The following is a 57671-nucleotide window of genomic DNA, read 5'->3' as shown; positions in this document are numbered from 1 at the left end:
CTGGTGCTTCTGCGCGTACTTTAGAGGACTCGGTGACCCAGGTTATTGAGCAAAAAATGAAAGGCTTAGATGGCTTGTTGTATATGTCATCGACCTCTGAATCAAGTGGTTCAGCAACATTGACTCTTACCTTTGATGCAGAAACTAACCCTGATATTGCACAAGTACAAGTGCAAAATAAACTAGCAACAGCTACGCCGTTATTACCTGAAGAAGTGCAACGACAGGGTGTGGTAGTTGCTAAGTCATCGTCTAGTTTTTTACTCGTTGTTGGTTTTGTATCGCAAGATGGCAGTATGACCAACATTGACATTGGTGATTATGTGTCATCAAACGTGCAAGATATTGTAGCGCGTGTCGATGGGGTGGGCGAAGTACAATTGTTTGGCTCTCAATATGCAATGCGTATTTGGCTCGATCCGGCTAAGTTACAAAGTTATAAACTAACGCCAAACGATATCTCTGCGGCAATAAAAGCACAAAATGCGCAAGTGTCGGCAGGTCAGCTCGGGGGCATGCCGTCATTGGCTGGTCAACAGCTTAATGCAACGGTGACGGCTCAAAGCCGATTACAAACACCTGAGCAGTTTAAAGACATTTTAGTTAAAACCAACAGCGATGGTTCGGTAGTGCGTTTACAAGATGTTGCTGATGTTGAACTCGGTGGTGAAAACTATGGTGTTGTAGCGCGCTTTAATGGTAAACCGGCATCGGGTTTAGGGGTTAAATTAGCCAGTGGCGCAAACGCCTTAGATACAGCACAAGGTGTAAAAGATGCACTTGAAGAACTTAAACCATTTTTTCCAGAAGGTTTAGAGGCGGTTGTGCCTTATGACACTACTCCTTTTGTTGCATTATCAATCGAAAAAGTAGTACATACCCTAATCGAAGCGGTTGTTTTGGTATTTGTTGTAATGTACTTATTTTTACAAAACTTCAGAGCAACTATTATTCCAACCATTGCGGTGCCTGTCGTATTGCTAGGTACGTTTGGTATTCTATTTACCTTTGGGTATTCCATTAATACCCTCACGATGTTTGCGATGGTACTGGCCATTGGTTTACTCGTAGATGATGCGATTGTTGTTGTCGAAAACGTTGAGCGTTTAATGACCGAAGAAAAGCTCTCTGCGGTTGAAGCAACGCGAAAATCGATGGATGAAATTAAAGGAGCACTGGTAGGTATTGCGATGGTGCTGTCGGCTGTATTTATTCCGATGGCATTCTTTAGTGGCTCTACTGGGGTTATTTATCGTCAGTTCTCTATTACCTTAGTGTCGGCGATGGGGCTGTCGGTACTGGTTGCGCTTATTTTAACTCCCGCACTGTGTGCTACGTTATTAAAGCCTAGCCATGTTCACACCGATGGTAGCTTTATTGGTCGTTTTTTCTCAGGCTTTAACCGTGGTTTTGATAAAACCAATAAAGGTGCGCAAGGTTTTGTTGGCCGCATGATCAAGCATTCTAAGCGCTACTTGCTTAGCTATGCATTAATTGTAGGCGGCATGGTGGCTATTTTTTCAAACTTACCAACGGCATTTTTACCTGATGAAGACCAAGGTATTTTGTTTAACCAAGTAATGCTTCCTGCAGGCTCTACTACAGAGCAAACGCTTGAAGTGGTTAAAAAAGTTGAAAACCACTATTTAGAAGATCAATCTGAAGCCGTTAGTTCAATTTTTACGGTAACAGGTTTTAGTTTTGCAGGCTCTGGACAAAACTCAGCAATTGGCTTTGTTAGCTTAAAGCACTGGGATGAGCGCCAACGTGACGACCTATCAGTGGGCGCCGTTGCAGGAAAAGGCATGGGGTATTTTTCAACGATTAAAGAGGCATTTGTATTTGCATTTCCACCTCCGGCGATTGTTGAACTTGGAACCGCAAATGGCTTTAATATGTTTCTACAAGACCGTGTCGGTTTAGGTCATGATGAGCTATTAAAAGCGCGTAATCAGTTATTAGGTATGGCGAGTCAAAGTCCAATATTGGCAGGTGTTCGCCCTAATGGGCAAGAAGATATGCCTGAGTTACAGCTGGATATTGATCTTGCAAAAGCAGAAGCGCTTGGTGTGTCGCAAGGTGATATTAATAGTACGCTTTCGACGGCGTGGGGTAGTAGTTATGTAAATGACTTTATCGACCGTGGTCGCGTGAAAAAAGTATACCTGCAAGGTCAAGCGGATGCGAGAATGGTGCCTGAGGACTTAAACAAATGGTATGTGCGTAATAAAAACGGCGATATGGTGCCATTTTCAGCATTTGCTAGTTCTTATTGGTCTTATGGTTCGCCTCGCTTGGAAAGGTATAACGGCTTTTCAGCAATGGAAATCCAAGGCAGTGCAGCGCCAGGCTACAGTACAGGTCAAGCCATGGATGAAATGGAGCGTTTAGTTAAGCAGTTACCACAAGGTATTGCTTCTGAATGGACTGGTATTTCATATCAAGAGCGATCAAGTGGCGGTCAAGCGCCGTTGTTATATGGATTATCACTGTTATTTGTATTCTTATGTTTAGCAGCGCTTTATGAAAGTTGGTCAGTACCATTTGCAGTAATGATGATTGTGCCACTGGGTATTTTTGGTGCGATTGTAGCCGCCTTTATGGGTAACTTATCAAACGATATTTACTTACAAGTGGGTTTATTAACCACCATAGGTTTAGCCTCTAAAAATGCCATTTTAATCGTTGAGTTTGCGATTCATAAAATGGAAGAAGGCTTAAGCTTAGTGGACTCGGCGATTGCCGCTGTACGCCTTCGCTTACGTCCTATTTTAATGACCTCAATGGCCTTTGTGTGTGGTGTGCTTCCATTAGCTATTGCCTCAAGTGCTGGTTCAGGTGCACAAAATGCATTAGGTATTTCAATTATTGGTGGAACACTTGCCGCCTCGTCATTGGTTGTTATTTTTGTACCGTTGTTTTTTGTTTTAGTACGTAGACTGTTTTCAGGAAAGGCTAAAACCACCTCCGAGGAGGAAGTATAATGAGATTAAGAGCAATCAGTTTTAGTGCTTTTACTTTAGCAATTTTATCTGGATGTCAGTTAGCTCCTCAACAAGAAGCGCTAAATTTACCTGTCCCTGATGCGTATGCATCAGAGACAGGGGATGAGCAGGTGTCCTCGTTAAAATGGCAGCAGTTTTTTAATGATGAAAAACTTAAAACACTGATATCACAAAGTCTTGAACATAATAAAGACCTACAAATAGCTGCTTTAAATGTTCAGCGCGTGCGTGGTTTGTATCAGATTGAAGATTCAGCGTTATATCCATCAATGGATTTTAATGCATCAGGAAGTCGTCAGCGTTTACCCAGCGATTTATCAGCAAGTGGTCAACCACAAATAAGTTCTCAATACAGTGCAACGGTAGGCATGACGGCTTACGAGTTAGATTTATGGGGTAAAGTACGCAATCAGTCAGAGCAAGCATTACAAACGCTTTATTCAACTCAGCTGAGCCAATACACCATGCAAGTGTCGTTAATTGCAGAGCTTGCTAATGCTTGGTTAAATTACGCGACCGATCAACAGTTGTTAGCGTTGGCACAAGAGACGTTATCATCGCAGCAAGCATCCTTATCATTAACCCAAAAAAGTGTTGATTTAGGTGCCGCTTCTAAAATTACGCTGGAACAACTTAAAAGTACGGTAGCCACCGCGAAAGTTGATATTGCTAAATACCAACGTTTAGTGAAACGCGATAAAAACGCGCTTGATTTATTAGTAGGTAAAACGGTAGGTGAGGATTTACTGCCAAGTAAGTCATTAAATTATTTATTAGACTTGCCTAGTGTGCCTGTGGGTTTACCTTCTGATTTACTAACGCAGCGACCAGATATAAAAGCAGCAGAGCATCAGCTGTTAGCCGCTAACGCTAACATTGGTATTGCCCGTGCAGCGTTTTACCCGAGCATTAGTTTAACTGCCAATGCAGGAACTGCATCACGTGATTTAAGTAATTTATTTGATGCAGGCTCAGGCACATGGAGCTTCATGCCATCGGTAAATTTACCTATTTTTAATATGGGTCGAAATCAAGCAAATTTAGATGTCGCTAACGCAGAGCAACAAGTTGCTGTAGCAACGTACCAGCAAAAAATACAGCAAGCATTTCGTGAAGTTGCTGATGTACTTGCGGATAGAGAAGGCTATAACGCACAGTTAATGGCTCTTGAGGAGTTATTACAAAGCCGAAAGACAACCTTTGAATTATCGCAGGCGCGCTACGACAAAGGGGTTGATAGCTTTTTACAAGTGCTTGACGCTCAGCGAACTTGGTATAGCGCAAGGCAGCAATTGATCACGGGCCAACAAGCTGTGATTGCAAGCCAAATCAATTTATACAAAGCGGTTGGCGGTGGCTGGCAGACCACTACTTCAACCGTTAAGTAAATTAGTACGCATAAAGCCTGTTAACAATAAAAGGTTTTATGCGTGATTAAAGTAATGCCCGTTTAGCGTTTATTTTTTGTGATCAAAGCAGTAAACGCTAAATATTTCGAGTTGAGAGACTCGATACTGGAGTTTCAAATGAAACCTAAAAATAAAAAACACCTAGATCCGGTGCAAGCACAAGCGCGTCGCGAGCAGGTATTAACCGCCGCTGCTGATTGTTTTCGTCGCAAAGGTTACCATGGCGCAGGTATGGCAGAAATAGCTAAAACAGCAGGGATGAGTGCCGGCCATATTTATAATTACTTTGAAAGTAAAGAAGCCATAATTGAAAGTATTATTGAACAAGATATGGAAGAAATGTTTTCCATATTTCAAGAGTTTGAAGATCAACCTGGCGATATTTTAACAGTGTTACTTGATGGCTTACACCATGGTGTGCAGCGTCATATGGACACGGGGGCCTGCGTAGTTGACTTAGACATGATGGCAGAGGCCAGTAGAAACAAAAAAGTCGCTTTATTACTACGCGAGGCTGATACGCAAGCACGTAACAGAATGCGTGATTTATTAGTCAGTGAAAGTAGTTTAATAAAATCACATTCAGAGCAAGAACTCGAAAGCCGCATTAATGTGATTTTCTCAGTGATGGCCGGACTGCTATTACGAAAAATGTTATTTCCTGAATTGACCGAGGAAACTGTATTGATTGCACTGCGCCCAGCGATGAAAACATTACTTATGCCATTTGATAAATAATAAGTTGAAGCATTAAATAACTATGAATATTTGACTGATATTGTTGTAAATATGAAAGAGTTATATAAATTAAGCTGCTTTTATTTAAGCGTAATCAATAAAAACTGAGTACGATGTTTTAGCGTGAAGTCATTCCTTTTTATATTAAAAAAGCAATGATTAACAGTGGGTTATAGCCAGTTGATGTGACATCGACGCCGGTGGCGAAACGACAACAAACAAGATAAATTGCTTTTTTGGCGTATTATTTGCAAGTTAGGACTATATTAAAGGCGCTAATATGGCGCTGCCAACTTAAAGGAGAGCACATGTGGGCTGCAGTCAGTTATCTTGTAACAGCATTAGTATTTATAGTACTGGGATTGAAGGTTAATTCTGTTTACTTCGCGGTTGCATTTTTTTGGACGGCGCTGTCGCTGATATTGGTCAGCGGTGCTTATTTTTTTAATGCGGGGAAAATATTCAGAAAGCGAGAAAATGGCGTTATCCCTTTTTACATTCGTTGGGCATTTGTTCCTTTTTTGTTAGGTGCACAAATTTATAATGCATGGTCACGCAAACACGATAAGGTACCGCCAATTCAACAAATAAACGATAATTTATTTTTAGCATGTCGTTTGTTTCCCTCTGATATAGATACATTAAAAGAAAATGGCATTACCGCTATTTTAGATGTGACTTGTGAATTTGATGGCCTTGAATGGACATCTACCCAAGAAAATATCAGTTATTTAAACATTCCTGTTCTTGATCATAGTGTACCTACACATTCACAGTTAAACCAAGCTATTAACTGGATCCATCACCATATAAAGAAAGACCGTCGTGTTGTGGTGCATTGTGCATTAGGTCGCGGACGTTCGGTGTTTGTTATGGCAGCGTATTTATTGAGTCAAAATAAAGAAGCTGATGTACATGACATTCTTGCTCAAATCAAAGAAACACGTGAAACAGCCAATCTTAATAAACGCCAATTACGCCATTTAGTTAAGCGCCACCGAAGAGGTGAGCTACTGATAAAAAATAAAGCATATTTAATTGCTAATCCTGTATCAGGCACTAAGTTATGGTCTGAAAAAGAGCATTTAATCGTTACACGTTTATCTGCTTATTATGATTTAACCATTTTAAAAACTACACCGGAACAAAACGGCATTACATTGGCTAAACAAGCTATAGAGCACGAGCCTGATATTATAATTGCTTGCGGTGGAGATGGCACAGTCACTGAGGTTGCGAGTGTTTTAGTGGGTACGTCTTGTCGATTAGGAATTATACCGTTGGGGACAGCTAATGCGTTGGCCCATGTGCTGATGGGAATAAAATCTAAATTTATTCCTGTTGAGCAAGCGTGCGATTTAATAATTGATGGTCAGACAAACCTGATCGATACCGCATATTGTAATAACGATTTGATGTTATTGCTAATTGGCATTGGCTTTGAGCATGCAATGATTGAAAAAGCAGATAGAGAGTCGAAAAATAAATCTGGCCAGCTTGCTTATTTAAATGGGTTTTTACATTCCTTTGGCGAGAATAAAGCGCAAAAGCTGATGGTTAAACTCGATGATAATGAGCCTGAAGCTATTAATACAAATAGCTTTATTGTCGCTAATGCTGCCCCATTTACAACCCTTTTAGCCCAAGGTGGGGGACAACCCGACCACCGTGATGGATTATTAGACGTAAACTGGTTAACGCCAAACAAAGACAATGAAACCACAGTATTGAGTATTGCTGAGCTAATGTTTAGCAGTATCACGCAAACACATTTTGCTATTAACTCGCATTATACTAACGCAAAACGTGTAGAGATAAGCGCAGATAAAACGCTAGATTATGTAATTGATGGTGAGGTTAAATCTGCCGATAAAGTGGTAGTGAGTATTCACCCTGCTTCATTGAATGTAATATGCCAAGAACAAAACTAACTGACTAAAAATGGCGTAAATATTACGCCATTTAGCACTCATTTATTTTTTAATAGAGGGCCATACAAAATCTGATGTATCAGGTTGCGTGGGCTCTGTTGGTTTTGGTTTATTTCTGGGTTTTCGTAGCGGTTTATTACTCATGGTATGAATATAAAGTGCTTCTACTTTATCTCTTGCCCATGGGGTTTTACGTAAAAATTTTAAGCTTGATTTGATACTCGGAGAATCAGTAAAGCATTTTATGTTTACTTGTTCACCCATTGCTTTAAAGCCTAAACGTTGCTCTAGTTCTACAAGAATTTGCTCTAAAGTTATCCCATGTAGCGGGTTTTTTGGTTGATTATTCATAGTCACACTGCTTTTTTAAACTGCATGTATTGTAACGTATCCCACCGCATCTTAATAGTTTGGAGATGGCTGGCAGATTCCAGATTGTTAATCTTGATTAATTTACAGTAATAGTTGCAGGCTTCTTGGGGTAAATAAGGTTACCTTGCTTATCAAGCTTTAGCCAAATCAATTGACTGTTGTTATGTTGGGGGTACTTTGCAGCACAAATAAGCGTAACTGAGTGAACCTGCAGTATAGCTCCTTCGCTGTAACGTTTATTATCATACCAGCACTCAGTGTTAGTGTTTATAAGCTGGGTAGCATCAACAATAGGAAGCGTTTTTATTGTGCTAGCGAAGCTTAAAGCTGAAAAACACAAGCATAAAACAGTAATAAACGAAGTAAAATAATAACGCATCAAAAACCTCCAGTGTTTAAAATAAGTACACTTAGCAAAAAAACATGCTAGGGTAAGTAAGACAACATAAGTAAAACACAGAACAATAAAAAGGTGAACAGATATGCTATTTAATCAAACCATGATTGACGAATTTACACTACTAGCAAAATTTCCACGCGAGAGCAAAATGCAGGGAATTAAACTTCATTCAGACGCTGAACCCGCCTTACTAAGCGCAGCACAACGTTTGTTCGATAAAGGGGTTATAGATAGCCCAGATGGTGGCTATTTAACCGAACTGGGCTTAGATTTAATTGAGCATGTGACGGTAATACACAGTGCACTTAAAAGTTAATTTACTCTATTAGTTTGCATCAGGTTGATTTTCAGGGGCTGCATCAATAAAGGCTGCCAACTCATTACAACGCTTATATATGGCTGCTATTTTAGGGTAGGCAGCCATATCTACTTTAAAACGAATGGCATTAAATACTTGCGGTACTAAACATACATCAGCTAAGCTTGGCGACTCGCCTGCGCAAAATGTATTTTTACTATCGAGCATGCGTTCTATTTTTTCAAAACCCACTTCAACCCAGTGGCGGTACCATTTATTTTTTGCTTCATCATCAACATTGAGTTCACTACTTAAATACTTAAGCACACGTAAATTATCAATCGGGTGAATATCACACGCAATTGCATAACTTAAATTGCGAATATGTGCTTTTTGCCATGCATTACCAGGCAGTAATGGTGTTTCAGGGTATTGCTCTTCAAGGTACTCTAAAATTGCTAGAGATTGACCTAATACGCCGTCTTCTGTTTCTAAAGCAGGTAAAAGTCCTTGGGGGTTTTTCTGTAAGTAATCTGTGCTTTGTTGCTCTGATTTTAGTAAGTTTACCGGCACCAACTGGTGATCAATATTTTTTAGGTTTAATGCGATGCGCACACGATACGCTGCAGATGAGCGAAAATAAGTATAAAGCTTCATAATCTAATTACCCTTGATTGCCGTTAAAGTGTTTTTTAATTGTGCGCCAGCAGTCAGTGTAATTAGCTTGGCGCTCTTTACTTTCTAATGCGTATTTAGTTGGCGATATTACATAACGTGACTCAAACATAAACGCCAGCGTATTATCGTAGCGTTGTGGTTCTAAGTCCGCGTTTGACGCTTTTTCAAATACATCCGCCTCAGGACCATGCGGCGACATACAGTTATGTAAGCTCATCCCTCCAGGTACAAAACCATGCTCTTTTGCATCATAAACGCCTTCAATTAAACCCATAAACTCACTCATAATATTACGGTGATAGTAAGGCGGGCGGAAGGTGTTTTCAGCCACCATCCAACGCGGTGGAAAAATAGCAAAATCGATATTTGCAACGCCTTCAGTGCCTGATGGCGAGGTTAGTACCGTGAAAATTGATGGATCGGGGTGATCAAAGCTAACGGTATTCATGACATTAAAGCGAGCTAAGTCGTATTTGTAAGGCGCACTATTGCCTGTCCAAGCAACAACATCCAGAGGAGAATGACCAATATCACAACGAAACATATTGCCATTAAATTTAGCAATAAGTTCAAATTCGCCTTCGATGTCTTCAAAAGCCGCTACTGGATATTGAAAGTCGCGGTCGTTAGCGTAACCATTTGCGCCCACAGGGCCGCGCTCAGCTAACACATAAGCATGGCCGTAGTTTTCACAAATATACCCACGGGCTGTGTCAGTTAATAATTGAACCTGAAACTTAATGCCGCGCGGGATGACCGCAATTTCACCGGCTTTAATACTTAAATGCCCGAGTTCTGTTTTAAGTAATAACTCGCCGTGTTGTGGTACAAATAACATTTCGCCATCGGCGTTATAAAAAAAGCGCTTGTCCATTGATTTGTTGGCGACATAAACATGAATGCCAATACCGGCTTGCCCATTGGCGCTGCCATTTGCAGCCATAGTGATCAGCCCATCAATAAAATCAGTAGGTGCTGCTGGTATATCAATGGGATCCCAACGAAGCATGGTGGGCGGCGTTGGCACTTCAGTAATAGGCGCTGTTCTAATTAAGCCATTGTCTATGGCTGTGTAATCGCCTTGTACAACTGATGGACGAATACGGTACATCCACGTGCGGCGATTATCGGCGCGCGGAGCAGTAAATGCAGTGGTACTAAATTGCTCTGCGTATAAATCGTATTTTACTTTTTGCGGGCTAAATTGCCCAATCGGTAATGCACCAGGCAGCGCTTCGGTTTCAAATTCATTACCAAAGCCGGTCATGTAGTTTAATTGTGTCGCCATTACTGACTCCTATGAAAGTGGGGGAGTGTTATATTTTTGTTATTTACGCTAAGATACTCTCAAGTGAGACTAATATCAAACACACTGATTATGACCCTTGTAAATAAAAGTGAACAAATAAAAGTCGTATGTAAATAAATAAGTGATTCAATATGAAAATAGATTTAACGACATTTTTGCCTTACCAATTAACACACTTAGCAACACTGGTAAGTAATGATTTTTCGAGTATTTATAAAAAAGAGTTTGATTTAACTATTCCTCAGTGGCGAATAATCGCTAATTTAGCACAATCTGGGCAAAGCACAGCAAAGCAGCTATGTACTCAAGCGGATATGGATAAGTCGACAGTATCAAGGGCAGTAAAAACGCTAATTGATGAAGGGCTTATTTATAGCGAGTTAAATAAGCATGATAAGCGCGCTGCATTTTTGATGCTAAGTGATAAGGGCATGGCTTTATATGAAAAAATAACGCCACAAGCATTGCAGTGGGAGCGTGCATTATTAAGCTGCCTGTCGGATGCTGAACAGCATCAGCTAATCGCAATTTTTGATAAATTAAAAAATAAATTACAGGCATAAAAAAGCCCACTAAGTGGGCTTTTAAATACACTAATTTAATCAATCAAATTAGAACGTGTAACGAACACCTACACGCATTTCCCATAAAGAGGCATCGCGTTGTACAGACTGTTCAGCACTACGTGCACTGAAGTTTGAGTAAACGTATTGACCTTGGTCATTAATATTTACTTCAACCATCTTATTACCCACGAAAGAACCTTTTCTTAACACACCCCAATCATCGTTTAACATATTCGTTAAGTTATCGATTACGAAGAATGCTTCACCTTTATGGCCATCCATAAAGCCAGGTACTTCTTGAGTAATTTTAAAGTTAAATTTAACGAACCAATCAGAGTTTTGTTGGTTACGACCTGTGATTTCACCACGTTTAAGGCCTTCAGATGCAATAAAGTCGTTAAACTCATTGATTTCATCCGCACTCATGTTGTAGACAACGTTTGGATCATTTTCAAGTGGTACATACAATAATTGACGCGCGCCATTTGAATTGTCGTCACCAAATTGAATATCGCCCGCACCGGTGTCACGATTACTCTTGTAAGTAAAGCTATATGGTAAACCTTTGTATGCTTCACCAAATAGGTTAAAGCGAGTGTTATAACCATCGAAGAACTCGTGTTTATAACCTAGGTTTAATGTAAAGCGATGTGGGATTTCGTAATCAGATGATGCTACGCCAGGGTTACCTGGGTTTGATGTTGCTAGGTTACCGTAGTTTGAGCTGGCTACAGAGCTAGTCATTGGGTTTACATCATCTGCATCAGTGTAAGCGTATGAGAACTGAACGCTAACGCCATTATCAAACGCTTTGCTCACTGCTGCTGAAATGATTGATGATGAACCGCTATCGCCGTTAACATTAGTCAATAAAAGCTCGCCATCACGACCTTCAATTGATTCATACAAAGGACGACCGTCAAAGCTAACTTCACCTGTAGGGCGAAGTGCGATATCTTGTAATGTCGCTGCATCGCGTTTATCAGTGTAAAGGTAATCTAAAGCAATAACATAATCGTTTTCAGTAGTGTAGGTTGCACCTACTGAATATTTCCATTCTGATGGAATTTCAAAGTTAGGATCAACAGCGTTAACAGTACCATCACCTGAACCGATTGGCGTATTAGCTACCTTATCAAACTGAGATTTTGGAATATCAAAACCTGGGCCCGCACCTGTAACTGTAACGTTTTCAGGAGCAAATAAGTCTACGCTACCAAACTGGTTAGCACTAATATTTGTAATACCGTCATTTGAGTATGAGTTAGACAACCATACATTAGGGTTACCGCCTGAGAACAAGCCAACACCTGCACGTACTTCTAATGCATCTGTTGCATACCACTCAAAACCAACACGTGGTTGAATTAAATCAATACCATCAAACGTTGACTGATTGCTAAAACCGTAACGATCAGTAAAGTTTTGGTTGAAAGTAGGTTTATCATCGCTTGAATAACTATCGTAACGAAGACCAAATGTTAATGATGCATCGATATCTGAAAAGCTGTATTCATCTTGTACATAGAATGTATTTTGTGAATAAGCGAAGCTAGCAGCCGCATCTGTAGGATCATTTGTGCCTGCTGCATTATTGTAAAATACTGCACTAGCAATACCTTGCTCATAAGCATCGATAGATGCAAAGCGCCATTCACCTTCAGTATGTTGTACGAATTGGTTAAATACTTCTAACTTTTCATACTCAAAACCAGCGGTAATCGTGTGCTGATCAAGGTAGTAGGTACCCGAGAATTTAGCTGTTGTGGTATCGTAGTTTAAATCATTTGATTGACGAGAGTCATCAGGACCAACGTACACAGTAGCGTCGTCAGTGCTGATTTGGAACTCACCAAAACCGCTTGCTGCGTCTAAAGATTGAACGCGAGCGTCAAGCTCTGATTTACCTAAACGAACTTCAGTTGAAAAATTGTCATTCCAATCAGAGTAAAGTGATGCAACGATTGAAGTGAACTCTGCGCCTTGCTCATAAAAGTGGCTGTCAAATGCGAGCTCATCACCATCTGCATCTGATTGCGATAAGGTAAAGCCATCATTGTAGTTATAAATTAGGTTAGCACGGTGGTCATCGTTGATGTTCCAGTCTAACTTCACTAAGATTTTTTCGTCTTCTACTGGTGAGCTTGCTGGTGTTGCACCGGCTTCGTAACCATAAACATCACGTGTAATTTGTTTAATACGCTCGATGTCTGCTGACGATACTAAAGATGAATAGTTAAACTGTTTAACACCTTCAAGTTTTTCGTAAGAAGTGAAAAGGAAAAGCGTGTCATTAATTAGCGGTAAACCAACGTTAAAGCCATAACGTTTTTCACTGTAATCGCCATTATCAACGTCATTACCTTCAATCTTATCACCTTTCATCGAATCGTTAGTGTAATCGTAGAATACACCACCGTGAATGTCGTTGCCGCCAGATTTGGTAACTGCATTAATGTTACATGATGTGAAACCACCATATTGAACATCAAAAGGGGCTAATTCTACCGCTACTTGCTCGATTGAATCAAAAGAGAACGGAGCGCGAATAGTAGGGTAACCGTTTGAGCTTAAACCAAAGTTATCGTTCATGCGAACGCCATCAAGGGTTAAGCTGTTAAAACGTGGATTACCACCACCACAGTTGATTGAACCACGGCTATCATCGATAGCAACGCGAGGGTCAATACGAATAATATCTTTTAAATCACGGTTAATAGCTGGTTGATTTTCAAGATCGCTTAATGTGAATGTTGAAGCAGGACCCGTACCACCAGACATAGTGCTAATAGGGCGACCAGTTACTACAATTTGTTCAACATCTGAGATATTTTCAAGTGAAGTATTAACAGGGTAGTCGCTACCAATGTTCAAGATAATATTATTGAACTCTTGGTCAGCGTAGATGTCTGAGTCTACAATTACTTTGTAAGGGCCGCCAACACGAAGACCTTTAGCAGTAAAGTAACCAGCGTCATTTACTTCAGTTGTTTTAACAGAGCCTGAAGGAACGTGTAAAATAGTAATTTTAGTTCCTGCAGCAGGGTTACCGTTAGGACCCTTTATTTGACCTTTAATTGCAGAGGTTGTTTCGTTTGCAATTGCAGCACCACTCACACCAACACATGCTGCTATAGCAAGTGATAGAGCTGTTTTGCGAAGTTGAATTTTCATTTTATTTTCCCGTGTAGTTAAATAAACTTTTAATAGCTTTTTTATTTTAATTTTGGATTAAGCGACCGCAAAATACACTTAACCCAAAATACTTACATAGTGTACCTCATTTGTTTGTTACAAATAAAATACAACTGTAATTTTTTTATTATAAAACACTTTATTTATGAAATTTAGCATTTTATCTATGTTTCAATATTTTACCGTGCAAATAGTAAGTAGTTTTTATGACAAACAGATGAAAAGTGATTTTTTCCATAAAAAAAGCCATTACATGCATGTAATGGCTTTTTTAATTTTACGAGTTTTTGATGTACAGGCTATGTATTAAAACTTATAGCTAACACCAATTTTAGCTTGCCAAGCAGACGAGCTAGTTTGATATTGGCTATAGTTACGAACATCAGCGCCATTAAATCTGCTATCAATTATATAACGACCTTGATCGTCTAAGCCGCCAAAGTCGTAAACTGCTTGGTCAGAGAAACCTAAGCGCTTTTCTACGCCCCAATCACTGTTTAATAAGTTAGCAAAGTTATCAATCATAAAGTAAACCTCACCGCTATGACCTTTTGCAAAACCTGGGATCTCTTGTTTAACGCTAATATCCATAGTGGTAACCCATGGTTGCGTGCCTGAGTTACGGTCTAAGATTTGACCTCGCTCAGAAATACCCGCTCTATTAAGTAGTGTCTCAAGTTCACTCCATGATAGCCCTGATTCATCCCAGTTTACGTTTGCATCATCTGCACCAGTTGGAATATACGCTAAATAAGCTGAGCTTGAATAAAAGTCACGCGTATCACCTAAGTCACTATCTTGATACATACCCATAGTATAGCTAAATGGACGACCAGAGCGACGTTCAAAATACACATTAAATCTTGTGGCATAACCACTGAAGAACTCAGTGTTATACGCTAAATTAACTTTAAAGCTATGCTCTACTTCATACGCACCACGGGCAGCAAAGTCTTCATTTCGGCTCTTAGTGATATTGTACTGATAGTTGCTTTGTGCACGTGAAGAAGAACCTGAAGACGCTTCTGTTACATCTTGATGCGCATAGCTTGCTGAAATATAAAGGCCATTTTCCCACTCTTTAGCTAGTGCTGTTGTAATAATAACAGAACGACCATCATCAGTTGAGTTAGTCATTGCTATATCAAAGTTATCAGCTAAATCACCGCTGTAAATACTTTCATAGATAATACGTTCGCCGTCTGCCGCTACACCTACAGGTTTAATGGCGGTGTTATGCCACACAGCTTCGTTTTCTTTTTTGTGATAAGCAATTTCTGCTTGCCATTTAAAGCCTTCACCTAATAACTCAGAATCAAAGTCGTACTCAAAACCAAGTTGTGCACGGATGCTTGACGGTAGTTCAAAATTTGGGTCAACATAGTTTGTGCTACCTGCACCTTGAACTAAAGAGCCTTTTATGGCATCTGGTACTTGAGTGATATCAGCTTGATTATTAGCATAATAATCGTTAATAGCACTTTGAGGTGCATCTACAAAAGTAATGCCATCGTTTTGGAATGAGTTATTGTACCAAACGTTAGGGATACCACCTTGGAAACGACCTACACCACCGTTAACTGTTAATGCTTCTGTAGCGTAATACTTAAAGCCAATACGCGGTAGAATAATATCTAACCCATCGAGATTTTCTTGATTGCTAAAGCCATAGGTGTTTAAAAAGTTTTCGTTGAGTGTTGGTTTATCATCAGAAGATAAACGCTCATAACGAACACCTGCCGTTACTTCTAAATCATCACCAACATAAAAAGTATCTTCAATGTAAAGTGCTAATTGATTACGGGTTGCGTCGTAAGCGGTGTCATTAGGGTTATTTGTAAAGGCATTGCTGTAGCTAAAATCGTACTTTCCTTTGTAGTTACCTACTTCACGATTTTCGAAACCATTAAAGTTATCAAATTCCCATGAACCGAGAGAGTTAGCTGCAAAAAGGTTGTATAAGTTTAACGACTCATATTGCATACCAAAGTTAATTTCATGCTCGTCCATTAAATAAGTGGCATCAAGAGAAAGTGTTAAATTTTCTGTTGCTGAGCTATTTGCATGGCGAAACTCATCGGTACCAAAGTTATAAGAAGGCCCGCGGAAGTATTCTTCAACTTTAACGCTACCAATATCAGAATTTGTTAAACTTCTCGATGATACATCTTTGTATGCAATACCGATTTCAGTTGAAAAGTCTTCATTCCAATCTGAATATAGCTTGGTAGCAAAGTTATTAAACTTGGTTGCGTAGGTATAACGACTTGATGCAAACTGAACTGATGTACCACCAGTTCCAAAGTTTGTTTCATCTTTGTCATCTTGCCACTGATAGGTAAAATCTAAACGATGATCATCGGCAATGTTCCAGCTTAGCTTTACAAGTAATGTTTCGTTGGTGTCTTTAGGATCGCCACCAAGAGAATCGGTTAAACCGTATTCGTTATTTAGAATATTAAGGAAACGGTTATAGCTTTCTTCACTCACATCGTATTCGTTAGTTGCACCTGAACCTTCGAAACCATAGTCTAAATCTAGTTCGCTTGACCATTTATTGTAGTTAACAAAGTAAAATAAGGTATCGTCAATAATCGGGCCGCCAACATTAAAACCGTAGCGTTTTTCAGTTTGGTTAGGTTCTACTTGTTCAACAATATATGTACGGTGGCCATCGTCATCTAAAACTGGGCGGTTATCAGCAAACACTTGAGAGATGCTGTCTACATCGCCTGCAATATCAGGTGTTGATGTTTCGTAAAAACCAGAAAACTTAAGTTCGTTAGTACCTGACTTAGTTACCGCGTTAATAGTACCACCACCAAAGTTACCTTTAGAGGCAGAGAATGGAGAAACATCAACAGATATTTGCTCAATTGCATCAAGGGCTACTGGAGGCTGTGAAGTCGGGTAGCCGCCGTAACTTAAACCAAAGTCATCATTTTGGCCAATACCATCTACGGTTAAACCATTCGTACGTGGGTTGCTGCCGGCAAAAGTTAGCTCACCACTGCCATTAATACTCGCAAGCGGATTTAAACGTGCGATATCTTTAATGTCACGGTTAAAGCTAGGCATATTATTGATAGTATCTTCGCCAAACGTACTACTAGAGCCACCTGATTGTTGTACAATTTTATAACCAGAGACTTCAATCTTTTCAATGTTTAGCGGCGCTAATTGCGATGTTAATCTGTAAGTTTCGCCAAGGTTTAAAAAGATGTTTTCAACGGTAGTATCGTTAAACGTATCAGAGTCGATGATCACAGTGTAAGGTCCACCAACACGTAAACCATTCGCAATGAAAGTACCACTTTCATTGGTAGTTAGTTCACTAATTGTGCCGGTTGGTTGATGAACAACCTTAATTTTAACGTTTGCAGCGCTCGCACCTGAAGGTGTGGTTATTTTACCACGCATTGCAGATGAAGTGTCAGCAGCCATAGCGCTTGTTGAAACTCCTAGAGCAAGAATTACAGCCCCAGTTAATTTCGAAAGGCGAAGCTTAGTCATAATGTTGATTTCCCATGTAGATGATTTAAGTTAGAAACTAAATTTATTTTTGTGTTTGCTGTGTTAAGGTCATTTTTGATTGCGTGTTAGCAGGATCAAATAATGTATTTAACAATCCAGCCAAGCGAATTCCCGCTTGTTGCAAGCGTGTTTTCACAATAGGGGTGTTGTTGTAGATATAGTCGTAGCTAATCTGTTCTTCTGTTGATTCATATATTTTTAGGGCTAAGTTGTGCGACTCTTCAAGCCAGCTTGTTGGTGTACTTTGTAAATATTCACTAATTAGCTCGCTGTTGTTGGTATTTATAAACTGAGCGTATTCAGTAAAAGATAAGTTTTCGTTTTCTACTAACTTGGTGTCCCATAAGCTATGAAGGTTGGTCTGTTGATTAAAAAAAGAAACCTTAACGCGATTGCCGCCTCTATCTTCTGCTCTTCCTGCATGAAATGGTTGATGGCTGTCACCCACTAAATGCACCAAAAAACGCAAGCTAAACTGCTTTGCTGCAAGGCTTGATTTATCATCTTTCAACACGCGGATAGAGTAGTGAATGCCTTCTAATATGTTTGTTACTGATTCTTTGTGTTTAGTATGGTCGTGGTCAAAACTAAAGGTCGCGTTGTCATCAGCATTAATGTAATGCCAACGAGATGATTTTTTTTGCCAAAAGTCACCTGGTGCAGATCGCATTTCGTCAGGCCATGTTGAAATCTGAGCTAAAGATTCGCCGTTGAGATAGGGGATAAGTGCAGTCTTAGTAGTTTCGCTTATGTGTGACTCTGCAATTTTACCCACTACACGATGCCCGTTTTGGCCCCAAGCATTACAATCTGTGCTTGCAAATATTGCACTAATTAAAAGTGTTAAAGAAAGCGAATATTTTACATTTTTGTACATTGAAGCATCCTAGTTAGTGTGACATTTATTTTGTAAACGCTGATAAGGTCAATTGTCCTCATTTTTTTAGTTGATAGAAAGGACTCAATAAAATTCATATTTTCTTGTTTAAAATTGTTTTTATTCAATGGCTTGGGTTTCACAGGTAAAATTACCTGTTGTAATAAGTAATTAAAATTGTTCAAATGAGCTATTACTCTAATTTAAATGGGTGTTTTTTGAATATTAAGAAGTTAATGTTGCATAAAACAGCGATTGTTACATTTATGTTTCTGGGCGTGTTGCTAAGTTGGTTTTTAGGTCAAGTTATTGTGGGCGAGGAAGATATAACATTCCCAGTGATAATAGAGACATCAACGACATGTCAAACAACGGCAACGGCTAATAAGAGTCAACTTATAGTATTTACCCCCTCAAAATACGTTGCTCAATTACTTACTCAAAATCTCTGTGGCGACAAAGTAGTGGCAAAACAGTATGGCTCTGTCATTGGCTATTGGGGATATAGAACCGTTGATAGCTTAGAGTTTGTAGGTAAAGGTATTGCAGATTTAATTTTAGCGAAAAATAATATTATGGATGCGTTTAAGGCTGAATCTACTTACAACTATCAGCCTGTGGTTGGCTTTTCTGATTACACTGCATTTTTTATCTCTTCAAAAGAAAAACCTAAGATCAGCAAACAATATTTTTTAGATAAAAAAATCGGTCTGTTAGATTATCCAACGAGTCGCTCAGGACACATTTTACCCAAACAAGCCTTTAAAGAGCTAGGCCTAAACATTGCTCAGCTAAAAATAACCTATGCGAGTTCACACAATGAGTTGAGAGAATTATTGGCGAACGGGGAAGTAGACCTTATTGCCTCTTTTTGGAGAGAAAGTGACAGTCAGCGTTTTTCAAAAAATTATATTACGCCTATTAGTAGTAATGTGGCAGGCACCCGTTGGTACTTAAAAATGCAGCATAACAATACTGATTTACTCTGTGCTGTACAGTCTCACTTATTGAGTATGTCTAAAGAACAATCGTTTCAATATTATCAAGATGTTGAGCCATATTGGCAGTGCAACAGTTACCCCGTTACCTTTATAGGGGAATCGTAATGAATAGGTTAATATGGATAATATGCACAATTTTTTTATTCTTGGTTTTCTCGTCTGTTTTTTATATTTCGACAATGCAAAAACAACAGCAAGTAAATAAATTACAAATAATACAAATAGAAAAACGAATCGCTTTAGACTTACCTTTGTTAGATTTATCAAATGAGCTGCTTAAACACTCAGGTAATAAAGCAGCTTTACTTAATTATATTCAAACCTTAAACACCTTTATTGATAGTACCGGTATTGAGGTTGTAGCTATAACGCCACAGCATGAATTTGATGCTTCTTTAAAAACTTACACAGAGTTTATTCGAGAGTTAAATAGTAATAATGGTGTGGTGTTCATCGTTTTCTCTTTGAGACAGCCGTATTTTACGGGTGATGTGGTAGCTATTTATGGGATGCTTTTTATTCTTAGCATATTACTAACATACCTAATAAAATTAGCCTATATTAAAAAAAGTGATGAAAAACAGGTTGTTCACGCAGAATCAAATACTACAGAGTCAAAACCATTAACCCTGATTATTGATTTAAAAAGTAAAACATTATCGAGTAGCGTTTCTTTGGAGCACCAAGTAGCTTTGGCAAACAAACCGTTATGTTTTTATTTAGCGCTTGTGGAATATTGCACTAACAATCCAGAGATCAAGCTTAATCATAACAAGAATGTACCCGAGGAATTGATAGAGCTTGCCAATAAATATTTCTATCGTTTAGTTGAGCTTGGTCATACAGTAAGAAAACGTCCAAACTTTAATAACAGTCTAGAGAAAACATTGAGTGAAATTCGTGCGTCACTGGATGATGTGTTAAATGATTGCCCTGAACAAAAGGGATTATACTACCCACCGAAAGCATTTGGAGAGGGCTCACGCTCACGAATGCACAGTTATGGGTTAGCAAATGTGGGTCAAGGAAATATAGAAATAATAGGAAAGTAATCGTGCTTTGCTACTTAATCTTAACTCTGGTTAAGAGAGCTACCAACTTAAATAGAGTGTGAGAGGTTTGTGGGTTGAAGTGCGCTTAAATTGGCTTGGTGATAACATAAACCTGAATTATGAGTGTCATTATATATCAATGACACTCATCACTGTTCAATACAGATTACTATTTAGGTGCAAACTCATGTGCATCAACAGGGCTGTGCTCTGCAAAAAATCGTTTTAATGCCTGAGAGTCCGTTTCATCGGTGCTTACGAATCCTTTCATGTGAGTAATTTTAGGGTAACTATCGCCACCAGAAGCATTATATTCATTAATACTCATGCGGTATGTTTTGTTTATATCAAGCGGCTTGCCGGCGATGAACACGTTAGTTACTTGATCCTCTTTAAGTTCAAAGGCTAAGTTGTGGTATTGCATGTAGGCTCCAGAGTCTGGTGGGAAACGCGTCACGACATTTAAATAGGTTAAAATATCATTGCCTTTGAAATCGATATAGGCGACACGGTTTTTAAAAGGCTGTACTTTGAGTATGTCTTTATAACTCACGTCACCCGCATTGATGCTATCGCGAACACCACCACCACTGATAATGCCAAAATCGGCACCTACGGTATTCATTTGCGCTTGAATAATAACGCGAGCAAGGTTAGTTTGCTCAAAGCGTACTTTGTTACGATCACCCTCGAGTCTGTCATTCACAAAGCCAATTTTACCTTCAATTTGTTTTGCCCCTTTTTGTTGGTACGCCGCTAAAAAGGTTTGTAGCGCTGGATCTGGTTTAATGTAATTTGCAGCAAGTACGGATTTTACGCTACCGTCTTTTTGCTTTTTATCTACGTATAAATTAACGGGTAATAATTGATAACTTAGCAATGATAATTGACCGTTTTCTAATTTAAACTCCGCTTTACCCACATACTTACCCCATTCATGGGCTTGCATTATCCAGGTTCCATTTTGCTGATCAGGTTTACAGGCTAAACCTGGCTTAAAATTCTCATCTGTGACATTTTCTGCAGCCATACACACTGGCTCTTGGGAATGGCCACCAATAATCATATCAAGGGCATTTTTATCTAAAGAGCGGGCAAGTGTGACATCACCTGGGGCATTTATTCCATAATTGGCATCTACATAATGCCCCATGTGCGTTACCGCAATAGTAATATCGGGATTGTATTTTGCTTTTAATGTTTGGGTAAGTGAGGCGGTTATTTCAACCGGATCTTTAAAATCTAAGTGGCCAATGTATTGCGGGTTACCAATTTTAGCGGTGTCTGTCGTTGTTAACCCAATTACTGCAATTGTTAAGCCGCCTTTGTTGAATATTTTATAACGTTCAAAGATAGTTTCATTAGTTTGTTTATCAAAGATATTAGCCGATAAAAGAGGGAAATTAGCCCATTGCTGTTGCTGTCTTAATACACTTAATGGATTATCAAACTCGTGGTTACCTAGTGCCATTGCGTCATAGCCAATTTTCGACATGCCTTTGAAATCGGGCTCAGCAAATTGTAGATCTGATTCAGGAATACCGGTATTAATATCGCCACCTGATAATAATAAAACCTGATGCCCTTGTGCTTTTGCATCGGCTCTTAGCTGGTCGATTAGGGTTTTACGCGCAGCCATACCATATTCGCCTTTTTCATTATGCCAAAAACGACCATGATTATCATTGGTATGAAGAACAGTTAAATAGTGTGCTGCAGGTTTATTGACAGAGTCACTGGCACAGCCATATAAACCAAGAAATAAAATGAGAAAAACAAGAGTACGCATAAAATACCTATCGATTAACAAAACTCAGTATAGTAGGCGGCTAGTTTAAACTAGTTCGAGGTTAAAAAAACGCACTTATTCATATTTTTCAGCCAATGAGACTTCACGTTGCTGCTCTACAACCCGTTTTCTGCGTGCGAGCTCATCATGTGCGTATTGAGATTTTTGATGATTTACATCAATCATCCATTTCAAAAAGCTGACGGGAAGCTGGGTGTATGGTTCACCTTGGTGTAGCCCAAAGTCACAAATAGTCGTGTTGTTTGCCATTATATTTACTCCTATCACTGTGTAGGCTGATGATAACAAAAAAAGAGTGATTGATAAGGGGCTTTTTAAGTACCTTGCTAGGCTTAAAGTTAATAAAAAAAGAGTCACCGTGATGTACACCAAGGCACTCAGACAATTAACTCTCCATAACGTGTTTAAAATTAAAATGTAAACAGTTGTAACTGCAGTGTAATTACTTTGATATGAATTGTAGCGTTAAGTACTTATGTATCGATTTATAAAATGAATAACACTACTCTATGACGCCTAATGACAATAAAAAATAGGAATAATAATGAAGAAGCTTATCTTAGCGTCAATTTTAACTGCAGCGAGCTTTTCAAGCGCAGCAACCATAGTCGAAATGCAAACGAGCCAAGGAACGATAGAAATTAACTTGTTTGATCATCAAACACCTAAAACTGTAGAAAACTTCCTAAGTTATGTTAATGATGCTGCGTATAATCAAACAGTAATACACCGCTCTGTTGATAAGTTTGTCATTCAAGGAGGAGGCTTTACTTTTTCTGACAAAATGGATCCCATTACAACCAAGCCAGCGGTTATTAACGAACCTGTTTACTCAAATGTAAAAGGCACAATTGCCATGGCAAAGCAGGGCGGCAATGAAAACAGCGCCACTAGCCAATGGTTTTTTAATATGAGTGATAACAGCCAAAACTTAGATTTACAAAATGGTGGGTTTACCGTTTTCGGACAAATAACAGCACAAAGCCAAGAAACTTTAGATAAAATAGCGGCCTTAGTTCATTGTGCAGAGGTACCATTGGTTGGTATTACTAAAGAGCAATGTTCAGATGAAAATGTGGTTATTAGTAATCAAAACTTAGTGTCAATACAAACGGTGGTTGTGCTTGATGACGATCCTAATTCAGCACAAAATTTAACACCTAAAGAGAATACATTAATTGATAACGTAGAAGTGACACCACCACAAAGTTCAGACTCTAGTGGCAGTATGGCATGGTTATTAGGCGCACTATTGCTTGTAGCACCTAGGTTAAAACGCACTAAATAAGCCGTAAAAATAACGGCGACTTATCATAGCCGCCGTTTTTTTAGTTAGGGTCTGTTGATCTTTGCGGATTACAATTTGTTCAAACTAGGGGCGGTTTAATCGCGGCGCGAGGTTTGTAACCTAGTGGGCTAAGTAAAAACCGAGCAACAAAGAGTAAACCGCCCCTAGGCAGAACCCGAAGGGCACCGCCTGTTTGGCATTGATGCTGCATTATCGCCTATTTATGGGGAATAACCACACCACATAGGCTCTGCCTTGCCTAAATACCAAACAGACTGCTGCAAATTTAACCTTGAAAGGTCATCAGACCCTAGTTGTAAAGTACGCTCACCAGTAACATTACCCATATTACAAACACAGATAAGCAGCCTAGCAAAAATACTCTAAAACGGGCTCTTAAATGATTACTACCAAGGTGAATGAGGCTATGAATAATGCGTGTCGCTACAAATATACACGCCAATACTGCAATAGGGACACTCGCCATATTAAGCTGTAAAGCAAGTGAACAACCCGCATAAAAAAGCACAGGTATTTCAAATTGATTGCTAAAATTACGATCAGCGACTCTGACATGATCGCCCGCATTATCAAGTCGCATAGCAGCAAAGTCACTTAACTGTATGTGTTTGTTTTTAGCCGCCGCAAAACGTCGTTTTCCCATTATTACCATCACAACTAATGAAAGTGTTACCTGAACGAACATGGCTATTATTATTATCTTTTCCATAACTTACCTTATTATTTATATTAACTATTCACAATGTGTTACACAATTAAGTGCTAATTAGTAGCATAGTATTAATTGATAATGGTAGTTTATAAGTGATTTAGTCTTTTTATAACACTAAGCCCATATTTAACAGCAATGGATATAACTAAAATGAAACACATCATCGGCTTAAGTGCAATTGCACTGGCAATATTAAGCGGTTGTTCGAATACCGCCACACTTACTCAATCACCACAAACATCACTTTTATCACCAACGCTTGTTGTCAGTCCTAACGATAACCGTGAATATAAAACACTAACACTTGCCAATGATATTGAAGTGATTTTAGTTTCTGATCCAAGCGCAGAAAAATCGGCTGCTTCATTGAGTGTCGGCGTCGGCCTGCTGCACGACCCAATGAGCCAGCAAGGTATGGCGCATTATTTAGAACATATGTTGTTTTTAGGCACTGAGCGCTACCCTGACACTAAAGGGTACTCTGATTTTATGACTAAAAACGGCGGAGCGCATAATGCCTATACGTGGCTCGATATTACAAACTACATGTTTAAAATTAATAACGATGCGTTTGATGAAGGCTTAGACCGCTTTTCAGACTTTTTTAAAGCCCCTAAGCTTTACCCAGAATACACAGAAAAAGAAAAAAACGCAGTGAATGCTGAGTGGTCAATGCGTCGTGAAATGGACTTTTTTGGCCAATTTAAACTTGCACGTAAAATGATGGGTGAACACCCAGCTAATCGATTCTTAATTGGTAACCTTGAAACGTTAGGCGATAAAGCTGATAGTTCATTACACAAAGAAACAGTTGATTTTTATAATAAATATTATTCATCAAATATTATGAAAGTGGCGTTAATTTCTAATTTACCGCTTGAAGAAATGCAGAAAAAAGCAGAAAAATACTTCGCTGATATTAAAAATAAAAATATTGAAAAGCCAAAAGTATCAGCCAAGCTAAATTTTGATAATGCCGGTGGTAAACGTGTTTTTTACTCGCCAAACGAAGACGTTAAACAATTACAGCTCGACTTTACAATCACTAATAATCAAACTGAATTTGCAGTAAAACCTAATCGTTTTGTTGCCTATTTACTTAGCAATGAAATGCCAGGTAGCCCAGCACAAATATTACGTGATAAAGGCTGGGTATCGCAGTTATCAGCATCTGCTTCACCAAATCAATATGGTAACTATGGCTCTTTAAATGTGAACATAGAGCTGACTGATGAGGGCATGAAAAACCGCGAAGCCATTGTTGCGACTATTATGCAATATATTGATTTAATTAAACGTGAAGGTGTTAATAGTAAGTACTTTAATGAAATTCGCACCTCTTTGAATAACCAGTTTAAATTTTTAGAAAAAGGCGATGAGTTTAACTACGTCAGTGCGCTGACTCAAAGCATGCAAGATTACCCGTTAAATCATGCGATAAACGCACCATACTACTACGCTAAGTTTGATGCTGATGCGGTTAATAATGTACTAAAACAACTTAACGCAGACACCTTACGTGTTTGGTATATTTCTCAACAAGAAGATACTGATTCACAATTACATTTTTATGATGGTAAATACCGAATTAGTGATATTAGCGACGCAGAAATTGCCAGCTGGGAAAAACCAAGTGAATTTAATTTAGCCTTACCAAGTGTTAACAACTTACTGCCAGAGAGTTTTGCAATTAAAACGCAGGCTTTTAAAGAGCAAAAACACCCAGAACTTAGCTATGATAAAAACGGTGTAAAAATTTGGCGCCAAGCAAGCCAGCAGTTTGCAGAGCAACCCAAAGGTTTAGTTGAGGTGTATATCAACACACAAACAGGGTTGCGTGATATTAACTCAACCGTCCTTTATTCTGTGTGGGCAGATTTATATAACACTCAATTAAGTCAGCTACGAACCGAAGCGGCTATTGCCGGTATGAATGTTAATTTAAGCTCAAGCAATGGCTTAGTTTTATCATTAAGTGGTTTTACCGATAAACAAGATACCTTACTTAAACAAGCGTTAGCTGGATTTGACGATGAAATTTCATCACAAGCATTTAATCAAGCGATTGACCGTTATCAACGTGATTTACTCAATCAGCAAAAACAGTTCCCGTATGCACAAGCGTTTAGTGAATATTCAAAACTGACTCGAACCGGTAGTTTTGATACTGACGCGCTTATTAAGGCAGCTCAATCATTGACACTCGCTGATTTACAAGCATTAAAGCAAAGCACCTTAGCGAATAATAACTTACGCGTATTTAGCTATGGTAACTATAATCAAAAAGATATTGATGCCATTGCTGCTGAATTAACGGCTATTTTACCAAATAATCATACAAAATCTGAGTTTGCTCGCAGTAAAGCCTGGTTACCACAACTAGGTGAAGCGCGCGTATTACACAAAGATATTGATGTAGCCGATGTAGCCGTTGTCGATATGACCATTCACCCAACGCCAGGTTACAAACAAAAAGCGCAGGCGGCGGTTTTACAAGGACACTTTAGAACAATCGCGTTTGACAAAATGCGTACCGAAGAACAACTAGCTTATGCGGTAGGGGCATTAGCGCGTCCTATTGAGGATTACTCTGGTATTGGATTATTTATTCAAACGCCGGTTAAAGGGCCAAAAGAAATTCAAGTACGCTTTGATAAGTTCAAAAAAGAGTACGCTTCTGAGCTTAATGCCATGAGTGAAGAGACATTTGCACAGCTTAAAAATGCAACGTTGGTCTCGTTAAAAGAACAGCCAAAGAATTTAAGTGACGAAATGAGTCCATTGATTAACGATTGGTACCGTGAAAACTTTGATTTTGATTCAAAACAAAAGCTAATTGCAGAAGTAGAAAAGGTCACCCTTGCTGATATTAAAGACTACTACCAGCAAACCATGTTAAATCCACAAGCAGCCCGCTTAAATGTGCAATTACGTGGCAGTAAGTTTAGTGATAGCGAGTTTGCTGATTTGCCAAACCAAACTAAAGTGACAAGTTTAGATGCTTACTACAGCGATATAAAATTGCAAAAGTAAGTTGAAATTACTCAAAAACCAAACAAAACCCAGCCATTGTTGACTGGGTTTTGTTTTAACGGCGTTAATTATGGTTTTAGTAAAATGGCTACCATTGCCATGTTAGGCCATAAGTAAAAAGCCAATGATGGCAAAGCCTGCAGCAATTAAGGTATAAGGTAATTGCGTTACAGCATGACTGATCAAATTACAGCCAGAGCCTTGTGCTGCTAGTACGGTTGAATCAGAGTAAAAACAGGCTTGGCTACCAAATGAAGACGCTGAAAGTAATGCGCCAATCACCAATGGAATATTTGCATCAACCGCCGTCGCAAGGGGCATGACAATAGGAATTGAAACCGCAAAAATCCCCCAACTTGAACCCGTCGCAAACGCTAATATCGACATCGCAATAAATACCACCGCAGGTAAATAGCCAGCGGTCATATACGGGCTTAAGCTGCCAATCACAAATTGTGGTAAGCCAATTAAGTCGCATACATCTTTAAAAATAAAGGCGGCAATCACGGTTCCAATTGCGGGGATCATACTTTTAAAACCATCCAGCATACGCTCAATCATTTCGCTAAAGCTCATTAATTTTTGTAACGCATAAAATGGCAAAGTGACAGCCATTGTCGCTAATAGACCTTTGTACACATCTATTTCAAAATATACGGTAAATGCGACTAATAAAATAATCGGCAACAAAAAGTTATATAACTTACCTTTAGGATCCGCATCTTCAAAGTGTTCCTCCGCTGCTTTTACTGCATATTCATCGGCGGTTTGTACTTGAGTATAAATCGCAGGCTCTAAAGTAGGAGCGTGAGTTAGCGCCTGTTGCTCGGCTTTTTTCATGGGGCCAAAAGTAGGGATCACGCCGGCAATAACCAGCACCACAGTCAACACCGCAAACCAGGCATAAAACATGTACGGAATGGCTTGAATATAAACGGCAATGCCTTTGCCTTCTTCTGCAATGCCGTTATCCACTAACAGGCCACCAAAAAATACAGCCCACGTTGACAAAGGGACGAGTACACAAATAGGCGCTGCCGTTGAATCAACAACGTAAGCGAGCATTTCACGACTCACTTTAAATTTGTCGGTGATCCGCTTCATGGTTTCACCCACGGTAAGCGCGTTTAAATAATCGTCAATAAATATCACGACACCCAAACAAAAGGTCATAAATAAGGAGGATCGTTTACCTCGGGTGTACTTTAAAGCCAAACTACCAAACGCAGAAGCCCCTCCAGTGCGTACTAATAAGGCAATAAGCGCACCAAAGCCGCCACACACAAGTATTAACCAACCAATGGTTTCATCAGTCATTACTTTGAGTGATGTGCTGGCAAAATTTGAGAGAACTTTGCTAGGGTCAGTTAAAACAAGGCCAACTAATGCACCAATCAGTAACGATAAAATAGGGCGGCGTAAAACAACAGCCAATACAACCACTACCGCAGGCGGCAGTAGAGTTAACGCAGAAGGTTCAAGCATTTATAAGATCACAAAATTAAAAGCAGATTTAAAAAGTAAACTGCTTATACAAAAACAAAGAAGATGATAAGTTTGTTGTTAAATCATTTTCCAAGTCACTGCTTTTGCACGCGTGGAGGGCACTTAAAAAATTATGTTAAATTAATAGTTTTAGTGAAACGCGTTGGCTTTGGCGCCAGACGGCGCAAGGAATGCATGCCGCTATTGTTGTGCCTTTAAAAACATCGGCGCAAAAGTAATCTTCTTTTTTATTTCAGTCAATAAAAAAATATCGGGTCGTGAAAAATATTATCAGGAGTTATTTTGAATATTGCTTTTACAACAGAGCGCTTACACATACGCTTCGCACAAATAGCAGATGCGGCGGAGTTACTTAAGTTGGTTAATCAGGCTAATTTCACTAAATACATTGGTGATAAAGGTATTTATACCTTAGACGACGCTAAAAAATACATCAAAGACAGTTTTATATCTGCCCATAAGCAGCATGGCTTTGGGCCTTATATAATCGCATTACATGATGAAACACTAGTTGGTATTGTTGGGTTTTATCAGCGAGCTGTTCTGCAATATCCCGACTTAGGGTTTGCGCTAAAAGACGGTTTTGAAAAAAAGGGCTATATTTTTGAAGCGGCAAATACCTTGATAAGCCATAGAAAAAACTTGGGGATTAACCAGGTTACGGCGATCACCCGCAATGATAACCGCACATCAAAAAATGTATTACAAAAGCTCGGTTTTAAAACCCAAGGTCAAGTGATCATAGAAAGCACTAACATTGCGGTAGATGTATATTTACTTAATACAGAGCGAAATTAAATTCGCGCTTTTTCAATTTCTTTTGCCGCAAGGATGTTGATTTGTTGCCACATTTTTTCAAGAGTAGCCACCAATGAATCATAGCCATCATCATCGATTGGCATAACAGATGAAAAATTATGGATGCTTAGTAAACGCCTACCCGATTCTGGGTGAGTGTAGTATAAACGCCATAGCCCTGAAATATCTGCATTACCTTGCAGATCACCGTTAAAGTGGTGTAGTTCGTATTCTAATTCGTAAAATGTTTGTTGCTGTTGGTCAGTAATAACGGGTAAGCCTTTAATAACCATCCAGTTTGTCATGGTATTAAATAATGTTTGCTGCGCGCTGGCACTGAGCATAACATCTGGCGACTCACCCCATAGATGATAATTAGCAGCATGGATTTGATTACTATCTACTTTCATAGCAATACCCCGATTATTCAATGCGCCTCTTAGGGTGACTGTTTGCACGCGCAGTTGTGCCTGTGTATCTTGCACATTTCGCGAAGAGTCATTAATGGGCTGCTCAAATTGGTAATACTGAATTGTTGTTTGAATAGCAGAGCTGCAACCACTGATAAAGATCACACCCGTTAAAAGTAAAAATAGTGCCTTCATTATTGCTTCCTCGGTTGTGGATCGTTAGGTAGTGATTTGTCAAAAATAAGCATATTAGGTTGCTCGTTTAAGCCACGAGTAAGAGGCTGAAACTCTTCTGTTAAAAGTTTAATTTGTAACAGTGTTTGCTCAAGTTGGTAGTGCATTTGAGAGCCTGCTTGATAGCTTGCCATGGTTTTATCAAACTGGCGCATGGTTATTTCAAATTGTTCCATACTTTTGGTTATTTTTTCGAGATTACGATTAAAGTCGCCCGGTAAATTTTGTGTATCGGGCTTATTTAATAACGTGCGCATCTCACTGGCCAGAGCTTGATACTCGCTAAACGTAGTTTGCATTTTGGCTAAACTGTCTTCAATTTTTAAATTATTCACTTTATTAAGTACATCCGATACTTGATCGGCAAGCACCGTTATACCGCTCGATACACTAGGAAACACATCGTATTGAGCAAGTTTTTTAAGCTCGCTTTTTGGGGTGTCGGTATAAAAGTCAAAATCGACGTAAACTGCACCGGTTAGCAAATTACCCGGTTTAAGTGACGCTCTCATGCCATTTTCAATCCACTCGTTAACGCTTGTTTCCCAATACTCTTTTGCTACCGAGGTGATATGGTATAAACGACCATATTCTACTTTTATCAATACCGGAACTGCGGTATTTTTAGCGCGAAAATGAGCCGGTTTTCCATCTATAATTACATTGGCGGGCGCTTCAACCACTGTGCCTACGCGAGTACCTCTATACTCAACTGGCGCACCAACACGGAGTCCTCTAATCGATTGTTCGAATTCAATAAGGTAATAATCAAAATCATAAAAACGCTCTTCTAAAGCTTGCTTATAACTTTGACTCAAAGAAAAGCTATGACCATCTTGTGCTAAATCGCCAGGGGCTTGCTGATCAGGTAAGCCAACAGAAATACCGCCTTTTAATAATTTGCTTAGTGAACCGGTATTAATATTTATGCCATCAGCAGAAAGATCTATCTCAATACCTGAGTTAACCCAAAAAATAGAGTTTAAAGTGATCAGGTTCTCATAGGGGGCTTTAATAAAAATACCGTATTGCATTGCTTGGTTTTTCCAATCAAAGGTGGCGGTTTCTATTTGGCCTATTTTGTAGTTTTTAAAAAATATACCAGTACTCACATCAAGTACCTCAGCATTGTAACTGAGTAACTTAAAGCGTCCACCTTGAACATGTTTACCAATTAATGCGGGCTCTTCTTGCAGGGTAAAGCGCTTTTTAAGTCGGTTACTTTCTCCCGGTGAAAACTCTAAATAAACCCCTGAAAGTAGGGTACTCATACCACTGATCCCAGTTTCATCAATGCGTGGCTTTACTACCCAAATACTGGCATCTTCGGTGAGTAAATTATCATAGTTTTTATCTATTTGTGCTCGGGCAATTACACTGTCTTGGCTATCAGAAAGGCGGACGTGATCAATTTGACCTATTTTAACACTTCGCACTTTTATTTCTGTTTTACCAGCAATAATCCCCTCTGCTTGGGGCATAGTGATGTAGATTGTTTGCCCTTTATTTAATTGATACTGATAAAGCATCCAAACACCAACAAATAAGGCAACCACAGGAATAATCCAAATTGCAGAAATACTTGATTTTTGTGCTACGTTAGCTGTTTTAGTCATGCTTTATTCTCTGCGTTATTATTTTTGGTGAGTCCCACAGTAGGCGAGGGTCAAATGCGTGTGCCGCCATCATTTGGCATAATACCATAACGGTAAAAAAGACGATGCCCAAACCGGGTGTAACCGACATTAAGTTTCCTAGCTGCACCAGTGCAACTAATATAGCCACAACAAACACATCAATCATAGACCATTTACCTATAAATTCAGTAAGTTGATACACTTTTGTGTAACCTTTTGTATGCAGGTTGGCGGGTTTTGTAACCATAAAGCACAAAAAGCTCAAAATAAGCGCTTTGGCTAACGGTACCACCACACTGGCAAAAAATATAATAATAGCAATAGGGTATGAGCCGCTATTCCATAACGTAATAACACCCGAAATAAGGGTTGCAGGTGTTTCATCCCCTAGGCTAATAGTGTACATAATGGGGAGCAAATTCGCAGGAATATAACAAATCAGAGAAGTAACTAACCATGCAGCCGCTTTTTGTACGCTGTAGGGGTTTCTTAAATACGTTTTACTGTGGCAACGAGGGCAGATTGATTCAACGCTCAGTTGATGGCAAACATGGCAGGCTTTTATATTCTCATCAATAGCCCGCTCAGCGGTTGAAGTATTTTTAAGTGTAGTGGCAGGGCTTACTTGTGACCACAGCCTAGCACGATTTAAGCGCGTTAATGCACTAACATAAAAAATAACAAATCCCACATAGGCAAAAAAACTGATACCAAAGCTAACTTCAGCCAATGACATTATTTTTACCATGCTAACTAAAACACCAATCAGAAATATTTCTGACATGATCCAAGGCTCTAGCGTTAAAGCGAATTTTAATAGTTTTCTTGCAACTGCTTGCGGCAGTGCTTTAAGTGCGCCTAAATGCAAAGGGATCAAAATAATCAGCAAACTCATAGGCAGAATAATAATGCTGATATCGATAAATAGGCCGAGTAAGTCACTATCATAGTTAAATAAAATCCGTGCTGCGTCGGGCAGGGTAATAGTTTGGGTAATGCCATTACTACTAAAAGAGATAAATGGATAAAACATACTGCTGAGCAACATTAATAATGCGCTTAAACTCAGTGCGACTATTTCAGTGTCATGGTTTATATTAATACCGCGGACTTTATGGCTACAGCGTGGGCACAATGCCACTTGTTTGGCATTAATCTCGGGAATATCAATGATAAGATCACAGCTTGGGCAGGCAGTTTGCAAAATGTTAGCTTATAATTAATTCAATAATTTAAATATTGCTATAAATAATAGTTAAATACAAACGCTGCGGCTAAATTACTAAAGAAAAGTAACCCCAATAACTGAAAATAAAAACGGATTAGGTGAAAGTGTGAAAGTTGTATTTTTATTGGCCTTAGTGTGTTTATGTGGTGATAGTTTTGCATTTGTTAATGATAATAAGCAGCAACGAGTCATCATTGCGGCTAACCCTACTGTTGTGCCTTATGTAATAAGTGAAAATGATTCAGGTATTCAGCTCGAGATTGTAAAGGCAGCACTTAACAATCAAGACATAAATGAGGTTGATGTACATTACATGTCAAATCAGCGTGCAGATGCTTTATTGAATCAAGGCCATGTTGATATTGCATTAAATTACTCGGGTATTTTAATTGCTGGCATATATCGAAGCCAATCGGTTGTTAGTTATGAGAATGTGGTGGTGAGTCTTAAAAAGAGTAACTTCACTATTAATACTATTTACGATCTGGCGACTAAAAGTGTTTTAGCATTTCAAAATGCGCCTGCTTATTTACCCAAAGAATTTGGTCACAACTTAGAGAACTTGAGAGGCTATGAAGAAGTATTCAATCAACAAGCGCAGATACACCATTTAATGGCAGGGTGGGTTGATACGATTATTCTCGATAGGCGTATATTTCTTCACTACTTAAAGGAATATCAAAAAACTAATGCCACTAAAGATTTTGTTATTCATGCTATTTTTCCACCTGCGGCAAGGCCTGCGTATTTTAACAATGATTTGCTGAGACAGCAGTTTGACAAAGGCTTAGCAAATATAATTCAAAGCGGTGAATATCGCACCATAATGCTTAACTTAGATAAGCAATATACCCAGCGCGACTTCACTGCTCTTTAATTAATCAAATAAGGCAACCGTTTGGCGGGTGAGTGCAATAAGCTCACCGGATTGCGACCAAATACAGCCATCTTCTAAGCCATAGCCATCTTTTGAATGATGAGTGATTGCTTCAAAACCCAACCATTCACCTGGCACTAAATTAGGCGCTTGTACAAACTCTAAATACCACGACATGCTACTAGCCGGTGCAGGTTGCTTAAACATTTGCAGTAATGTTGGCGGCCATGCGTCAGTAAGAGCAATAACATGAGCTTCTGTAATTTCTTCAGGCGTGTGTTTAAATCGCATCCAACCACCAAGGTGAGAGGTTTGCGCACTACTAAACGGCATGGCGCCTTGTTGCGGGCATAAATCAACATGCTGAAAAAATTCTGGCATTTTCCCAGGTACAAAGCCTAAACAATGGCCTTCGTTTACAGGGTGTAAGGTTAACGACTTTGATACTGGCACATTAATTGATGAGTTACGATTTTTGGCGAAACAGGCCTGCACGATGACACACACCGCATCATCTTGAATCGCTTTGGCGAGCACTTGGGTACTGCTTTTACCTTCACGTAATATTTCTACCGATAAAGAAAACGGTTTTTCAGCCAATAATGGCCCTACAAAGTTTGTACTTAAAGAAAGCAGTCTTCTTGATGAATCAACTTTATTGCGCATTGCTTGATAAAGTAGCGCAGCAGAGAGGCCACCAAAAGCAGTACGACCTTGGCACCAGTTAGCAGGAAACTGCATGGTATTGGTTAACGGGTCAGTTTCCTGACTCGCTTGGGCTGCTTGTTTTAATAATTGTTCAAAGTGCACAAATAATGTCCTTTTGCTGTTATTTGCTAAATTTATATCACACCCAAACTCATCAGACCAGACAATAAATAAGCTCCCAAATTACAAAAAATGAGCAATCCCTACTCTTTTTAGGGTTATTTAGTAAATAAATTAAAAAAAATGCGTTTTTTTTCATTTTTACAGTTGAATTAAGTTTGTGGCATCCCTATTAACTAGTCATCGAATGTATTAACGAATTTAGAAGTTGGAGAAGATTCATGGGTAGAATTATTGGAATCGATTTAGGTACTACTAACTCTTGTGTTGCAGTACTTGATGGTGACAAAGCACGTGTTATTGAAAATGCGGAAGGCGATCGCACAACCCCGTCTATTATTGCTTACACGCAAGACGGTGAAACGTTAGTAGGTCAACCTGCAAAACGTCAAGCGGTAACTAACCCAACAAACACGTTATTTGCAATCAAACGTTTAATTGGTCGTCGCTTTGAAGACGAAGAAGTACAACGTGATATCGGCATCATGCCTTTCAAAATTATCAAAGCAGATAATGGCGATGCATGGGTAGAAGCAGGCGGTGAAAAACGCGCTGCACCACAAATTTCTGCTGAAGTACTGAAAAAAATGAAGAAAACGGCTGAAGACTTCTTAGGTGAAGAAGTAACTGAAGCGGTAATCACAGTACCGGCATACTTTAACGATTCACAACGTCAAGCTACAAAAGATGCGGGCCGTATTGCGGGTCTTGAAGTAAAACGTATTATCAATGAGCCAACAGCTGCAGCCCTTGCATACGGTATGGATAAAAACCGTGGCGAAAACGTAGTAGCGGTATACGACTTAGGTGGTGGTACTTTCGATTTATCAATCATTGAAATTGATGAAGTTGAAGGCGAGCACACATTTGAAGTACTTGCGACAAATGGTGACACTCACTTAGGTGGTGAAGATTTTGATAACCGTGTAATCAACTACTTAGTTGCTGAATTCAAGAAAGATCAAGGTATCGATTTACAAAATGATCCGCTTGCTATGCAACGTGTTAAAGAAGCAGCAGAGAAAGCAAAAATTGAGCTTTCATCAGCACAATCTACAGAAGTTAACCTTCCGTACGTAACCGCTGATGCATCAGGTCCTAAGCACATGAACGTGAAATTAACACGTGCTAAGCTTGAGTCACTGGTTGAAGACTTAGTGACTAAGTCGATTGAACCGCTTAAACGCGCACTAGCTGATGCTGACCTGTCTGTGAACGATATCAACGATATCATTCTAGTGGGTGGTCAAACGCGTATGCCACTTGTTCAAAGAACAGTTGCTGAATTCTTTGGTAAAGAACCACGTAAAGACGTTAACCCTGATGAAGCGGTAGCTGTGGGTGCTGCGATTCAAGGTGGTGTACTTGCAGGTGACGTGAAAGACGTACTATTACTAGACGTATCACCATTATCTCTAGGTATTGAGACGATGGGGTCAGTAATGACAGCACTGATTGAGAAAAACACTACGATTCCTACTAAGAAATCGCAAACATTCTCAACAGCAGAAGATAATCAATCTGCAGTAACTATTCATGTGTTACAAGGTGAGCGTAAACGTTCAAGTGATAACAAATCGCTAGGTCAATTTAACCTAGAAGGCATTCGCCCAGCACAACGTGGTACGCCACAAATCGAAGTAACATTCGATGTTGATGCCGATGGTATCTTACATGTATCTGCAAAAGATAAAGATACAGGTAAAGAGCAAAAAATCACTATTCAAGCATCTTCTGGCTTAAGCGATGAAGAAGTTGAAAAAATGGTTCGTGATGCAGAAGCGCACGCTGAAGACGATAAAAAGTTTGAAGAGTTAGTAGCTGCACGTAACCAAGCTGATGCACTTGTTCACGGTACACGTAAGCAAATTGAAGAAGCGGGTGATGCTCTACCAAGCGAAGACAAAGACGCGATTGAAGCGGCTGTTGTTGACCTAGAAGCAGCAATTAAGAGTGACGACAAAGCAGAGATTGAAGCGAAAACGCAAGCGCTTGCTGAAAAGTCTCAAAAGCTAATGGAAATCGCTCAAGCTAAAGCACAACAAGCTGGTGGTGACGCTGGTGAACAACAACAGTCAGCTAAACAAGATGACGATGTTGTTGATGCAGAGTTCGAAGAAGTTAAAGACGACAAGTAATTGTTGCTAACGCTTCTCGCTAATTTAAAACACATGACCAAATCAAGTGTTTGAGTTAGGATGAACACATGAGGCGCGTAGGCTAAAGCTTAACGCGCCTTTTGCATGTAAAGAGAAGTGAATAAAACGCTTTAAAAATTCAATGATAAATCGATATGATTTATCGGTTTGTCCAGCAGCTAACGCTGTAAATAGAAAAGAGTAGTGTGATAGATATGTCAAAACGCGATTATTACGAAGTCCTCGGCGTAAGCAAAGATGCGAGTGAGCGAGACATAAAAAAAGCGTATAAACGCTTAGCGATGAAATATCACCCCGATCGTACCGCCGGTGATAAAGACCTTGAAACTAAATTCAAGGAAGTTAAAGAAGCTTACGAAATACTGACTGATGCGCAAAAGCGTCAAATGTATGACCAATACGGCCATGCAGCCTTCGAACAAGGTGGTGGCGGTGGTCACGGTGGCTTTGGCGGCGGCCAAGGTGATTTTGGTGATATTTTTGGTGACGTATTTGGTGATATTTTTGGTGGCGGCGGTGGTCGACGTCAATCACGCCAGCAACGTGGCTCAGATTTACGTTACAACATGGACTTAAGCTTAGAAGAAGCGGTTCGTGGTAAAGAAGTTGAGATTAAAGTACCTACTTGGGTTAGTTGTGAACCATGTGATGGCAGTGGTGCTAAAGCGGGTTCAAAGCCAAAGACATGTACAACCTGTCATGGTGCAGGCCAAGTACAAATGCGCCAAGGTTTTTTTGCCGTGCAGCAAACCTGTCCGACGTGTCATGGACAAGGTCAGATCATTTCAGATCCTTGTAATAAATGTCATGGGCAAGGCCGTGTAGAAAAAACTAAAACGCTATCGGTTAAAATCCCGGCAGGCGTAGATACTGGCGATCGTATTCGCTTATCAGGTGAAGGCGAAGCAGGCATGCATGGTGCACCAGCAGGTGACTTGTATGTGCAAGTATCTGTTCGTGAACACAAAATATTTGTTCGTGAAGCTAATAATTTATATTGTGAAGTACCAATAAGCTTTACCACCGCAGGCCTTGGCGGTGAAATTGAAGTGCCAACGCTTGATGGGCGTGCAAAGCTTAAAATACCGTCAGAAACACAAACGGGCAAAATGTTCCGTATGCGTGGCAAAGGTGTTAAGTCAGTACGCAGTGGCGCTCAAGGCGATTTAATTTGTAAGGTTGTGATTGAAACGCCAGTTAATTTAAACGAGCGTCAACGTGACTTACTTAAAGAATTAGATGAAAGTATGGGCAAAGACAGCTCAAAAAACCGTCCTAAAGAGCAAGGCTTTTTTGATGGGGTTAAAAAGTTTTTTGATGACTTAACTAAGTAATTAGTCGGATCAATAGACCCTAATATAAACGGCGCTTTTTTAGCGCCGTTTTTTTATGTTTAATGTGCTAAATTATTAGGGAAATTTATTTTGGACTTTATCAGATGACCCCCGCTATAGAGCAGCTAAAAAAAAGCGATATTAAGTTTGACATACTTAGTTACGAGCACGATATAAACAATACTAATTACGGCCTCGAAGCGGTTGAAAAGCTAAATCTAAATAGCGCCCAAGTATTTAAAACCCTAGTGCTTGAAACCTCAGAGCAACAGCTTATTGTAGCGGTGACTCCCGTCACTCAGCAGGTTAATTTAAAACAGCTTGCGAAGCTTTGTACAGTAAAAAAAGTGATGATGGCAGACCCACAAAAAGTGCAGGCGAGTACCGGTTATATTTTGGGAGGAGTAAGCCCCCTTGGCCAAAAAAAACGGCTAAAAACATACATACACTCCAGTGCGTTAGATTTTGAAATGATATATGTTAGTGCCGGAAAACGAGGGTTAGAAGTAACACTAAGTGCAAAAAGCTTAGCACATGTAACCCAAGCTTCGTTTGGAATTTTTTAAACTTTTTTTAGCTAAAATAAGGGGATACAAGTATCCATCTGATTACTTGCGGCAATAGGTATTGTTAACTAATGTTGTTACTACACATAACACGTTTTTGTTAATACCTTTTAGATTGGCGTGTCGCCTTTACTTTGTTTTAACGAAAATTTGCTCGCAGCTATTTTGGTAAAACATACGCATGAAAATACTTGTTGTTGATGATATGCCGTTAATGCGTCATGTATTAATTAATATGTTAAGGCAGTTAGATTATAAAGATATTGTTGAAGCCACAGATGGGCTTCAAGCATTAAACATACTGCAAAATAAAATGTTTGATTTGGTTATAACAGATCTTCATATGCCTAAAATGGATGGCATTACTTTACTTGATAATATTAGAAAAGATGCCGAGCTGAAAAACCTTCCTGTACTTATGGTGACCTGTGAAGATAGTTCTTCGACTGTCAAAAAAGCGATTAATGCTAAAGTGTCAGGGTTTATCGTAAAGCCTTTTAATATGAATGTGTTATCAGCTCAATTAACCCGTTTATCGATAAAAGCCTAAAGCGAATCGTTTATAAAGTAGAGTTATCTACCGACTGTTTAAAAAATATATTAGCGCAACAGCCATTCATTATTTTCTACCGCTGATGTGATAGCATTATGCTATTAACTAATCGTAAAGTAATTATTGAGGAAGTATGGCTAAGCCCAATAAAAAAGGGCCTACAAAAACGGTCGATATATTTTGTTCTGCGTGTAAGGCACCGTTATTCAAATACCGTAAAGGTGGCAAAGGTGCTTTAGTAAAATGTTTTATAGAAAGAATAACCCAAGATCACACCCATACTGAATGCGTATGCCCAGGCTGTGAACGACCTTTTGCCCGCCCTACAATTATAAGAGGAACCCCTGCCTATAAAATGATTGGTGGCAAAGTCACGTTTAAATAAACGTTTTGTTTATAGTCTAAAGTAGTGAGGGGCGGACATAAGCCCTTGTTTGCTTTTATTTCACTGGTAAACTTCGCTGGTTTTGCTGTTTCAATGATTGAAAAAAACCCTCCCCATGGATTGGGCCAGTCAGTTGGGTTTTAAAATGGAAAAGGATAGACGTGTGATCGCACTTTTATTTGATATTGTTGGTATGAGTGGCACTTTTTTAGTGGTTGGTTCATTTTTTTTGCTGCAACTAAATAAAGTTTCACCTAAAAGTTTAACGTATAACTTAATGAATTTAAGTGGCGCTATTTTGTTACTTATTAGCCTTTGTTATAACTTTAACTTAGCAAGCTTTGTGATTGAAATATTTTGGATTGCAGCCTCATTAATTGGCTTATACAAATACTTTAAAGACAAACCTGTCGTTGTAAAAGCGTAAATTAAGCTAAAACAGCACACCTTAAAAGGTGATTAAACCGTGGAATGTAATATTTCACGGTTTTTTAGTTTCAGTACAATTGTTAACAAAAAGTTTCTTCTGCAAAGGGGGATAACTCGTTACAATATTGGCTATTACTTATTATTGGCATCATAGTTGTCATAGGCGTTTATGTTCTCCATCCCCAAAAAAATTATTTTTGCCTGTATATTGTTAGTACTATTATTGGTGGTCACCTTTTCGTTTGGTCGTGCTTATGATTTAGGGCAAGCCAAAATTCAAGCTGATCAACAAGTCATCCAATTAAATAATTATATCGATAACGAACTCGCTCGATTTGCGGCTATCCCTCAGCTGCTAACTGAAAATAACGTATTGATTGGTTTTACTAATAATGAATCACAACACTTTAATGCAATTAACAATTACCTTGCTGATATTCAACAAGCCAGTGGTGCCTCAGATGTATACATACTAGATACTCATGGCGATGTTATTGCCAGTAGTAACTGGCAAACCGACTATACATTTTTAGGTAGTAACTTTGCATTTAGACCTTATTTTAAACAAGCGTTTGCCGGTGAAAAGGTCGCATACTTTGCACTTGGTCAGCGCTCAAAAGAGCGCGGAATTTATTTTTCTCAAGCTATTTACCTAGATGGAAAAGCCATTGGTGTGGTGGCGCTTAAAATTAATGTCGCTAAATTTGAAAACGATCGTTCGCTTTTAAATACCTCAAAAGGAAGCCATTTTTATTTGCAACTTGCCGATAATATTATTGCCATGTCGGATGAACCCGAATGGCGTTTAAATAGTTTTACAGAGCTTGATATTACCGCGCGTCGTGATATTAAACAGCGCCGTGCTTACTTAGATCATCAACCGCTACAAATTAAACAACAGCGCTACAAAAGCCAAGGCATTGAGCAATTTAAAATTGCTAAAGATGAATACGTTTCCGCCTCAAGACCCTTAACTCATCTGAATGCAACCATGACAGTGCTTGTTGATATTTCAAACATTAACGCCTTACAGGTGCCTAGATTACTATGGCTAGTGTTATTTTATTGGGTGTTTATTTTTGTTGGATATAGCTTATTGGCACGCTTTGCCGGGTATAAAAAATTACTGTATTCGCGTCACAGTTTAGAGCTTGAGGTACTAGAGCGTACCCAAGCACTCGAAAAAGCCCAAACCGCATTAGTACAGTCGGCAAAATTAGCCACTATTGGGCAATTGAGTGCGGGCATTAATCACGAAATTAACCAACCGCTCAGCGCAATGAACACCTATTTAGCCAGTGCTAAAATTTTCCTAAAAAAGGGAAAGCTCAACGCATTAAGTGAAAACTTAATCATTATTGAGAATTTGGTAGAGCGGGTGCATAAAATAGTGGCGCAGCTTAAACACTTTAGTAAACCGGCGGCCATGCAACTTCGGCCTCATCCACTGTCGGCGTTATTAAACAATGCGTTGATGATCACCCATCCGCAACTTAAACAAGACGATGTTAACGTAAGTACACCGCAGTTTTCGCAAGAGATCACGGTGTGGGTTGATGCATTAAAATTTGAGCAAGTACTGGTTAATGTGATCACCAATGCATCACAGGCAATGAAAGGTGAGCCAGTTAGAGAGCTCAGTTTTGATGTTGAATGCTTTGAAGAGCGCGTTAAGCTTTCTATTTTAGATAGTGGCCCTGGTATTGAGCATCATGTGCTGGGGTCTATTTTTGAACCTTTTTATAGTACCAAATCAAGTAACGGTTTAGGGCTGGGCTTATCGATTTCAAAGCAAATTATTGAATCATTTAATGGTTACTTAACTGCACATAATCGTCCTGAAGGCGGTGCGCAATTTATTATTAGTTTATCAAGCATAGAGGCCACTAAAAATGATTGAAGCCGTTGTTTGCAAACAGATTATTGTTATTGATGATGAAGCGATGATCCGCGATTCATTGAATCAGCTATTAACGCTCGAGGGTTATGAGGTACAGTGTTTCAGTGATGCAAGTGTTGCCTTAAGTCGCTTAAATCGCAGTTTTTGTGGCATTGTACTTAGTGACATAAACATGCCCACTATGGATGGTTTAACCTTTATTGAGCAGGTAAAAGCATTCGATAGTGAACTACCCGTGATATTTTTAACCGGTTATGCTGATGTTTCTGTTGCGGTAAAAGCGATGCAACTAGGCGCGTATGATTTATTTGAAAAACCACTGAACGAAAATTTATTAGATTGTATTGCCAGAGCCTCAGATAAACGTGCCTTAGTAATGGAAAACAGAGCGCTGAAGCGCGCGGTTGAGAAAACGTCGGCGCCCGGTGTGCGTATTTTAGGTGATACGCTTAAAATGCAGCATATGATGAACCTACTCAACACGGTGATTGATACACCAGCTGATGTGCTGATTGAAGGTGAAACTGGCACAGGTAAAGAATTGGTTGCCCGTTATTTACACGATCATAGTAACCGTTCAAGCTGTCAGTTTGTGGCTATTAACTGTGGCGCAGTCCCAGAGCAATTAATAGAAAGCGAACTGTTTGGGGCTATCAGCGGAGCCTTTACTGGCGCAACACACGATCGCAAAGGTAAATTTGAGTTTGCTCAAGGCGGCACCGTTTTTTTAGATGAAATTGAAAGCACTCCTTTATCACTTCAAGTTAAATTACTGCGGGTACTCGAGGAGCGAAAAGTCACCCCCGTGGGTGCAAATAAAGCCATCGAGCTTGATATTCGTATTGTCGCGGCCACTAAGGTCGATTTACTTTCGTTGGTAGAAAAAGGTGAATTTAGAGCCGATTTATATTATCGATTGAGTTTAGTAAAAGTCAGTATTCCTGCATTAAGAGACAGAAAAGCAGATATTCCACTGTTATTTAAGCATTTTAGTTCTATTGCTGCGACCCGCTTTCATAAACCGTTAGGGGCGCTCAATATTGAACTACAACAACGTTTACTAGCGCATGATTGGCCTGGCAATGTGCGGGAATTGAGAAATCAAGCCGAGCGCGCGGTATTGCTAGGCCCCGATCTGGCATTTGCACAAAGTGACTCAAGCAACAGCACGCTATCATTAGATTTGAGCCTAGCCGAAAAGGTCAGCTTTTATGAGCAATCCTTAATTGAAGAGGCGCTAGAGCTTAACCATGGCAGCATTAAAGACACCATGACAACCTTACAAATTGCGCGTAAAACCCTCTACGATAAAATGAGTAAATATAACCTTAATCGAGATATGTTCACCGATTAATGGGTGGAAATGGTGATATTGAGTGTTTTTTATGTGTGGAAACCCGCACATTTCAATGTTTATTTTTAAACCTTTATTTTTTAAATCACTGAAAATTATTGTTATTTTTTAGTTGGTCATGTTCTTGCTTTGTAGGTGCAGACAACAAGTAGCATCACATAATTAGGACACATAATGAAAAACAATATATTCCAAGGTTCAGTACTTGCTGCGTTATGCAGTGCTGCCACGTTACCTGCAACCACTTTTGCTGCAGACTACACAGTGTATGGTAAAGCCGAAGTACAAATTGCTAACACCGATACAGGCATAATGCGTTACGCTGACGAAGGCACGCAAATAGATGCCCCTTTTTCGCGTATTGGCATTAAAGGTGACCATAAATTAAATGAGTATTTTACCGCGGTATTTAAATACGAAGTTCAAGTAAAAGGTTTTGAACACGACGACACCAATGAGCCTTTTGCAGCACGCAATACTTACCTTGGTCTAAAAGGTGCTTTTGGTGAAGTGGTGGTTGGGCGAAACGACACGCGCTTTAAATATTCAGAAGGTAAGCTTGATAATTTTAACGAAACCCAAGCTGATATTGCTCAAGTAATTGCAGGGCAAGACCGCTTAGGCGATACCATCACCTATACCTCTAAGTATTGGCATAACGCGCAGTTTTCATTTACCTATGCGCCAAAAGATGACAACAAAGATAACGAAGCAGGATTTGCTGCTACGCTAATTTACGGCGACCGTAATTTAAATAAAACACCTTACTCTATTTCAATCAGCCATGTTGATTCGCTTAATAACATTAAAGCAAGCCGTATTGCGGGTGTGTATAAGTTTGAAAAATTACAATTAGGGGCATTGTACCAGCATTCAGAATCGATTGACGGCGCTAAGTCTGGCAACGGTTATGTACTAAGCGCAAGCTATAAGTTAGACAAATGGGTACCTAAAGTACAATTTGCAAAAGATGATTCAAAACTACGTCAAACCTCAGACGCTTCACAGTGGACTACGGGTGTAGATTATGTATTTGACAAGCAAACCACAGCTTACCTTTTATACACTGACCTCGACCTAGAAGAAAATGCTGATAGCAGTGTTGCACTTGGTCTTAAATATAAATTTTAAGGGCTGAACAAATGACAAAACGTATTTTAGAAAATAACGCGAATAAAAAGCCATTTATGCAATGGCTGTTATTGTTACTTGGCCCATGTGTCATGCTACTTACTTGCTTAGTTGAGCCGCCAGTAGGGATGTCGGAGGCAGCGTTTAAAACCGCAGGCTTAGCATTTTGGATGGCCTCGTGGTGGGTGAGTGAGGTAGTGCCTATTCCTGCTACTGCGTTACTCCCTTTAGTGATTTCGCCGATTGTTGATATAGCCGCGATAAAAAGTGTTGCAGCGCCTTATGCGCATCCGCTGATATTTTTATTTTTAGGTGGCTTTTTAATCTCAATAGCGATGGAGCGTTGGGGATTACACAAGCGTATTGCATTAAGAACTATGCTTTATGCAGGTAAAAAACCAAGCTTACAAATTTTAGCGATGATGTTAGTGACTGCATTTTTATCAATGTGGATGTCTAATACCGCTACCGCAGTAATGATGCTTCCTATCGCTTTATCTATTACCCATTTAGTTAAAAGCTCAGATCCTAGTAATGAAGGTTTCGGTAAAGCCCTTTTACTGTCGATTGCTTATGGCGCAAGTATTGGTGGTATTGCTACATTAATTGGTACTCCACCAAATGCATTAATGGCTGCGTACCTATCAGACAGTTATCAGATTGAAATTGGCTTTGCCGAGTGGATGATTGTTGGTGTGCCTTTAGCGCTCGGTATGTTGCTGATCAGCTGGATTTGGTTAACTAAATTCACTTATAAGGTCGATGCGAATGTACAAGCGAACAAGCGTATTGATACTAAAGCGGTATTCTCTTCACAGCTAAAAGACTTAGGCCTAATGCAACGTGCTGAAAAGGGCGTGTTGTTTGTATTTGTGCTTGCCGCTATTTGTTGGATATTTAGACCTTTATTAGGCGATGTTACCGGGCTTAAAATTTCAGATACCGGTATTGCTATTGCCGCTGCATTATTACTGTTTGTACTACCGGCAAATAAAGGCAGTGATGCGCGCATTTTAGATTGGGAAAGTGCCGCTAAAGTGCCGTGGGGTGTGTTGCTTTTATTTGGTGGCGGATTAACACTTGCCTCGCAAATAAAGTCATCAGGATTAGCTGACTACATTGCCAATATGATTGAAGGGGCGAGTACTATTCCATTAGTCATGAGCATTCTTGTTGTGGTTGCGCTGATTACGTTCTTAACTGAAATAACCAGTAATACTGCCACAGCAGCAGGCTTTTTACCACTGCTAGGCCCCGTTGCTGAGTCAGTAACAGGCAGTCCGTTAGTATGGGTTATTCCAGCTGCGATTGCGTGTAGTTGTGCGTTTATGATGCCAGTAGCCACACCACCCAATGCGATTGTGTTTGGCTCGGGTGAAATTAAAATGAAAGACATGATCCGTGCTGGCTTTGTGTTAAATATTGTCGCTATTGTTTTAATTACCTTAGTAACAATGACCATAGCAGCCCAGGTTTTTGGTTTTTAATAACCCACTTTAATCAACTAACAAAACAGATAACCGATGCACACAAAAAGCAGTGCATCGGTATGCGTTCCAACCAACCTGTTGAGTGTTTTTGCAATCCTTTTCCTCGTGTTGCAAAATCACTCTTTATTGCTCGAGTAACAGAACAAGGTTATAGTCTTGAAAACGTTATAAATCGGGTAGCCTATTTTGAACACTGACACATTATCTACAGGGTCTTTGCGTTCGCAATTTAATGAACTAAAGCATGCTTTTGAAGACACCCCTTATTTACCCATTGAGCAACGTCTTGCTTTACTCAAGAAAGTACGCGCTAACATTGTAACGTTAGAGCAAGACTTGATTGCTGCAGTATCTAAAGATTTTGGATACCGAACGGCGTTCGATACCTTAGTGGGGGATATTTTGCCCACCATGCAGGGACTTGCGCATATTATTAAAAAGCTACCTCGCTGGTCTAAGCCAAGTCAGCGCAGCGCGGGGTTAAGCTTATGGCCCTCAAAAGTAAGTGTCACCTATCAGCCTATTGGTGTGGTGGGTGTGATTGCACCATGGAACTATCCTATTCAACTAGCATTGGTACCTGTTATTACTGCGATTGCAGCGGGTAACAGGGTGATGTTAAAGCTCAGTGAATTTACGCCTAACACCAATGCCGTTATTGAAAAAATATTTGCAGGTGAATTAAGCCAACACTGCACAATTATTCAAGGTGGCAGCGACGTGGCGAGTGAGTTTTCATCATTGCCGTTTGCGCATTTACTGTTTACAGGCTCGACGGCTGTTGGCAAGTTAGTTATGGCTGCGGCCAGTAAAAATTTAACGCCGGTAACATTAGAGCTCGGCGGGAAATCGCCCGTTATTGTGTTAGAAAAAGCCGATGTAAATAAAGCCGCGCGTGCTTTATTATTTGGAAAAATGGCCAATGCAGGGCAGATATGTGTAGCGCCTGACTACGTGTTTGTTCCTAAAGCATTAGAGCATCAATTCATTAAAGCGCTTTGTACCCTTTATAAAAAACACTTTAAGCAAGGTGTAGAAGGCAAAAACCTGACCTCGATTATAAGTCCTGCACATTATCAACGTTTGCTAGGTTATTTAGAGCAAGCACAAGAGCAAGGCGCTAAAATTACTAAACCGCTTGAACAAAACCAGCAAGATGGCGAAAAGCATCGTATGGGTCTGCATATTGTTACGCACGTAACAGATGAGATGACATTAATGCAAGAAGAGCTATTTGGTCCCATTTTACCCATTATGAGTTACGACAAATTAGAGGACGTGCTTAATTATATTCGATTACGCGACCACCCATTAGCCCTTTACATTTTAGGTCAAGATAAACAGGCGCAACAGTACATTATTAAGCAAACACTTAGCGGAACAGTTGCGGTAAACGACACATTAATACAAGTAGCTGCCGATGATGTGCCGTTTGGTGGCGTGGGGCATTCGGGGATGGGGCATTATCACGGCAAAGAAGGTTTTCTCACCTTTAGCCATGCAAAAAATACCTTAGTCTCTGGCTCGGTTAACCCGCGCATTGGTTTATTACTTAAACAAAATAAATTACTGATCAAAGTGCTAAAGTGGCTTTATGTAAAATAGCCTGTAGCGTTTAAAACAAAAAAGCTGAATGAATCACTTCATTCAGCTTTTTTAATAGCTAACTTAAAACAGGCGTCCTTCGCCAGCATACGTTCCCGCTAAAATTTTGGTATAAATTGCATCGGCTTTTTCTTTTGCCTCAGCTACCTCTTTAGGAAGCATAGTACGTTCATCAAGTTTACGGCTGTGACTCGCTTGCATGTTGCCGTTATACTCGGCAATGGTATTCCACACATACGACATTTCAAGATTTTTTGGCATTCCTAAGCCTTCAAAATACATCAGTGCTAAATTAAACTGCGCCAATGTGTAATTATTAGCAGCGGCTTTTTCATACCATGTTCTGGCGGCTTTATAATCTTGGCTAACACCATCGCCATTTGCGTACATTACACCTAAGTTATACTGTGCTGCGGGAAGGTTCTTATTTGCTGCTTTTTCAAATAAGGTTATGGCCATTTGTTTGTCTAATTTAACGCCATTACCTTCATCATATAAAACCGCAAGTGCAAACATTGAATCTACATGGTTTTTCTTTACTGCTTGTTGGTACAGCTCAGCTGCTTTGTAATAATCACGGGTAACGCCATGGCCACCTTCGTATAGCTTACCTAATTCGTAAATACCCGGTGCATAGCCTTTGTCAGCTAAATAATTAAACTCTTTAAGTGCTTCTTCAAATTCACCCGCATTAGCAGCTCTGATCCCTTCTTCTAGTCCAGCATGGGCAAGAGGGGTAGCGAGCATAATACCGGCCAGTAGCAGTGCTTTAAAATTAGACTGTGACATAAGCATGTCTCCAAATTAGTTGTCGTTCTATGTAAGCGCCATAAAAGAAAACTTACCTAGTGAATCTATTAGGGATAGGTAAAAAATTATGAGCTAAATTAATAACGCCAACGTTTATAACCTAGGTATACAAACGTATTAACAAGTAGCTTTAACTATAGCTCAAAAATTCTAAACTTAAGCATATAGTCATGATATAAATTGCGTTAGCTTGCGATTCTATAGAAAAATGAAAAAAATAAAAGCGAGCAATAGCTTACATAATTACTTATGATGATTTTTGACATCCAAAGCATCATAAAACGGGGTCTGTTAATGTTAAATAATTTAAAAAATATAAAACTAAGCAAAATTATTTTTATAACCAGTTTATTGTTTATTGCCAGTTGTTCTACCTCCTTTGCTTATAACAATCTTGCTTGGCTGTCTTCGTTTTGGATAGACGATTATGTCGACTTAAATAAAAGCCAATCAACGCAGTTAAAAGTAATTATTAATAACACTCGAGATTGGCACCGAGAGGTTGAGTTACCAAAATATAAAGCCGATTTACTCGACTTAAGGCAGTTGCTCGATAAACAAGCCGATACAGCGCAGTTAATGGCAAAAATAACGCAGGTAAAGCAGCATTGGCGCAATTTACTTTTGTACGCGAGTGATCCCTTAATTGAGCTGGCAAAAACGTTAACTCCATCACAACGTAGTGAAATGGTAGAAAACATTCGCGATCAAATTAATGACGAAATAAAAGAGCACGCTTCATTAACCAAAGAGGAGCATCAGCAGTCTCGTTTAGACAGGCAACTAGACTATTACGAACAATGGCTTGGTAAGCTCACCTCAGAGCAGCGAACGCTAGTGTCACAAGCCAACAGTGAATATATCAGTACCAGCAATTTATGGTATGACTATAAACTAACTCGGTTAGGTGCACTTGAAGCGCTTTTTAATCAGCAAATCCTTGATGATGCCCAATTTGCGCAGCAGTTACACACTATCATTACAGAACGAGAGCTGTTTATGAGTGCTGAACTCATTGAGAGAAATGAGGAAAATTTAAGGGCATACGCACAGTTGCTGGTTAAATTAAATCAAACCTTAAGCCCTAAACAAATCGCACATGTTGATGAGGAATTTGCTGACTTGGTTGGGACAGTTAATGAGCTGCTTACAGAATAGCTGCATTTAACCAATCCTTTTTGCTTATTTTAAAGGGGGTTGTTAAGCATAAAATTGTGATTATTGCATTTCAGGGTTAATATAAACCATTAGTTTTGATTTAAGTTTTTTATGGATATAGCCGCTCTTAACAGTACAAAAATATTACGTAAGCATGTCTTAAAATGGATGTGTTTATTTTTTGGTTTGCTGTCATTTATTTTTGCTGTGTTTAACCTATCAAAAAATCATTTTTATATTGTAGGCGGCTTAGAGGTGTGTTTTTCCGCACTTTGTTTTTATATTTTTATACAATTGGTTAAAAACAAGCAACGAAACTGGTATGCCATAACGGTTTGTATGACTGTAACGCTCGTTATACTATGTGGAACCTTTTTGGCACCACTTAAAAATGGCTTGTTTTTGTGGGCGTTTTCTTTACCCATTTTGTATTATCTACTTCTTGGTCGAAAATACGGTATTGTGTTATCGGCCACACTTTTGGTTATGCAATCATCAGTGTTGCTTTATAAATTACCAAGCCCTTATTTTTCCTCTTTTAACCTAGCGCTCAACTTACTGTTTATTTATATTATTATATGGGTCATTTCTCATGTTTTTGAAGGAAATAGGGCCGAATTTTCGAAGCGACTTAAAAACTTGGCTTTACTTGATCCTCTCACGGGAGCAGGAAACCGTTTATCTATGAGCCATTATTTTGAAGTGGAGATAAAAGACAAGTCACAGTTGTACTTGTTTTTAATTGATCTTGACCACTTTAAACAAATAAATGATGAATACGGCCATGATGTAGGAGATAAAGTGCTGGTTGAGTTGGCAACTCTATTTAGGATTACTTTTGCAAAAGGGTATGTGTTTAGGGTGGGGGGTGAAGAATTTTCTTTAATGAGCAATTTTGATAGTGCACAATCCGCGCTGGCAATGGCTGAAAATCTTAGACAAGCCGTTGCAACTAAATATATTGAAGCCAATGGTATAACCATAAATTTAACAGCCAGTGTGGGCGTAGTTAAGTACCAACAACAAAATTTGGCTGAATTAATAGCGCAAGCAGATAAGCAGCTTTATAAGGCAAAAGATGCGGGGCGCAATGCGGTTTTTTCTGATATTAACCTCTGTGCAGATGCGGCTTAATACATTTGATCAAAATTAGGAATACTGTTTTCCCAAATCGGTCTTTCTTTGCCAATGTATTCACGCACGGCATCAAAAAACAATCGTGTTCTTACCGGTAAATCTCGGTGTGGGTATACAGCATACATTGCACTGTGTTCCATTAATTTTACATCGGTAAGTAAGGGCACCAGTTGCCCATCAATCACTTCTTTATCTAAAATAAATGCCGGCGCTAAAAAGTAGGTGGTGCCAGAGAGGGTTTTCATCAGTAATACTTCTGCATCGTTTGCTCTAAACACACTTTTTATTTTTTGCTCGCAGTGCTCGCCAGTGTGGTTATAGTAATTTATGCCTTCTACCCGCAGTGAGTTGCTGGCATAACTGGCCGCTGGCAATTGTGCCAAATCAGTGATTGTTATTGGCATACCGTATGTTTCTATAAACGCTGGCGCGGCTAATAGTAACAGACGATTACGGGCAATTTTACGAGCAATTAATGATGAGTCTTTGGGTTCACCCACTCTAAACGCTAAATCAAATCCTTCAGATACAATATCAACCAGTCGGTCATCTAAACGCAGTTCTACTTCCACTTGTGGAAAGCGTTTTTGGAAATCGTTGATCACTGGCTGTAAGTAGCGTCGACCTATTAAAGTAGATGCGGTCACTTTTAATACGCCGCGAGGCTCTTGGTGGTAGTTTTCTGCCATGCGCACCGTTTCGCCAAGCAGGCTTCGCAGCTCACCCGCTTTTTTTATCATTTCAGCGCCCGCTGCTGTAAGAGAGAATGAGCGGGTTGTTCTGTTTAATAGTCTTACCCCAAGTTCATCCTCTAACCGACTAATTTGCTTAGAGATTACTGAGCGGTCAATATTGCGTATTTCGGCTGCTTTTGCAAATGAGCCTTGCTCTACCACTTCAAGCAGCATTAATAGTCGACTGGTTGTATCCATTATTTCATCACTTAGTGAGTATTGATGCCATTTTGGCACTAATGAATTTAAAAATCTATTGTTTTTGTCATCAAGTATGTTCCGTATTATGCAATGCTAAATTAAAAGGAGCGTCGTTATGAACAAACACTTAATTGCTACAGCACTATCTGTTGCATTAATCACACTGGCCGGTTGTGCCGATGAAAGTACAGCGCAATCAGCCCCCGCACAGCAACAACAAGCTATTGATGTAGCCGAAGTCTTGGTTAAGCCAGTTCAAAGTTGGCATACCTATACAACACGCTTAGAGTCACCGCAAAAAGTGGCATTAATGCCGCGTGTATCCGGCATTATTGAGCAAATTGAATTTAAAGAAGGGGATAGCGTTAAACAAGGCGATGTATTATTTCGTTTAGACGATCGCTCATTCGCTGCAACCGTTGACAGTTTAAGCGCTCAGGTAAAAAGTGCTCAAGCAGCACTTGAACAAGCAAAAAGCGAAGCATCGCGTGCGGTACGCTTAACTGAGCGAAAAGCCATTTCGACTGAGCAAGCACAAGCGCGTACATCGACTCTGCGTCAGCGTGAAGCACAACTTGCTGCACTGCAAGCGCAGCTTAAAGCTGCAAAGCTCGATTTAGAGTTTACGTCAGTGGTTTCTCCTATTGATGGCGTGATTTCTCGCGCAAATATTACCAAAGGTAACAACGTACTTGCAGGGCAAAGCGTGCTTACTTCAATTGTTTCTAATGACAAAATGTACGCTTACTTTGATGTAGATGAACGTACTTGGAATAGCGCATTTGACGAAGTAACAGCTGCAAGCAAACAGCCTGTTGTAATGCAAAAAGTAGGGCAAGACGATTTTAACTATAGCGGCCATATTAACTTTATAGATAATCAAATTAACGCATCTACAGGCACTTTAAGAGTACGTGCGATATTTGATGATCGCAGTAATGAGCTGCGTTCGGGCTCATTTGCACGCATTAAGTTAGCTGCTAATGCAGTGCGTGAAACTGTCATTATTCCAGACAGAGCCATAGGCACAGATTTAAAAAATCGCTTTGTGTTAACGGTAGGCGAAAATAATGTGCTGCAATATAAATTGGTTACTGTAGGTGAGCGCTATGGATCGTTGCGAGCCATCACATCAGGACTTGAGCAAGGCGATATTATTGCTGTAAACGGCCCTGCTCGTGTAGGACCCGGTATGCCGATATCACCAAATAAAGTGGCAATTAATACCCAAGGCGTGGCATTTACGCTAAGTGCTAACCCTGCCGATTTAGTTGCTAAGCAATAAGGTTATTAGATGAAATTTTCACACTTTTTTATACAGCGACCGATTTTTGCGGCCATGCTGTCGTTGATTATTTTAATTGCAGGTAGCATTTCATTATTTCAGCTGCCTGTCAGTGAATACCCAGAAGTCGTACCACCGACAGTGGTTGTGACTGCCAGTTATCCAGGTGCGAACCCGACGGTTATTGCACAAACAGTGGCAACACCGCTTGAGCAAGAAATAAATGGCACCGAAAACATGCTGTATATGTTTTCACAAGCAACCAGTGACGGACGTATGACGCTCACGGTGACATTTGCGTTAGGCACTGATTTAGACCGTGCCCAAGTGCAAGTGCAAAACCGAGTAAATAGTGCGCTGCCGCGTTTGCCACAAGAAGTGCAACGTTTAGGGGTTGTTGCTGAAAAATCATCACCCGATTTAACCATGGTCGTGCATTTATATTCACCCCAAAACAGCCATGACACCGCGTATTTATCAAATTATGCCGATTTAAATATTAAAGATGAAATAGCGCGTTTACCTGGTGTGGGTGATATTCGTTTATTTGGTGGCGGTAAATATGCAATGCGAGTTTGGCTTAACCCCGATGCGCTAGCATCACGTGAGCTTACTGCAAGTGACGTGGTCAATGCACTGCGCTCTCAAAATCAGCAAGTTGCAGCAGGTAGTTTAGGTGCGCAACCGATTTCAAATGACAGTCAGTTCCAAATTCTATTAAACGTCAAAGGACGCCTTAATAGCATTGAAGAGTTTAAACAAGTCATTATTAAAGTTGGGGAGCAAGGGCAGCTTACGCGTTTGTCAGACGTGGCACGTGTTGATTTAGGCCAAGATTCTTATGCATTGCGTGCTGAGCTTGATAATCAACCCGCTTTAGCGATGCCAATATTTCAACGCCCAGGGTCAAATGCCATTGAGCTCTCTGATCAGGTGCGTGAAACCATGGCACGTTTATCAAAAGACTTTCCTGCAGGTGTTGAATACGACATTGTTTATGATCCAACGGTATTTGTTCGTGGTTCAATTGATGCGGTGATCGCCACTTTACTCGAAGCAATCGTGCTGGTGGTGATTGTGGTTATTGTATTTTTACAAACCTGGCGCGCATCTATTATTCCATTAATTGCGGTGCCTATTTCACTCATTGGTACGTTTGCCGTAATGCAGTGGCTTGGAGTGTCTATTAATACCTTATCGCTATTTGGTTTAGTACTGGCAATCGGTATTGTGGTTGATGACGCAATTGTGGTTGTAGAAAATGTTGAGCGAAACATAGAAGATGGCTTATCACCGCTTGAAGCCACCCGCGTGGCAATGACGGAAGTAACCGGCCCTATTATTGCGATTGCATTAGTATTATGTGCGGTATTTATTCCGACGGCTTTTATTACTGGGCTTTCAGGGCAGTTTTATAAGCAATTTGCATTAACCATTACGATTTCAACGGTAATTTCGGCGTTTAACTCATTAACGCTGTCGCCAGCACTGGCCGCTTTATTGTTAAAATCACATGATGCCGAGCCTGATGCGTTTACCCGCGTACTTAATAAATTATTTGGCCGTTGGTTATTTCAACCTTTTAACCGCGTGTTTGACCGTGGTGCTAAAGGGTATGAAAAGCTGGTACAAAAGCTTATTCGTATGAGCGTTGTGGTTATGGTTGCGTATATTGCTTTAGTTGGCGGTACGATTAAATTGTTTGATGCAGTACCGGGCGGCTTTATTCCACAACAAGATAAGCAATACTTAGTCGCTATTGCGCAGTTACCTGACGCTGCCAGTTTAGACCGTACAGAAGCGGTGGTAAAACAAATGCAGCAAATTGCATTAGAGGTCCCTGGGGTTGCGAACACGGTAGCGTTTCCTGGTCTTTCAGTGAATGGTTTTACTAATAGCCCAAATAGCGGCATCGTATTTACGCCACTGGCGCCTTTTGCAGAGCGTACTGATCCGAGTATGTCAGCTTCGGCTATTGCAGCGCAACTAAACCAACATTTTGCGGCCATTGATGAAGCCTTTGTCGCTGTGTTTCCGCCACCGCCAATTCAAGGCCTTGGCACTACAGGTGGCTTTAAACTGCAAATAGAGGATAGAGCTAACAAAGGCTTTGAAGCCTTATTTAACAGTTTGCAATCAGTGATTGCTGCGGCGCAAAAAGATCCAGCGTTAATGGGGCTGTATTCAAGCTTTAGAATTCAAGTACCACAAATGGATATTGATATTGACCGTGAGCAAGCGCTTATTCAAGGCATTCCATTAGATGAAGTGTTTAACTCGTTGCAAATTTATTTAGGCTCAGTGTATGTAAACGACTTTAATTTGTTTGGTCGTACTTATCAGGTTAATGCCCAAGCTGATGCTGATTTTAGGGTTGATCCAGAGCAAATACTAAACCTAAAAGTGCGTAATCGTGCCGGTAATATGGTGCCACTAGGCTCAGTATTAACGGTAACGCCTACTATTGGTCCTGATCGTGTAATGCATTACAACGGCTACCCAAGTGCAGAGCTTAATGGCAGCCCAGCGCCTGGTTATAGTTCTGATCAAGCGCAATTGGCGATTGAAGCTGTACTAGCAAAAACATTGCCTACTGGCATTGAATATGAGTGGACTGAGGTAACGTACCAGCAAGTATTAGCCGGTAATACCATGGTGTATGTATTCCCTCTGGTTGTATTACTCGTGTTTATGGTACTGGCCGCACAGTATGAAAGCTTACGTTTACCACTGGCCATTATTTTAATTGTACCTATGACTATTTTCTCAGCGTTATTAGGAGTGTGGTTTGTAGGTTCAGACAACAACATATTTACCCAAATAGCGTTGATTGTACTGGTCGCATTGGCTTCTAAAAATGCCATCCTTATGGTGGAATTTGCTAAAGATAAGCATGACACTGGGTTATCGCACCTTGAGGCGATGTTAGCGGCGTGTCGATTACGTTTACGCCCAATTTTAATGACATCAATTGCCTTTACCGCAGGTGTTATACCGCTTGTATTGGCAACCGGTGCTGGAGCAGAAATGCGTCATGCCATGGGTAATGCGGTGTTCTCGGGTATGATTGGTGTAACTGTGTTTGGACTATTATTTACACCGGTGTTTTATATGCTGGTGGTAAAAAAGCCGCGCGTTGAGGAGTCTTCACATGACTAAATTTAACCTAAGCGCCCTTAAATTATCGCCATGGCTGAGTTCTGTATTAGCGGTTGCTGTGTTATCAGGTTGTGCGAGTAAAATTGACACAGCCGCTCAGCAACAACAGGTTAATGAGTTTGTTGCCAAGGCAATATCTGCAGAGCAATTTATGGGTGAAGATGAGCAAAACTGGTGGCACAAGCTGGGCTCAGCGCAGCTAAACCAACTGGTGAGCAACGCACTTGCTAATAATTACGACTTACAAACTAGTCAGCTGGTATTAAAAAGCGCTTTGGCGCGTATTGGCGAGCAACAAGCGCAATACTTACCGCAAGGAGGTATTGAGATTGGTGCAAAGCGAAGCGGGCTAGGCGATACCAATAGCCGACAATCAAGTGCTAATGTAGCACTTGATTGGCAGCTCGACTTATTTGGTCGAATTACTGCGCTAGTCGATGCCGCGAATTCACAAGCAATGAGCCAAGCTGAGCAAGTTAGGTTATTGCAAATTGAAGTGGTGTCGGCTGTGGTTAAAGGCTTTGTGAGTTATCAAGGTAATCTGCAAAAGCAGCAAATTATTGAGATGCAAATAGAAGCGCTTGAACAAAGCATTCAGGTGCTACAGGCCCAAGTTGATGAAGGTGTGGCTAATGAGCTCGACTTAAACCGCACTATGGCGCAACTTAGACAGCAGCAAGCCTTGGTGCCGGCAATTGAATATGCCAAGTACCGTGACTTATCTACTTTGGCCGTATTAAGCGCGCAAACTACGCAATCACTGAGTATTAATGATGAACGTACTATATTAACTAAGGCTTTTGCGGTGTCATTGGCAAAGCCTAATGATGCAATAGCATTAAGACCTGATATAAGTCGTGCTTTATTTGATTTTAGCCAAGCAAATAGCCTGAGTGTAGCAGCCAGCAAAGCTTTATTGCCGGATATTAGCTTAAGCGGCTTTGCAGGCGTGTTAAGTTTAGGGAGCAACGGTTTTAGTGATACCCAGCAGCAATGGCAAGTAGCGCCGCAATTGCAGTGGTCATTATTAAGTTACCCTGCGCTTTTAGCACAACGCGATGCGCAGCAGTTTTTAAGCCAAGCGGCGTATACTGACTACCAGCAAGTGGTATTAAAAGCGATTAACGAGAGTGAACTTTCTCTGCAATTATTGGTCAATCAAGCACAGCAATCGCGCTTTGCTGATGAGCGTTATCAATTTGCTAATAATGCATTTTTACAAGCACAAGCAATGTACGAAGAAGGGCAAATTCCTTACTTAGAGTTGTTAGATGCGCGTCAGGATGTTTTAATAGCGCAAGAAAATGCCGTTGATTCAACTATTTCATCGCTACTTGCCAAGGTAAATGCCTACCAGTCATTTAATGGGCGATGGAGTTACGCGTTAAGTAATACTAACAAGTAGAGTTTTTGATGCCTAATACTGCAGATACAAACCCAAATACTATTCCTACATTAATGCGCTCTATTGTGTTATATGAGCCCAATGAGGATATTAACTTATCGGATACTCAGTTACCTGTGCCTCAGTGCA

46 protein-coding genes (2 of these 46 running past the window's edge) are annotated in these 57671 nt (G+C 39.9%); 29 read left to right on the top strand and 17 right to left on the bottom strand.

All coding sequences use genetic code 11. From position 1 onward, the window contains the following. The 4 genes from BM380_RS04745 to BM380_RS04730 all read left to right on the top strand — a co-directional run. Positions 1-2984, top strand: the 3' portion of a protein-coding gene (locus BM380_RS04745) for an efflux RND transporter permease subunit (protein ID WP_013463139.1). 148 nt of this gene lie to the left of the window's left edge; 2984 of the gene's 3132 nt are visible here — the last part of the coding sequence; its start codon lies off the left edge, out of view; the stop codon is at positions 2982-2984. Beyond that, a complete protein-coding gene (locus tag BM380_RS04740; protein WP_090493238.1) occupies positions 2984-4393 on the top strand; it encodes an efflux transporter outer membrane subunit in 1410 nt (469 codons plus the stop codon). The genes BM380_RS04745 and BM380_RS04740 overlap by 1 nt, the downstream gene beginning before the upstream one ends. Before the next feature lie 138 nt (positions 4394-4531). Further along, positions 4532-5152, top strand: a complete 621-nt coding sequence (locus tag BM380_RS04735; RefSeq protein WP_008464339.1) for a TetR/AcrR family transcriptional regulator — start codon at positions 4532-4534, stop codon at positions 5150-5152. Positions 5153-5460: 308 nt separating this feature from the next. After that, a complete protein-coding gene (locus tag BM380_RS04730; protein ID WP_024600939.1) occupies positions 5461-7083 on the top strand; it encodes a diacylglycerol kinase family protein in 1623 nt (540 codons plus the stop codon). Positions 7084-7125: 42 nt separating this feature from the next. Here BM380_RS04730 and BM380_RS04725 read toward each other — a convergent pair whose 3' ends face one another. Together BM380_RS04725 and BM380_RS04720 are read right to left on the bottom strand one after the other, a co-directional pair. Next, the gene (locus BM380_RS04725; protein ID WP_013463143.1) at positions 7126-7434 is read right to left on the bottom strand and encodes a VF530 family protein; all 309 of its coding nucleotides are present in this window, start codon (positions 7432-7434) and stop codon (positions 7126-7128) included. Positions 7435-7531: 97 nt separating this feature from the next. Further along, on the bottom strand, positions 7532-7834 hold the full coding sequence (locus BM380_RS04720) for a DUF1496 domain-containing protein (protein ID WP_013463144.1): 303 nt from the start codon (positions 7832-7834) through the stop codon (positions 7532-7534). A 103-nt stretch (positions 7835-7937) separates the two neighbouring features. On the opposite strand from BM380_RS04720, the gene BM380_RS04715 reads away from it, so the two are divergent. Next, entirely contained in the window at positions 7938-8171 is a 234-nt protein-coding gene (locus tag BM380_RS04715) for a TIGR02647 family protein (RefSeq protein WP_008112333.1), read from the top strand. 9 nt (positions 8172-8180) lie between these two features. On the opposite strand, the gene maiA is transcribed toward BM380_RS04715, so the two are convergent. Together maiA and hmgA are read right to left on the bottom strand one after the other, a co-directional pair. Next, a complete protein-coding gene (maiA, locus tag BM380_RS04710; RefSeq protein ID WP_090493234.1) occupies positions 8181-8810 on the bottom strand; it encodes a maleylacetoacetate isomerase in 630 nt (209 codons plus the stop codon). 7 nt (positions 8811-8817) lie between these two features. Beyond that, on the bottom strand, positions 8818-10119 hold the full coding sequence (hmgA, locus tag BM380_RS04705) for a homogentisate 1,2-dioxygenase (RefSeq protein WP_090493232.1): 1302 nt from the start codon (positions 10117-10119) through the stop codon (positions 8818-8820). Positions 10120-10271: 152 nt separating this feature from the next. Between hmgA and BM380_RS04700 the strand changes: the two genes are divergently transcribed. Next, entirely contained in the window at positions 10272-10703 is a 432-nt protein-coding gene (locus tag BM380_RS04700) for a MarR family winged helix-turn-helix transcriptional regulator (protein WP_016899145.1), read from the top strand. Positions 10704-10751: 48 nt separating this feature from the next. On the opposite strand, the gene BM380_RS04695 is transcribed toward BM380_RS04700, so the two are convergent. The 3 genes from BM380_RS04695 to BM380_RS04685 all read right to left on the bottom strand — a co-directional run bounded on the left by BM380_RS04695 (position 10752) and on the right by BM380_RS04685 (position 18312). Next, positions 10752-13880, bottom strand: coding sequence for a TonB-dependent receptor (locus BM380_RS04695; protein WP_028834127.1), 3129 nt, complete (start codon positions 13878-13880; stop codon positions 10752-10754). 327 nt (positions 13881-14207) lie between these two features. After that, positions 14208-17414, bottom strand: coding sequence for a TonB-dependent receptor (locus tag BM380_RS04690; protein WP_090493230.1), 3207 nt, complete (start codon positions 17412-17414; stop codon positions 14208-14210). Positions 17415-17457: 43 nt separating this feature from the next. Next, positions 17458-18312, bottom strand: coding sequence for a S1/P1 nuclease (locus BM380_RS04685; protein WP_090493228.1), 855 nt, complete (start codon positions 18310-18312; stop codon positions 17458-17460). Positions 18313-18548: 236 nt separating this feature from the next. Between BM380_RS04685 and BM380_RS04680 the strand changes: the two genes are divergently transcribed. Both BM380_RS04680 and BM380_RS04675 read left to right on the top strand, forming a co-directional pair. Next, positions 18549-19418, top strand: a complete 870-nt coding sequence (locus BM380_RS04680) for a type 2 periplasmic-binding domain-containing protein (RefSeq protein ID WP_090493226.1) — start codon at positions 18549-18551, stop codon at positions 19416-19418. Then, on the top strand, positions 19418-20365 hold the full coding sequence (locus tag BM380_RS04675) for a hypothetical protein (protein WP_058155920.1): 948 nt from the start codon (positions 19418-19420) through the stop codon (positions 20363-20365). The genes BM380_RS04680 and BM380_RS04675 overlap by 1 nt, the downstream gene beginning before the upstream one ends. A gap of 169 nt (positions 20366-20534) precedes the next feature. Here BM380_RS04675 and ushA read toward each other — a convergent pair whose 3' ends face one another. After that, positions 20535-22154: a bifunctional UDP-sugar hydrolase/5'-nucleotidase UshA gene (gene ushA / locus BM380_RS04670; protein ID WP_090493224.1), complete on the bottom strand. Its 1620-nt coding sequence runs from the start codon at positions 22152-22154 to the stop codon at positions 20535-20537. 75 nt (positions 22155-22229) lie between these two features. Next, positions 22230-22424, bottom strand: a complete 195-nt coding sequence (locus tag BM380_RS04665; protein WP_013463154.1) for a hypothetical protein — start codon at positions 22422-22424, stop codon at positions 22230-22232. 295 nt (positions 22425-22719) lie between these two features. Here BM380_RS04665 and BM380_RS04660 point away from each other — a divergent pair, with 295 nt between their 5' ends. Then, positions 22720-23463 carry a peptidylprolyl isomerase gene (locus BM380_RS04660; RefSeq protein WP_090493222.1) on the top strand — a complete coding sequence of 248 codons (744 nt, stop codon included), beginning with the start codon at positions 22720-22722 and terminating at the stop codon, positions 23461-23463. A gap of 310 nt (positions 23464-23773) precedes the next feature. Here the strand turns inward: BM380_RS04660 and BM380_RS04655 are convergent, their stop codons facing one another. Further along, positions 23774-24193, bottom strand: a complete 420-nt coding sequence (locus tag BM380_RS04655) for an MAPEG family protein (protein WP_090493220.1) — start codon at positions 24191-24193, stop codon at positions 23774-23776. Positions 24194-24346: 153 nt separating this feature from the next. On the opposite strand from BM380_RS04655, the gene BM380_RS04650 reads away from it, so the two are divergent. Further along, entirely contained in the window at positions 24347-27229 is a 2883-nt protein-coding gene (locus BM380_RS04650) for an insulinase family protein (RefSeq protein WP_090493219.1), read from the top strand. 102 nt (positions 27230-27331) lie between these two features. Here BM380_RS04650 and BM380_RS04645 read toward each other — a convergent pair whose 3' ends face one another. Beyond that, the gene (locus BM380_RS04645) at positions 27332-28714 is read right to left on the bottom strand and encodes a Na+/H+ antiporter NhaC family protein (RefSeq protein ID WP_090493217.1); all 1383 of its coding nucleotides are present in this window, start codon (positions 28712-28714) and stop codon (positions 27332-27334) included. A gap of 303 nt (positions 28715-29017) precedes the next feature. On the opposite strand from BM380_RS04645, the gene BM380_RS04640 reads away from it, so the two are divergent. Continuing rightward, positions 29018-29533, top strand: coding sequence for a GNAT family N-acetyltransferase (locus BM380_RS04640; RefSeq protein WP_090493216.1), 516 nt, complete (start codon positions 29018-29020; stop codon positions 29531-29533). Here BM380_RS04640 and BM380_RS04635 read toward each other — a convergent pair. Genes BM380_RS04635 through BM380_RS04625 form a run of 3 tightly spaced genes read right to left on the bottom strand, consistent with a single transcriptional unit; the run spans position 29530 to position 32955 of the window. After that, positions 29530-30138 carry a PqiC family protein gene (locus BM380_RS04635; protein ID WP_028834116.1) on the bottom strand — a complete coding sequence of 203 codons (609 nt, stop codon included), beginning with the start codon at positions 30136-30138 and terminating at the stop codon, positions 29530-29532. The two genes, BM380_RS04640 and BM380_RS04635, sit on opposite strands and share 4 nt — an antisense overlap. Then, complete coding sequence (gene pqiB / locus BM380_RS04630; RefSeq protein WP_090493214.1) at positions 30138-31793, bottom strand: intermembrane transport protein PqiB; 1656 nt, start codon at positions 31791-31793, stop codon at positions 30138-30140. The genes BM380_RS04635 and pqiB overlap by 1 nt, the downstream gene beginning before the upstream one ends. After that, a complete protein-coding gene (locus BM380_RS04625; protein ID WP_254772057.1) occupies positions 31786-32955 on the bottom strand; it encodes a paraquat-inducible protein A in 1170 nt (389 codons plus the stop codon). Before BM380_RS04625 ends, pqiB begins: the two co-directional genes overlap by 8 nt. 193 nt (positions 32956-33148) lie before the next feature. On the opposite strand from BM380_RS04625, the gene BM380_RS04620 reads away from it, so the two are divergent. Beyond that, positions 33149-33919 (top strand): substrate-binding periplasmic protein, encoded by a 771-nt coding sequence (locus BM380_RS04620; RefSeq protein ID WP_090493210.1) that lies wholly within the window; start codon positions 33149-33151, stop codon positions 33917-33919. On the opposite strand, the gene BM380_RS04615 is transcribed toward BM380_RS04620, so the two are convergent. Next, positions 33920-34729 (bottom strand): thioesterase family protein, encoded by an 810-nt coding sequence (locus tag BM380_RS04615; RefSeq protein WP_008464384.1) that lies wholly within the window; start codon positions 34727-34729, stop codon positions 33920-33922. 239 nt (positions 34730-34968) lie between these two features. Between BM380_RS04615 and dnaK the strand changes: the two genes are divergently transcribed. From dnaK to BM380_RS04560, 11 genes are all read left to right on the top strand, one after another. Beyond that, entirely contained in the window at positions 34969-36885 is a 1917-nt protein-coding gene (dnaK, locus tag BM380_RS04610) for a molecular chaperone DnaK (RefSeq protein ID WP_013463167.1), read from the top strand. Between the two features lie 215 nt (positions 36886-37100). After that, positions 37101-38240, top strand: coding sequence for a molecular chaperone DnaJ (dnaJ, locus tag BM380_RS04605; protein WP_090493208.1), 1140 nt, complete (start codon positions 37101-37103; stop codon positions 38238-38240). Between the two features lie 104 nt (positions 38241-38344). Then, positions 38345-38806, top strand: a complete 462-nt coding sequence (gene ybaK, locus BM380_RS04600; protein WP_090493206.1) for a Cys-tRNA(Pro) deacylase — start codon at positions 38345-38347, stop codon at positions 38804-38806. A gap of 181 nt (positions 38807-38987) precedes the next feature. Next, entirely contained in the window at positions 38988-39356 is a 369-nt protein-coding gene (locus BM380_RS04595) for a response regulator (RefSeq protein ID WP_090493204.1), read from the top strand. Between the two features lie 136 nt (positions 39357-39492). After that, entirely contained in the window at positions 39493-39744 is a 252-nt protein-coding gene (locus BM380_RS04590; protein ID WP_013463170.1) for a hypothetical protein, read from the top strand. Between the two features lie 163 nt (positions 39745-39907). Beyond that, the gene (locus BM380_RS04585) at positions 39908-40171 is read left to right on the top strand and encodes a CBU_0592 family membrane protein (RefSeq protein ID WP_029609945.1); all 264 of its coding nucleotides are present in this window, start codon (positions 39908-39910) and stop codon (positions 40169-40171) included. A gap of 171 nt (positions 40172-40342) precedes the next feature. Further along, positions 40343-42073, top strand: coding sequence for a sensor histidine kinase (locus BM380_RS04580; RefSeq protein ID WP_090493202.1), 1731 nt, complete (start codon positions 40343-40345; stop codon positions 42071-42073). Next, a complete protein-coding gene (locus BM380_RS04575) occupies positions 42066-43427 on the top strand; it encodes a sigma-54-dependent transcriptional regulator (RefSeq protein ID WP_028834110.1) in 1362 nt (453 codons plus the stop codon). Before BM380_RS04580 ends, BM380_RS04575 begins: the two co-directional genes overlap by 8 nt. Before the next feature lie 174 nt (positions 43428-43601). After that, positions 43602-44558 carry a porin gene (locus BM380_RS04570; RefSeq protein WP_028834109.1) on the top strand — a complete coding sequence of 319 codons (957 nt, stop codon included), beginning with the start codon at positions 43602-43604 and terminating at the stop codon, positions 44556-44558. A gap of 11 nt (positions 44559-44569) precedes the next feature. After that, positions 44570-46045, top strand: coding sequence for an SLC13 family permease (locus BM380_RS04565; protein ID WP_090493200.1), 1476 nt, complete (start codon positions 44570-44572; stop codon positions 46043-46045). Between the two features lie 189 nt (positions 46046-46234). Beyond that, the gene (locus BM380_RS04560) at positions 46235-47653 is read left to right on the top strand and encodes a coniferyl aldehyde dehydrogenase (RefSeq protein ID WP_090493198.1); all 1419 of its coding nucleotides are present in this window, start codon (positions 46235-46237) and stop codon (positions 47651-47653) included. Between the two features lie 63 nt (positions 47654-47716). Here BM380_RS04560 and BM380_RS04555 read toward each other — a convergent pair whose 3' ends face one another. Beyond that, on the bottom strand, positions 47717-48442 hold the full coding sequence (locus BM380_RS04555) for a tetratricopeptide repeat protein (RefSeq protein WP_013463177.1): 726 nt from the start codon (positions 48440-48442) through the stop codon (positions 47717-47719). Positions 48443-48757: 315 nt separating this feature from the next. Here BM380_RS04555 and BM380_RS04550 point away from each other — a divergent pair, with 315 nt between their 5' ends. Together BM380_RS04550 and BM380_RS04545 are read left to right on the top strand one after the other, a co-directional pair. After that, entirely contained in the window at positions 48758-49621 is an 864-nt protein-coding gene (locus BM380_RS04550) for a DUF6279 family lipoprotein (RefSeq protein ID WP_090493196.1), read from the top strand. A 111-nt stretch (positions 49622-49732) separates the two neighbouring features. Continuing rightward, the gene (locus BM380_RS04545) at positions 49733-50755 is read left to right on the top strand and encodes a GGDEF domain-containing protein (protein WP_028834104.1); all 1023 of its coding nucleotides are present in this window, start codon (positions 49733-49735) and stop codon (positions 50753-50755) included. Here BM380_RS04545 and BM380_RS04540 read toward each other — a convergent pair. Then, positions 50752-51690, bottom strand: coding sequence for a LysR family transcriptional regulator (locus BM380_RS04540; RefSeq protein WP_013463180.1), 939 nt, complete (start codon positions 51688-51690; stop codon positions 50752-50754). The two genes, BM380_RS04545 and BM380_RS04540, sit on opposite strands and share 4 nt — an antisense overlap. Positions 51691-51808: 118 nt before the next feature. Here BM380_RS04540 and BM380_RS04535 point away from each other — a divergent pair, with 118 nt between their 5' ends. The 4 genes in view from BM380_RS04535 to BM380_RS04520 are tightly spaced (at most 9 nt apart) and all read left to right on the top strand, a layout consistent with a single transcriptional unit that may run on beyond the window. Beyond that, the gene (locus tag BM380_RS04535; RefSeq protein WP_090493194.1) at positions 51809-52978 is read left to right on the top strand and encodes an efflux RND transporter periplasmic adaptor subunit; all 1170 of its coding nucleotides are present in this window, start codon (positions 51809-51811) and stop codon (positions 52976-52978) included. 9 nt (positions 52979-52987) lie between these two features. Beyond that, positions 52988-56137 carry an efflux RND transporter permease subunit gene (locus BM380_RS04530; RefSeq protein ID WP_090493192.1) on the top strand — a complete coding sequence of 1050 codons (3150 nt, stop codon included), beginning with the start codon at positions 52988-52990 and terminating at the stop codon, positions 56135-56137. Continuing rightward, positions 56130-57542: a TolC family protein gene (locus BM380_RS04525; RefSeq protein ID WP_090493191.1), complete on the top strand. Its 1413-nt coding sequence runs from the start codon at positions 56130-56132 to the stop codon at positions 57540-57542. Before BM380_RS04530 ends, BM380_RS04525 begins: the two co-directional genes overlap by 8 nt. A gap of 8 nt (positions 57543-57550) precedes the next feature. Next, positions 57551-57671, top strand: the 5' end (the start) of a protein-coding gene (locus tag BM380_RS04520) for a zinc-binding dehydrogenase (RefSeq protein ID WP_090493189.1). 905 nt of this gene lie beyond the right edge of the window; 121 of the gene's 1026 nt are visible here — the first part of the coding sequence; it begins with the start codon at positions 57551-57553; its stop codon lies beyond the right edge, outside the window.

Origin of the sequence: Pseudoalteromonas sp. DSM 26666 (genome assembly GCF_900116475.1) — a bacterium.
GTDB classification, from domain to species: domain Bacteria; phylum Pseudomonadota; class Gammaproteobacteria; order Enterobacterales; family Alteromonadaceae; genus Pseudoalteromonas; species Pseudoalteromonas tetraodonis.
The sequence above is the reverse complement of the archived record's forward strand: the minus strand, read 5'-3'. Positions and strand labels throughout refer to the sequence as shown.

Excerpts from the sequence above, each read along its gene's own strand:
- BM380_RS04740 (WP_090493238.1), top strand. The coding sequence starts at position 2,984 with ATGAGATTAAGAGCAATCAGTTTTAGTGCTTTTACTTTAGCAATTTTA.
- BM380_RS04735 (WP_008464339.1), top strand. The coding sequence starts at position 4,532 with ATGAAACCTAAAAATAAAAAACACCTAGATCCGGTGCAAGCACAAGCG.
- BM380_RS04730 (WP_024600939.1), top strand. The coding sequence starts at position 5,461 with ATGTGGGCTGCAGTCAGTTATCTTGTAACAGCATTAGTATTTATAGTA.
- BM380_RS04725 (WP_013463143.1), bottom strand. The coding sequence starts at position 7,434 with ATGAATAATCAACCAAAAAACCCGCTACATGGGATAACTTTAGAGCAA.
- BM380_RS04720 (WP_013463144.1), bottom strand. The coding sequence starts at position 7,834 with ATGCGTTATTATTTTACTTCGTTTATTACTGTTTTATGCTTGTGTTTT.
- BM380_RS04715 (WP_008112333.1), top strand. The coding sequence starts at position 7,938 with ATGCTATTTAATCAAACCATGATTGACGAATTTACACTACTAGCAAAA.
- maiA (WP_090493234.1), bottom strand. The coding sequence starts at position 8,810 with ATGAAGCTTTATACTTATTTTCGCTCATCTGCAGCGTATCGTGTGCGC.
- hmgA (WP_090493232.1), bottom strand. The coding sequence starts at position 10,119 with ATGGCGACACAATTAAACTACATGACCGGCTTTGGTAATGAATTTGAA.
- BM380_RS04700 (WP_016899145.1), top strand. The coding sequence starts at position 10,272 with ATGAAAATAGATTTAACGACATTTTTGCCTTACCAATTAACACACTTA.
- BM380_RS04695 (WP_028834127.1), bottom strand. The coding sequence starts at position 13,880 with ATGAAAATTCAACTTCGCAAAACAGCTCTATCACTTGCTATAGCAGCA.
- BM380_RS04690 (WP_090493230.1), bottom strand. The coding sequence starts at position 17,414 with ATGACTAAGCTTCGCCTTTCGAAATTAACTGGGGCTGTAATTCTTGCT.
- BM380_RS04685 (WP_090493228.1), bottom strand. The coding sequence starts at position 18,312 with ATGTACAAAAATGTAAAATATTCGCTTTCTTTAACACTTTTAATTAGT.
- BM380_RS04680 (WP_090493226.1), top strand. The coding sequence starts at position 18,549 with ATGTTGCATAAAACAGCGATTGTTACATTTATGTTTCTGGGCGTGTTG.
- BM380_RS04675 (WP_058155920.1), top strand. The coding sequence starts at position 19,418 with ATGAATAGGTTAATATGGATAATATGCACAATTTTTTTATTCTTGGTT.
- ushA (WP_090493224.1), bottom strand. The coding sequence starts at position 22,154 with ATGCGTACTCTTGTTTTTCTCATTTTATTTCTTGGTTTATATGGCTGT.
- BM380_RS04665 (WP_013463154.1), bottom strand. The coding sequence starts at position 22,424 with ATGGCAAACAACACGACTATTTGTGACTTTGGGCTACACCAAGGTGAA.
- BM380_RS04660 (WP_090493222.1), top strand. The coding sequence starts at position 22,720 with ATGAAGAAGCTTATCTTAGCGTCAATTTTAACTGCAGCGAGCTTTTCA.
- BM380_RS04655 (WP_090493220.1), bottom strand. The coding sequence starts at position 24,193 with ATGGAAAAGATAATAATAATAGCCATGTTCGTTCAGGTAACACTTTCA.
- BM380_RS04650 (WP_090493219.1), top strand. The coding sequence starts at position 24,347 with ATGAAACACATCATCGGCTTAAGTGCAATTGCACTGGCAATATTAAGC.
- BM380_RS04645 (WP_090493217.1), bottom strand. The coding sequence starts at position 28,714 with ATGCTTGAACCTTCTGCGTTAACTCTACTGCCGCCTGCGGTAGTGGTT.
- BM380_RS04635 (WP_028834116.1), bottom strand. The coding sequence starts at position 30,138 with ATGAAGGCACTATTTTTACTTTTAACGGGTGTGATCTTTATCAGTGGT.
- pqiB (WP_090493214.1), bottom strand. The coding sequence starts at position 31,793 with ATGACTAAAACAGCTAACGTAGCACAAAAATCAAGTATTTCTGCAATT.
- dnaK (WP_013463167.1), top strand. The coding sequence starts at position 34,969 with ATGGGTAGAATTATTGGAATCGATTTAGGTACTACTAACTCTTGTGTT.
- dnaJ (WP_090493208.1), top strand. The coding sequence starts at position 37,101 with ATGTCAAAACGCGATTATTACGAAGTCCTCGGCGTAAGCAAAGATGCG.
- ybaK (WP_090493206.1), top strand. The coding sequence starts at position 38,345 with ATGACCCCCGCTATAGAGCAGCTAAAAAAAAGCGATATTAAGTTTGAC.
- BM380_RS04595 (WP_090493204.1), top strand. The coding sequence starts at position 38,988 with ATGAAAATACTTGTTGTTGATGATATGCCGTTAATGCGTCATGTATTA.
- BM380_RS04590 (WP_013463170.1), top strand. The coding sequence starts at position 39,493 with ATGGCTAAGCCCAATAAAAAAGGGCCTACAAAAACGGTCGATATATTT.
- BM380_RS04580 (WP_090493202.1), top strand. The coding sequence starts at position 40,343 with ATGTTCTCCATCCCCAAAAAAATTATTTTTGCCTGTATATTGTTAGTA.
- BM380_RS04575 (WP_028834110.1), top strand. The coding sequence starts at position 42,066 with ATGATTGAAGCCGTTGTTTGCAAACAGATTATTGTTATTGATGATGAA.
- BM380_RS04570 (WP_028834109.1), top strand. The coding sequence starts at position 43,602 with ATGAAAAACAATATATTCCAAGGTTCAGTACTTGCTGCGTTATGCAGT.
- BM380_RS04565 (WP_090493200.1), top strand. The coding sequence starts at position 44,570 with ATGACAAAACGTATTTTAGAAAATAACGCGAATAAAAAGCCATTTATG.
- BM380_RS04555 (WP_013463177.1), bottom strand. The coding sequence starts at position 48,442 with ATGTCACAGTCTAATTTTAAAGCACTGCTACTGGCCGGTATTATGCTC.
- BM380_RS04550 (WP_090493196.1), top strand. The coding sequence starts at position 48,758 with ATGTTAAATAATTTAAAAAATATAAAACTAAGCAAAATTATTTTTATA.
- BM380_RS04545 (WP_028834104.1), top strand. The coding sequence starts at position 49,733 with ATGGATATAGCCGCTCTTAACAGTACAAAAATATTACGTAAGCATGTC.
- BM380_RS04540 (WP_013463180.1), bottom strand. The coding sequence starts at position 51,690 with ATGGATACAACCAGTCGACTATTAATGCTGCTTGAAGTGGTAGAGCAA.
- BM380_RS04535 (WP_090493194.1), top strand. The coding sequence starts at position 51,809 with ATGAACAAACACTTAATTGCTACAGCACTATCTGTTGCATTAATCACA.
- BM380_RS04530 (WP_090493192.1), top strand. The coding sequence starts at position 52,988 with ATGAAATTTTCACACTTTTTTATACAGCGACCGATTTTTGCGGCCATG.
- BM380_RS04525 (WP_090493191.1), top strand. The coding sequence starts at position 56,130 with ATGACTAAATTTAACCTAAGCGCCCTTAAATTATCGCCATGGCTGAGT.